At 40.0% G+C, this 41,343-nt stretch carries 44 protein-coding genes (1 of these 44 running past the window's edge); 18 read left to right on the forward strand and 26 right to left on the reverse strand.

All coding sequences use genetic code 11. The annotated features are described in order from the left end of the window. Positions 1–924: the 3' portion of a nitroreductase family protein gene (locus V7K73_RS10570; protein WP_334879659.1), read on the forward strand. 363 nt of this gene lie to the left of the window's left edge; the window shows 924 of its 1,287 coding nt (coding positions 364–1,287); the start codon falls outside the window, past its left edge; its stop codon occupies positions 922–924. Positions 925–942: 18 nt separating this feature from the next. Beyond that, positions 943–1,317, forward strand: a complete 375-nt coding sequence (locus tag V7K73_RS10575; protein ID WP_334879661.1) for a hypothetical protein — start codon at positions 943–945, stop codon at positions 1,315–1,317. 150 nt (positions 1,318–1,467) lie between these two features. Here the strand turns inward: V7K73_RS10575 and V7K73_RS10580 are convergent, their stop codons facing one another. From V7K73_RS10580 to V7K73_RS10590, 3 genes are all read right to left on the reverse strand, one after another. Then, the gene (locus tag V7K73_RS10580; protein ID WP_334879663.1) at positions 1,468–1,938 is read right to left on the reverse strand and encodes a hydrogenase maturation protease; all 471 of its coding nucleotides are present in this window, start codon (positions 1,936–1,938) and stop codon (positions 1,468–1,470) included. Between the two features lie 18 nt (positions 1,939–1,956). Then, the gene (locus tag V7K73_RS10585; protein WP_334879665.1) at positions 1,957–2,091 is read right to left on the reverse strand and encodes a hypothetical protein; all 135 of its coding nucleotides are present in this window, start codon (positions 2,089–2,091) and stop codon (positions 1,957–1,959) included. Positions 2,092–2,235: 144 nt separating this feature from the next. Continuing rightward, complete coding sequence (locus tag V7K73_RS10590) at positions 2,236–2,658, reverse strand: hypothetical protein (protein WP_334879667.1); 423 nt, start codon at positions 2,656–2,658, stop codon at positions 2,236–2,238. Positions 2,659–2,972: 314 nt separating this feature from the next. Here V7K73_RS10590 and V7K73_RS10595 point away from each other — a divergent pair, with 314 nt between their 5' ends. Beyond that, positions 2,973–3,551 (forward strand): Uma2 family endonuclease, encoded by a 579-nt coding sequence (locus V7K73_RS10595; protein WP_334879669.1) that lies wholly within the window; start codon positions 2,973–2,975, stop codon positions 3,549–3,551. A 66-nt stretch (positions 3,552–3,617) separates the two neighbouring features. On the opposite strand, the gene V7K73_RS10600 is transcribed toward V7K73_RS10595, so the two are convergent. From V7K73_RS10600 to V7K73_RS10610, 3 genes are all read right to left on the reverse strand, one after another. Continuing rightward, positions 3,618–5,213 carry a nickel-dependent hydrogenase large subunit gene (locus V7K73_RS10600; protein WP_334879671.1) on the reverse strand — a complete coding sequence of 532 codons (1,596 nt, stop codon included), beginning with the start codon at positions 5,211–5,213 and terminating at the stop codon, positions 3,618–3,620. A 127-nt stretch (positions 5,214–5,340) separates the two neighbouring features. Beyond that, positions 5,341–6,303 (reverse strand): hydrogenase small subunit, encoded by a 963-nt coding sequence (locus V7K73_RS10605; RefSeq protein ID WP_334879673.1) that lies wholly within the window; start codon positions 6,301–6,303, stop codon positions 5,341–5,343. A gap of 336 nt (positions 6,304–6,639) precedes the next feature. Next, entirely contained in the window at positions 6,640–7,527 is an 888-nt protein-coding gene (locus V7K73_RS10610) for an Rpn family recombination-promoting nuclease/putative transposase (protein WP_334879675.1), read from the reverse strand. A 426-nt stretch (positions 7,528–7,953) separates the two neighbouring features. Here V7K73_RS10610 and V7K73_RS10615 point away from each other — a divergent pair, with 426 nt between their 5' ends. The 11 genes from V7K73_RS10615 (at position 7,954) to hypB (ending at position 18,589) form a co-directional block, all read left to right on the forward strand. Beyond that, positions 7,954–8,928 carry a hypothetical protein gene (locus V7K73_RS10615; RefSeq protein WP_334879746.1) on the forward strand — a complete coding sequence of 325 codons (975 nt, stop codon included), beginning with the start codon at positions 7,954–7,956 and terminating at the stop codon, positions 8,926–8,928. A 71-nt stretch (positions 8,929–8,999) separates the two neighbouring features. After that, positions 9,000–9,266 (forward strand): hypothetical protein, encoded by a 267-nt coding sequence (locus V7K73_RS10620; protein WP_334879677.1) that lies wholly within the window; start codon positions 9,000–9,002, stop codon positions 9,264–9,266. Positions 9,267–9,274: 8 nt separating this feature from the next. Further along, positions 9,275–9,499, forward strand: a complete 225-nt coding sequence (locus tag V7K73_RS10625) for a hypothetical protein (protein WP_229561040.1) — start codon at positions 9,275–9,277, stop codon at positions 9,497–9,499. Positions 9,500–9,548: 49 nt separating this feature from the next. After that, complete coding sequence (locus V7K73_RS10630; protein ID WP_334879681.1) at positions 9,549–10,394, forward strand: NifU family protein; 846 nt, start codon at positions 9,549–9,551, stop codon at positions 10,392–10,394. 587 nt (positions 10,395–10,981) lie between these two features. Beyond that, positions 10,982–12,196 carry a hypothetical protein gene (locus V7K73_RS10635; RefSeq protein ID WP_334879682.1) on the forward strand — a complete coding sequence of 405 codons (1,215 nt, stop codon included), beginning with the start codon at positions 10,982–10,984 and terminating at the stop codon, positions 12,194–12,196. 64 nt (positions 12,197–12,260) lie between these two features. Further along, entirely contained in the window at positions 12,261–14,609 is a 2,349-nt protein-coding gene (gene hypF / locus V7K73_RS10640; protein ID WP_334879684.1) for a carbamoyltransferase HypF, read from the forward strand. Positions 14,610–14,691: 82 nt separating this feature from the next. After that, the gene (locus V7K73_RS10645) at positions 14,692–14,952 is read left to right on the forward strand and encodes a HypC/HybG/HupF family hydrogenase formation chaperone (protein WP_334879686.1); all 261 of its coding nucleotides are present in this window, start codon (positions 14,692–14,694) and stop codon (positions 14,950–14,952) included. A gap of 130 nt (positions 14,953–15,082) precedes the next feature. After that, on the forward strand, positions 15,083–16,261 hold the full coding sequence (gene hypD, locus V7K73_RS10650) for a hydrogenase formation protein HypD (protein ID WP_334879688.1): 1,179 nt from the start codon (positions 15,083–15,085) through the stop codon (positions 16,259–16,261). A gap of 54 nt (positions 16,262–16,315) precedes the next feature. After that, positions 16,316–17,419, forward strand: a complete 1,104-nt coding sequence (gene hypE, locus V7K73_RS10655) for a hydrogenase expression/formation protein HypE (protein WP_334879690.1) — start codon at positions 16,316–16,318, stop codon at positions 17,417–17,419. A gap of 13 nt (positions 17,420–17,432) precedes the next feature. Beyond that, positions 17,433–17,762: a hydrogenase maturation nickel metallochaperone HypA gene (gene hypA, locus V7K73_RS10660; RefSeq protein WP_334879692.1), complete on the forward strand. Its 330-nt coding sequence runs from the start codon at positions 17,433–17,435 to the stop codon at positions 17,760–17,762. Positions 17,763–17,764: 2 nt separating this feature from the next. Beyond that, complete coding sequence (hypB, locus tag V7K73_RS10665; RefSeq protein WP_334879694.1) at positions 17,765–18,589, forward strand: hydrogenase nickel incorporation protein HypB; 825 nt, start codon at positions 17,765–17,767, stop codon at positions 18,587–18,589. A gap of 217 nt (positions 18,590–18,806) precedes the next feature. Here hypB and V7K73_RS10670 read toward each other — a convergent pair whose 3' ends face one another. The 6 genes from V7K73_RS10670 to V7K73_RS10695 form a co-directional block, all read right to left on the reverse strand. Continuing rightward, positions 18,807–19,181 carry a hypothetical protein gene (locus V7K73_RS10670; RefSeq protein ID WP_334879696.1) on the reverse strand — a complete coding sequence of 125 codons (375 nt, stop codon included), beginning with the start codon at positions 19,179–19,181 and terminating at the stop codon, positions 18,807–18,809. Further along, a complete protein-coding gene (locus V7K73_RS10675; protein ID WP_334879698.1) occupies positions 19,171–20,178 on the reverse strand; it encodes an LLM class flavin-dependent oxidoreductase in 1,008 nt (335 codons plus the stop codon). Before V7K73_RS10675 ends, V7K73_RS10670 begins: the two co-directional genes overlap by 11 nt. Before the next feature lie 136 nt (positions 20,179–20,314). Then, the gene (locus tag V7K73_RS10680) at positions 20,315–20,677 is read right to left on the reverse strand and encodes a hypothetical protein (RefSeq protein ID WP_334879700.1); all 363 of its coding nucleotides are present in this window, start codon (positions 20,675–20,677) and stop codon (positions 20,315–20,317) included. A gap of 811 nt (positions 20,678–21,488) precedes the next feature. Next, a complete protein-coding gene (locus tag V7K73_RS10685; RefSeq protein ID WP_334879702.1) occupies positions 21,489–21,800 on the reverse strand; it encodes a hypothetical protein in 312 nt (103 codons plus the stop codon). 2 nt (positions 21,801–21,802) lie between these two features. After that, entirely contained in the window at positions 21,803–22,084 is a 282-nt protein-coding gene (locus V7K73_RS10690) for a hypothetical protein (protein ID WP_334879704.1), read from the reverse strand. Between the two features lie 35 nt (positions 22,085–22,119). Further along, positions 22,120–22,542 carry a hypothetical protein gene (locus tag V7K73_RS10695; protein WP_334879706.1) on the reverse strand — a complete coding sequence of 141 codons (423 nt, stop codon included), beginning with the start codon at positions 22,540–22,542 and terminating at the stop codon, positions 22,120–22,122. A 1,016-nt stretch (positions 22,543–23,558) separates the two neighbouring features. Here V7K73_RS10695 and cysK point away from each other — a divergent pair. Beyond that, a complete protein-coding gene (gene cysK, locus V7K73_RS10700; protein WP_334879708.1) occupies positions 23,559–24,518 on the forward strand; it encodes a cysteine synthase A in 960 nt (319 codons plus the stop codon). Between the two features lie 160 nt (positions 24,519–24,678). On the opposite strand, the gene V7K73_RS10705 is transcribed toward cysK, so the two are convergent. The 9 genes from V7K73_RS10705 to fdxB form a co-directional block, all read right to left on the reverse strand. After that, positions 24,679–25,263 (reverse strand): hypothetical protein, encoded by a 585-nt coding sequence (locus V7K73_RS10705; RefSeq protein ID WP_334879710.1) that lies wholly within the window; start codon positions 25,261–25,263, stop codon positions 24,679–24,681. A gap of 1,053 nt (positions 25,264–26,316) precedes the next feature. Beyond that, complete coding sequence (locus V7K73_RS10710) at positions 26,317–26,811, reverse strand: ArsC/Spx/MgsR family protein (RefSeq protein ID WP_334879712.1); 495 nt, start codon at positions 26,809–26,811, stop codon at positions 26,317–26,319. 69 nt (positions 26,812–26,880) lie between these two features. Next, entirely contained in the window at positions 26,881–27,492 is a 612-nt protein-coding gene (locus V7K73_RS10715; protein ID WP_334879714.1) for a cupin, read from the reverse strand. Between the two features lie 5 nt (positions 27,493–27,497). Then, complete coding sequence (locus V7K73_RS10720) at positions 27,498–27,671, reverse strand: hypothetical protein (protein ID WP_334879715.1); 174 nt, start codon at positions 27,669–27,671, stop codon at positions 27,498–27,500. A gap of 138 nt (positions 27,672–27,809) precedes the next feature. Beyond that, positions 27,810–28,295 (reverse strand): hypothetical protein, encoded by a 486-nt coding sequence (locus V7K73_RS10725; RefSeq protein WP_334879717.1) that lies wholly within the window; start codon positions 28,293–28,295, stop codon positions 27,810–27,812. A gap of 274 nt (positions 28,296–28,569) precedes the next feature. Further along, positions 28,570–29,169 carry a cytochrome c oxidase subunit 3 gene (locus V7K73_RS10730; RefSeq protein ID WP_334879719.1) on the reverse strand — a complete coding sequence of 200 codons (600 nt, stop codon included), beginning with the start codon at positions 29,167–29,169 and terminating at the stop codon, positions 28,570–28,572. A 240-nt stretch (positions 29,170–29,409) separates the two neighbouring features. Next, complete coding sequence (gene ctaD, locus V7K73_RS10735) at positions 29,410–31,098, reverse strand: cytochrome c oxidase subunit I (protein ID WP_334879748.1); 1,689 nt, start codon at positions 31,096–31,098, stop codon at positions 29,410–29,412. A gap of 161 nt (positions 31,099–31,259) precedes the next feature. Next, on the reverse strand, positions 31,260–32,234 hold the full coding sequence (locus tag V7K73_RS10740) for a cytochrome c oxidase subunit II (RefSeq protein ID WP_334879720.1): 975 nt from the start codon (positions 32,232–32,234) through the stop codon (positions 31,260–31,262). 477 nt (positions 32,235–32,711) lie between these two features. Next, entirely contained in the window at positions 32,712–33,005 is a 294-nt protein-coding gene (gene fdxB, locus V7K73_RS10745) for a ferredoxin III, nif-specific (RefSeq protein ID WP_334879722.1), read from the reverse strand. Between the two features lie 1,155 nt (positions 33,006–34,160). Here fdxB and V7K73_RS10750 point away from each other — a divergent pair. Next, complete coding sequence (locus V7K73_RS10750; RefSeq protein ID WP_334879724.1) at positions 34,161–35,750, forward strand: helix-turn-helix domain-containing protein; 1,590 nt, start codon at positions 34,161–34,163, stop codon at positions 35,748–35,750. Positions 35,751–35,807: 57 nt separating this feature from the next. Here the strand turns inward: V7K73_RS10750 and V7K73_RS10755 are convergent, their stop codons facing one another. Further along, positions 35,808–36,785 (reverse strand): sucrase ferredoxin, encoded by a 978-nt coding sequence (locus tag V7K73_RS10755; protein WP_334879726.1) that lies wholly within the window; start codon positions 36,783–36,785, stop codon positions 35,808–35,810. Positions 36,786–37,895: 1,110 nt separating this feature from the next. Here V7K73_RS10755 and V7K73_RS10760 point away from each other — a divergent pair. Further along, positions 37,896–38,666, forward strand: coding sequence for a Mut7-C RNAse domain-containing protein (locus tag V7K73_RS10760; RefSeq protein WP_334879750.1), 771 nt, complete (start codon positions 37,896–37,898; stop codon positions 38,664–38,666). Positions 38,667–38,683: 17 nt separating this feature from the next. On the opposite strand, the gene V7K73_RS10765 is transcribed toward V7K73_RS10760, so the two are convergent. Then, the gene (locus V7K73_RS10765) at positions 38,684–38,905 is read right to left on the reverse strand and encodes a hypothetical protein (RefSeq protein WP_334879728.1); all 222 of its coding nucleotides are present in this window, start codon (positions 38,903–38,905) and stop codon (positions 38,684–38,686) included. 99 nt (positions 38,906–39,004) lie between these two features. Here V7K73_RS10765 and V7K73_RS10770 point away from each other — a divergent pair, with 99 nt between their 5' ends. Continuing rightward, positions 39,005–39,994, forward strand: a complete 990-nt coding sequence (locus V7K73_RS10770; RefSeq protein ID WP_334879730.1) for an ROK family protein — start codon at positions 39,005–39,007, stop codon at positions 39,992–39,994. Here the strand turns inward: V7K73_RS10770 and mazF are convergent. The 3 genes from mazF to V7K73_RS10785 all read right to left on the reverse strand — a co-directional run bounded on the left by mazF (position 39,960) and on the right by V7K73_RS10785 (position 41,229). After that, positions 39,960–40,316, reverse strand: a complete 357-nt coding sequence (mazF, locus tag V7K73_RS10775) for an endoribonuclease MazF (protein ID WP_334879732.1) — start codon at positions 40,314–40,316, stop codon at positions 39,960–39,962. The two genes, V7K73_RS10770 and mazF, sit on opposite strands and share 35 nt — an antisense overlap. Further along, positions 40,303–40,539 (reverse strand): AbrB/MazE/SpoVT family DNA-binding domain-containing protein, encoded by a 237-nt coding sequence (locus V7K73_RS10780; protein ID WP_334879734.1) that lies wholly within the window; start codon positions 40,537–40,539, stop codon positions 40,303–40,305. The genes mazF and V7K73_RS10780 overlap by 14 nt, the downstream gene beginning before the upstream one ends. A gap of 102 nt (positions 40,540–40,641) precedes the next feature. Next, entirely contained in the window at positions 40,642–41,229 is a 588-nt protein-coding gene (locus tag V7K73_RS10785; RefSeq protein ID WP_334879736.1) for a Uma2 family endonuclease, read from the reverse strand. Between the last annotated feature and the right edge of the window lie 114 nt (positions 41,230–41,343).

Below are 41,343 nucleotides of genomic sequence, written 5' to 3' on the forward strand. Positions count from 1 at the left end.
GAATTAATTGATGATGGGTTAGAGAATTATATTATACCGGGAAAAAGTATCAACGGATTCATCTTTTTAATTAGTTGTGTTTATTATAGGTCTAGCTGGAAATATCAAAATAGAAGCATGAGATATTGCTTCTTAGATAGCGGACACCATTTAGGTGCAGTTGCAGCTTCAGCTTTTCTCCACAACCGAGATATACAACTAGTTTTTGACTTTGATAAAGTTGCGCTCAATTCAGATTTGGGTTTTGAGAATAAGGAGTTTATTACTGGTTGTGCGGTGTCAGGAGAACTACAAGACAAGGAAATTAGACGTTTAAGGCTGAAAGTTCCTTTTGTCTGTGGTACTGATTATTTTGAATCCAATCAATTTATTGAAGATGCCTATCAAGCAACTGCTGTACAAAAGAGTCGTCAGCAGAAATTAGAGTATCCTGAATTTGATTTTGATCAGGATAAATTTTATCAAGTTGTTTGGGCTAGACGTTCTATTAGACGTTTCCGGAAAGAGTCTATTTCTCAAGAAGATTATTTATATATAGTGCAACAACTTCAGCAGTCAATACCGACAGAAAACTATGAGGAGATAGAAATTTACTCAGTGGTGCATCGAGTAGAGGGAATAACACCTGGGTTATATAAAGGTACGTATCTGGTTAAAACAGGTAATTTTAGTGAAAAGACGGGTTACTTATGTATTAATCAGGCTATTGCTAGAGATAGCGCTGTAACTTTATTTTTTGTGTCAGATTATTTAAACTATCAAACTGCTATGCAAATAGCTGGTTTTATTGGACAGAGACTTTATTTAACTAGTAATTATTTGGGAATTCAGTGTAGTGGAATTGGTGCTTATTATGATAACGAAACCCAAGAATTCTTAGAAACAAATAAAGATGTACTTTATGGAATGGTAATTGGAATATAAGCAGGAAAATAAATAGAGATGCCTAGAAAGATGTATTACTTCAATGGCGATGACTCACATCCTATACAACCAACATCGGCAGATATTATACTGCGGCAGCAACTAGAATATTCTATTAGTAGATATTTTTATGATGCTTGCGATCGCACTATTCAAAATCTTCTATCTAATTGTCGGTGGTATGTCACAACCGATGCTAATGCTCTAACATTGGTAATTGAATGTCCCGATCAAGTTACTAATTGGCGTATTTTACAAAAAATCGTACCAATGGGGACATTATTATATGGAATTGTCAGCAGTGCGAAAATCCGTGTTTGTCCGCCAGAGAGTCAAGTCGTACCTTTTGAAATGAGGGTAGATGAACTTTCTGTTTATCGAGATTGGGCATGATAGAAGAGTTAGGAGTTAGGAGTTAGGAGTTAGGAGTTAGGAGTGTTAGGAGTTAGGAGTTAGGAGTTAGGAGTTAGGAGTTAGGAGTTAGGAGTGTTAGGAGTTAGGAGTGTTAGGAGTTTGGAGTTAGGAGTTAGGAGTTTGGAATTTCTACTCATTGTTTTGGCTGATAAGTGCAGCTAGTTCTTCAAAAACTACATTAGCAGAATGTTTGATAGCACGACTTAACTCCAGTCCAAAACCAAGATTTGCCGCTTCAATTAAATAAACTGTTACCTGATCAGGAAAGTCATTTTGAAAGATTTTTCGTCCGGCGGCTAAAGCATTATCCCAACGAAAATCGTGCAAGTTATAACTAGGTTCTGGCAAAGCTTCCAGTTCTTTTCCTGGAACTTTAAACACAGCACCCGGTTCAGAACCTGTTGAACTTGCATCAATAATTATTAATTCTTTACTACCTCTAGCTTGAAACATTACTTCCATCCCTGCGGTGCCACAGTCATATACTCGTACTTTAGGGTGAGGATGTTCGGCTAGATATTTTTGTAAGCGTTGGGCAATGATTACGCCCACTGCGTCATCACTGCGATTGAGATTTCCACAACCGATAATAGTGAGCATGGGATGAGATTTAATTGTTTAAGCACTTGCAAATTCAGTTAAAGCGCGTAGTTTACCGCCGTAGGCATCGCTTGGAGGATGAAAAGCTAGCACAATATCACGTTGCACTGTATCTATAAATGCACTGAAACATACTTTAAAGCTTAAGGTCATAGTAAAGGTATAAGATTAAGAACAACTCATCATCAAGCTTCTGCTAATTGTGATTATTTCGAGTTATTGCCATAATCTGCAAAATACGAGGCTCTGACTGATGGGACAGACAAAGCCTCTGAAAAATAGTTTATCAGTAAGAAACTAGAACTCTACACCATGTTTCTTGGCAATTTCAGTCAGTTTGTCATACTGATGTTGTGATGCTTTAGTTAATAACTCTTCAGCCTGTTCTCTAGTACTTCCTTCTTTAGGAATTAAATACTTGATATAAAGAGATACAAAGTCGGCTGCGATCGCTAAACCAGATAAAGCATGTTTGTCAGCTTCCTTACCAGCGATCGCAGCTACCAAACCTGCTCTAATTGGGTCTGGTTTAACTTTCATGAACTGCTCGACAAGTTTAGGAACGTAGTCTTCTGGTGGCAAATTATCTAACTTACTTCTATCAGGAGTAAAGTTACATTCTGCGGCTTTTGCCTGTTCTACAACACACCATTCGATGAATTCTTGCAATGCGGCATCGGGAACGCGAGGAAGATAATTATGTAGCGCTAAATCAGACACAAGCTTACCGTGTAAATTTCTGTTTTGTTGAAGTGCATCAACGCAAGCCTAACGCACTGTTTCTATAAGTTTTAGTGTGTTACGCTACGACTTTTGAATATAAGGCATTAGGAATATGGCATTGGGAATAGGGAAGAAAATCTCTGCTTCCCTGCTTGCTCCCTAATCTCTACTCCCTAATCTCTAATCCGTCTAAAATTTTTAGTTGATTGCGAAATTTTTACCAGATTAAAAGAGTTGGTGGCGCGATCGCCAAGGGGATATTGCGATAATAGATTAAAATTATGATGTTTTTACCAGAAGGTAAGGTGATTATGGCAATCACATTAGATAAAGCTGCATCTGGGAATATGACTCTTGAGGAGTTCTTTAATTATGACGATGGTACAGATGCTCTCTATGAGTTTGAAGATGGAGAATTGCTTCTGATGACGGCTGAGAGTGAGATAAATCGACGAATTGCCATGTTTATCCTTGTCTGCTTTGTCCAACTGGGTATTCCTGCTTATCGGCTGTCGATGAAAACGGAAATTATGACTACTGGCTCACGGGTACGCGTTCCTGATTTAGTGGTGTTTTCTGAAGAGTTGGCGACGGCGATGGAGGGGGCTAAACGATCTACGGTGATGCCAGAGATGCCGCCGCCTTTATTGGTGGTTGAAGTGGTGAGTCCAAATCAGAGCAGTCGTGATTATCGCTACAAGCGATCTGAGTATGCAGCGCGGGGTATTGCTGAGTATTGGATTGTTGATCCGATAGAACAGCGAGTGACAGTTCTGGAATGGGTAGAGGGTTTTTATGAGGAGAAGGTATATCTAGGAGATAATGCGATCGCTTCACTGGTATTTGCCGATCTAAAGTTGAGTGCTGTTCAAGTTTTGCAGTGCCATTAAGGACGACTAAATCAGTCTTGAACAGCTACAAAAAATGGTGATAGAAAGCTGGAAGAATTTTGAGAATTAAGCTGTCCGAAAACGCGCTAACTCTTCGCCCGTCTTAGCATCATGGGCGTGGACTGTACACACCAAACATGAATCAAACGATCGCGCCACATGACCAACTTCCACCGGATCGCTAGAATCGTAAATGGGTGTGCCAATTAAAGCTTCCTCAATCGGCCCGCGAATACCTTCACCATCACGAGGGCCAATATTCCAAGTACCAGGGGCAATCACTTGGTAATTCTTAATCTTACCGCCCTCCACTTCTACCCAGTGAGACAAGGAACCCCGCGCTGCTTCCGTTGCACCCCATCCCTTGCCATCTTTTTCTGTAGGTTTAATATACCAGGGGTCGTTTAATTTAAATTCGCGCAAACAATGTTCAGCTTGCCGATATAACTTGACAAGTTCATGAACTCGTGCTAGCTGACGCACATGAATACTAGCACCACCCATTCGTTTGAAGACATCAAGGATAAAGCCGTCGTAGTGTTGCCAAGATTCGCCATGTTTACCACCAGCTACTAATTGCCGCGCTAAGGGGCCAGTTTCCAAGCGTCCGAAGTCTTTGTGAAGGACTGCACTCGACCAAGAGTAGGCGTTATCGAAGTCTTTGGTATTGATTGCAGTGGGTTTACTAGTGCGATCGCTTGGATGAATATCTGCCGTTCCCTCATCGTACCAAGAGTGAGTTGTATTCTCGCGGGTAAAGGACTGATCCATTAAAACGTGAGTGTCTGCGAAGCTATCATACACTCCACTTTTCATAATCATCGCCGCATTCCGTCCTTCAATAGTCGGCTTTTGGTATTTATCTTCATGGGCTAAATATCCCCAAGTGACATATTTTCCAACACCAACGCCATATCTATCTAGACCGATATCTAAACCCATGCGCCAATAAAAACCTAAGTCGGAATCTCGATGATTTCGGTCTTCATCCAACCAATTTCTAAAGTCATCATAAGTTTGGATTTGTTCATAGCGTTCTAAAGAACAACCCAACCATATCGGTTCTAACCAATTAGTGCGGAAATATTCGAGAATCGCCCAAGCGCGGGTAATGTCTGTAAGCGTTGGGGCGCACATCACACCACCAGGCACCATATAACTGCTGTGGGGCCATTGTCCGCCCAATAGTGCATAAATTTCTACAGGTTTAGCAGAAATTGTGATGCCTAGTTCGTAAGATTTGCCTGTGAAAGCAGCAAAACGTCTAACTGCTTCTTCATAAAAGCGACTATGGCGGTATTTTTTATTGGTTAAATCAATGGCAAAGAGTCCATAAAAATAGCGGGGGATGCTTTGAATTGTCTCGACAATTTGACCGAGATTTCTGGCTAAAATTGCGTTGCGAGGAACTTCTGTTTCCCAAGCTGTATCTAATGCCCAAGATGCACAAGTTAGGTGAGAACCGCCGCAAATGCCACAAATGCGAGGCGTGACAATTAATCCGGCTTGGGGGTCTTTACCGCGTAAGATAACTTCAAATCCGCGAAATAATTCGGCGTGTGTCCAGGCGTTGACTACCCGCCCATTCTCAATATCGACTCGCACATCTAAATCGCCTTCAACTCTACCAACGGGCGATATATCTAATGATTGAATTCCCATTATCTTCTCCTTTAATTGTTGAGGGGAGTGGGGAGATGAGGGAGATGAGGGAGATGAGGAAGCAGGGGGAGAAAGAATAACAAACCTATTCCCTATTCCCTATTCCTTATTCCCTATTCCCTATTTCCTAAACTGTAAAAAAGTCTTCTTCAGCCCAAGGTGGTGCTGCATCTTTTGCAACCATTGTGAGTAAGGCGTAGTCTTTTTTGTTCACCCCTGGCGGTAATTCTTTGGGAACTCCCATTACTGTTTGAGTTTTGAATACGGTTCCTGGTTTCAGGTCAAAGAAGGGAAATTCTGGTTCTGTGCAACCTAAACAAGGCATTCCGGCGCGAGTTTTGGAGGAGACGCGATTCCATAAGATGCGGTTGCAGGAGGAATGAGTCATGGGACCGCGACAACCCAAGTCGTAAAATAGGCAGCCTTTACGCTGGCCAAATTCGGCGGTTGAGGCTTTGTAGGCAAAGTGGACGTTGCGCGTACAACCTGTTTGGGTATAAGTGTTGAAGAAGGTTTGGGGACGATTTAGTTCGTCAAAAGCAATATCTGCTATACGTCCAGTAGCGATCGCTACTAATATCTGCGTAATCCAGTCGGGATGTGCAGGACATCCAGGTATATTAATTACAGGTAATCCCGCTTGTGATACAAAGTCTTTCCCTAAAAAGCCGCCTTCTTGACGTTTGAGAAATTGCAAACCTTCCGACTCGCTGGGGTTGGGTGACATGGCAGGAATTCCTCCCCATGTGGCACAGTCTCCCACGGCGACGATAAATTTAGCAACTTTGGCCAGGTCTCTTAACCAATCTTTCATGGCGCGATCGGCAAACCGATTCCATTCACCTGTGCCGTTGGGGGCGTTAACAACACTGCCTTCAAATACCAAGATATCTAGAGGAATTTTGCCAGAAATGCAATCTTGCAGCAGTGTTTGTAAGTTGTTGCCTAGTTCCACTCCCAAAGAAGGATGCCAAAGTAAATTGATGCCAAAGTCGGCAATTAAATCGCAGACTGTCGGTTCTTCAGCGTTGAGAAATGACATGGTGTTACCTGAACAAGCACCACCCTGTAGCCATAGTACGTTAGTCATCGGCTATGTATTTTTGTATTGTTTCCCATGCTTGATGTAGGTGATAATGCTTGTAAAGTCTCACCTGGTTATCAATATTTATTTTTTAATCTTAAGATATTTTTGTATTTAATTCACTTCCATTAAAAAAGAATTAATCATTAACAATAAAAGCTTTTTAAGATTATTTTAAAGGTTTATCTCTTTTAAATATGTTACAGATATAACAGACATAAAAAATACTAAAAATAAAAATGAGTATCTTAATCCGTTAGATTTGAATGCAATAACTGAGTCAAATACAGCAAAATATCGGGGTGCAAAGTCTTGCGCCCCGTCAGATGTATATCAATTGTTTTAAGATTTTGGTTGTGCAGCTTGCCTAACAACTTGTTCGTCTAAACCTAACACTTGAGCTACCTGCTCAATACTCAATCCCAACCCTAATAACTGGGGTATCGTTTCTAATTTAACTTCTTGCCGACCTTCTTGTTTACCTTCTTGTTTACCTTCTTGTTTACCTTCTTGTTTACCTTCTTGCCAACCTTCTTGCCGACCTTCTTGCCAACCTTCTTGCCGACCTTCTTGTTTACCTTCTGCAAAAACATCTTGATAAAATCTAGTTTGCTTTAACTCATTTGCTCCAAACATTTTTTTGATCTCCTCTTGGCTCAATCGCGGCAACTTGTAGATTAATATCGTCTCTATCAATTGTATAATTTCTCTAATGGTAACGGCATCTGGAATTTGCTCTCGGACGCTGTTGACTATTTCTATAGCTTTTGTTGTCGCAGTTGATTCGGGTTCGATGATTAATTTAACTGTCTCTATACCGAGTGATGATGTCTCAATTGAGCTTAATTCATCAAGATAGACGCGATTTACTCGTGGTGAGTTGAGTAATTCTGTATATCTTTCGGTATCTCCAGTATCAACGCTGCGGTTGGGGAAGATGACAACACCACGCCAATTGTTGGTTAATTCGGTTTTGTCAAGATAGTTAAAAATTTCGGTAAACAAACGTGAGTATAATTTTTTGTCTGGTTGAAATTGTACTTCGGCAAAATATATGGGTAGTTCTGGTGCATTTGGGAGAAAGACACCATCGATTCTAAACGCCAGTTGTTTGACTTCGACTGAAGAAAATTGGTAAGCACTAGCTAGCTGGGGCGGTTGGTTAATCAGTTCAAAGAAAGTGCTAGGGATACTCTGAAAGATCCGATAAAATATACTGTCTGTTTTCAAGGGAGCTTGTTTTACAGGTGATGAACATATTTTACACTTCGATTACCCGTGGCGACTATTTGGAATACACTAAATATTATGTATGTCAATAATTCAATAAAAAATATTTGGATTGTCTCAAATTATGATACAAAAGGTATTTTAAAAATATTAGGTGTTTAAAGCTGACATTAATATTAGCAATTTCCCCCTAGAATTTTATAAATAGGGTGTTTTATAGTAAAAAAATTGATTGGGCATTGGGCATGGGATCAACTCTTTCCCTAGTCACTAATCCTAGTCTCAGACAAAAAAGGGGAATTCCGCCTAAAGGACTCGAAGCCTGCGTAAATCAGTATGGCCCGTGATTAGACACATCAAGCGTGTCTTAATCGTTCATGGGTGTTGACAGACTCAATTCCCAATAGGCTAGAGTACGGCAGAGTTATGATCCCCAGCATTACAGATTCAGCAGTGAAGGCTGCTTTAGCAGCTGTTGCATCGGAGTCAGCCACAGCAGAGGAAAAAATCCAAATGCTTCTTGAGATAGCACAGGGTTTTCAAAAAAAGCCCAAAGCTGCCCAAGACTTGCGAAATGCAGTTGGGTTATATTACCGGGCTGATGAAATGTGTGGTGAGGAGTACCCCCTACTGAAAGCCAGGGCCAAAGTAGGTATGGCGGGGACGTTACAGGCAATACCGGATGGTGATTACCAACTATTGCTGCAAGCGAAAGTCGGTTATGAAGAGGCGTTACCGATTTTACAACAATTAGCGTCACCAGAGGAAGTAGCAGAGACACAGATGAATTTTGGGCTAGTGTTGCAGTCGCTTGTACCGTTCAATTTGGCGCGGATAACCGACAGCATCCAGGCTTATCATGAGGCTTTGCGGGTGTTTACTTGGGAAGATTATCCCCAGGAATACGCGATTTTATATAACAATATTGCGATCGCTTACCTTTCTATGCCCCTAGCATCAGAACGGGAATACTTGCGTCAAGGTTTGGCTGTGCAATCATTTGAGGTAGCACTAAAGCATATTAATTTGATTGATCATCCCAGAGAATATGCGATGTTGCAAAACAATTTGGGTAACGCTTTGCAATATTTAGTGAGTTCCCATCCTGTAGAGAATAACTTAAGAGCGATCGCAGCTTATGACGAAGCGTTAAAAGTGCGTAACGTCAAAGATACACCCCTAGAGTACGCTAACACAATTTCTAACAAAGCCAACGCCCTATTCAACTTACCAGATGACCAGGAAAAACCAGAAGCTGGTAATCCCAACAATCTATTGCAAGCACGGATCTACTATCAAGACGCTTTAGAAATATTTACCAAATACCAACAAATTGCCCAAGCAGAGGTAGTCGCCCAAGCCCTACAAGATGTAGAAGCAGAAATAAAGAATAGGGAATAGGGAATAGGTTAGTTATTCTTTCTCCCTCATCTCCCCACTCCCCTAATTCCTAACAATCAGGAGAAAACAGCATGAAAGATATTTTTACCTATTCAAGTGTGATAGATTTTATCACAAGTTTAGCAGATGGCGACTTGAACATAGCAACAGAATTTGTGTGGTTAATCATAGCAGCAGTCTTGTCTATGGTTGGCGGTGCAATTGGCGGAATGCTGTTAGCTGGTAAAGATATAGGTTATCAGTTTTCAGCAATGCTTGGTGCATTATTTGCTCCTGCGGGTGTAATTCCCGCCATCCTCTTAGGGCTTGCTGCTTTAAATTTATTGGCAAATTATTAGGAGACAACATGTTAGAGATAGGATGGTTTTCAGCCAAGTTATTTTTTAAAGGAAAGCTACTACGCGATCCAGTATATTTTGTCAAGCAAACTACTATTGGTATTGCTATAGGTTTCTTACTGCTAGTATTACTAGCACAAGCCCCAATTCCCTTCTACTTACCAATAATATTATCTAGCTTAGTGACAGGCATGATTATGCCATTTCTCCTCAAAGATTTCAAAATGAAGTGAATTCTCATTGATGAATAACCAATGACAAATGACCAATGACAAATGACAAATGACAAACCTTGAAGAATTAGTTCAGGAAATTAACCGCTTTGAGGCGATTATATCCGAGTGGGATGAAAGCCAAAGGTGTGTAGCAGTAGGTCTTAAAAGAGCAATTGAGGCTTTGCATAAAGCTGCATTAACTAATTTGATTAAAAGCCTCAAACAAGAATCAATGTCAGCTTTGCGTCATGCTGTTGCTGATGAAGTAGTGTATGCAGTGCTGCTTTATCACGAACTAGTTAAACCACCAAAACCACCATTAGCACAGCGTATTGAGACAGCACTTGAAGAAGTTCGCCCAGGTTTAAAAAGCCATAATGGGGATGTAGAACTAGTAGCAATTAAGCCACCAGATACAGTAGAAGTCAGATTAATCGGAACTTGCAGCAGTTGTCCAGCTTCTACTTTGACTTTATCTCAAGGAGTAGAACAGGCAATCAAAAACCATTGTCCAGAAATTACCAAAATAGTTGCAGTCACCAACAACCTTACTGTTAACAACGCAAATTCTGGTTTAATCAGCCCATTCTCTTCAAAAATAACTTCTACTTGGATCAAAGTAGCGACTATTGATCAAATTTCTGAATTTAATGTATTGGCAGTACAACTTGCTGGTACTTCACTAATTTTACATCGTCAAGGTGTTACGGTAACATGTTACCGCAATGCTTGCAGTCATCTAGGCTCTCCCTTAGAAAAAGGTAAAGTTGAAAATGGTATTATTACCTGCCCTTCCCACGGATTTCAGTACAGTTTAGAGACAGGTAGATGTTTAACAGCACCTGATATTTCGCTTCAGTCGTATTTAGTCAAGATTAAAGACGAGAAGGTTTTTGTGAAACTGCAAAAATGATCATGGGAAAATAACATACATCTCAGCAAATATACTCGGCGATTAGGAAATCAGGGCTATTTTGCTTTTTGATTTAAGTAGTTCGCGCATTGATTTTAGTGTTTTGTCCAAGCAAAAAGGCAGATTGCTTTATCAATATACCTAAATTACTTCTCATTTGTGTAATTTAGTTGTTCATTTTAGTGTTTTGAGAAAGCAAAATAACTGATTGCTTTCTCAAAATGGGATATTGCTTTCTCATTTTGGTGTTTTCCGCAAGCAAAATAACTGATTGCTTTCTCAAAATGCTTAATTGCTTTCTCATTTCAGTATATCGCGTATTCATCTTGGTGTTTTCCGCAAGTAAAAAGGCATATTGGTTTCTCAAAATGCTTAATTGCTTTCTCATTTCAGTATATCGCGCACTCATTACAAATATTGTTATGTAGTAAAACTAACTAAATGTTATACAGGACTTTTTAAGATTGATTAATAGTGAAGTTTTTTAAAGGTTTTATGGAAAAAAACATAATATCAAATTGTGACTGTTGTTACATGCTAATTAACATTAATGATTTTAAATAATTATTAGCGTCTATCTGCGGTTCATGGATATCCCAATCAAAATTAATCCAAAATCACAATTACCGCTAGAAGCAACAGAAATTTCTCAGCATTTACCTCTATCACCTCAAGGTGTAGAGGTAATTTTAGGTACTATTATTGAACCACAACAATTAGTGATACCTGTAGCACCGAGTCCCACAACAATGTTCGGGCCTCGTGCTGCTTGTCTATTATTAGAAACAGGCCCATTATGGGTATCAGATACAGGACATCATCGATTATTGGGATGGCAGAATTTACCCACCAGAGATAGTCAACCTGCTGATTGGGTAATTGGACAACCTGACTTTTATCATGAAGGACAAAATGCTAAAAGTACACCAGGAAGGGCAACTTTAAGTGTACCAACAGGGATTTGTGGTTGCGGCGAAGGATTAGCTGTAGCAGATGCTTGGAATCATCGGGTTTTGATTTGGAAAAAATTACCAGAAGATAACAATGTTCCAGCAGATTTGGTGTTAGGGCAAATTAATTTTACCGATAATGAACCAAATCGAGGAAATCAAGCAGCATCTGCTAGTACAATGCACTGGCCTTATGGTGTTTTTTATCATCAAGGACGGCTATTTATTTCTGACACTGGTAATCGAAGAGTATTAATTTGGCATCAATTACCAACAGAAAATGGTCAATCGGCTGATGTAGTTTTGGGACAACCGGATATGATATCTCGCAATGAAAACGGCGGTAGTTCTGCAACCGCAGCGAGTATGCGTTGGTGTCACGATATCACCTTTTGGGGAGACAATTTGGTTGTCAGCGATGCAGGTAATCATCGGCTAATGATTTGGCAGGGAATACCCACAGAAAATAATACTCCTTGTGCAGTCGTTTTAGGACAAAAAAGCTTTGATTTTGTGGAAATGAATCAAGGAGTTTATTATCCTAGTGCCAGTAGTTTGAGTATGCCTTATGGTGTGGGGGTGGCTGGGGATTGGTTAGTAGTTGCAGATACTGCTAATTCCCGTTTGTTAGGATGGAGAAAGCCAGAATCAATTTTATCACTGCAAGGTGCGGCGGCAGATGGGTTAGCAGGACAAATAAATTTTCAAAGTAAAGGTGAAAATCGTAATTTCGGACTGCCAAAACGAGATAGCTTAAATTGGTGTTACGGCATAAAAATTTGTGGCAAAACAGCAGTCATTGCTGATTCTGGAAATAACCGAATATTGTTATGGCAGTTTAGTAATTCGTAATTCGTAATAGAGCCTCCGGCACGCTACGCGAACGTAATTCGTAATTTTTGAAAGTCAGATTTATATGGCGACTGAAGAAATTAGAGTTAGTGGTACTGTTCAGGGAGTAGGATTTCGCCCTACTGTATATCGTCTTGCTAAAGCCTGCGGTTTGCATGGAGATGTTTGTAATGATGGTGAAGGTGTATTAATTCGGGTATCTGGTAGTGAGGAAGCAATAACCAAATTTGTTGCCAGATTGCAAACAGAATGTCCACTGTTGGCAAAAATTAATCAATTAATTAGAACTCCTTATAAAGGTGAATTTAAATTTGATAATTTTGTGATTTCTACTAGTGTTAGTAATGCCATTAAAACAGAAATTGCCCCTGATGCAGCCATTTGTTTGCAATGTCAACAAGAAATATTCGACCCTTTTAGCCGCTTTTATCGTTACCCCTTTACTAACTGTACTAATTGCGGCCCCCGCCTGAGTATTATTCGTGCGATTCCTTACGACAGATGCAATACCAGTATGTCTGCGTTTGTTATGTGTCCAGAATGTGCAAAGGAATACCACGATGTCGAAAACCGCCGTTTTCACGCCCAACCTATAGCTTGTCATGCTTGCGGCCCTTCAGCTTGGTTAGAACGCGCTGATGGGAAATCGGTTACTGCTTCCATGTTCTCGATGTTGGATGATGTCGATGCTGTTTGTACCTTGTTGCAAAAGGGTGAGATTGTCGCAATTAAGGGCTTAGGTGGGATTCATATCGCTTGCGACGCAACACAGGAAACCGTTGTACAAAAACTGCGTCAGCGCAAAAAGCGTTATCATAAACCCTTTGCTTTAATGGCGCGAGATATTGAGGTAATTGAAGAATATTGCAGTGTCAACGCCAAAGAAAAAGAATTATTGACAAGTTCTGCTGCACCAATTGTTTTGCTACCAGCGACAGGTAAAAAAGTAGTAGCAGCATCGATAGCATCGGGGCAAAATACCCTTGGTTTCATGCTACCTTATACACCCTTACATCATTTAATTTTGCGGCGGATGAATCGCCCAATTGTTTTAACAAGTGGTAATCTTGCCGATGAACCACAATGTATTGATAATGACGAAGCAAGAGAAAAATTAGGGACAATCGCTGATTATTTTCTCTTTCACAATCGAGAGATTATTAATCGGGTAGATGATTCTGTTGTGCGTGTTATCGGCGATAAAGTCCAAATAATTCGCCGTGCTAGAGGATATGCACCAGCAGCAATTAGTTTACCATCAGGATTTGAAAATGTACCGCAAATTTTAGCGATGGGTAGTGAGTTAAAAAATACCTTTTGCTTATTGCGTGAAGGAGAAGCCATTATCTCTCAACATCTGGGAGATTTAGAAAATGCTGCGGCTTTCAATGCTTACGAAGAAACTTTGAATTTATACTTAAATTTATTTGAGCATAAACCAGAAGTAATCGCTATTGATAAACATCCTGAGTATCTATCAAGCAAACTTGGTAAACAACTTGCAGATACCAATCAAATCAAAATTCATCAAATCCAACATCATCACGCCCATATCGCCGCTTGCATGGTAGAAAATGGGATTCCTTTAGATTCGCCTCCGGTATTAGGTATTGCTTTAGATGGTTTAGGTTACGGTGATGATGGTACACTCTGGGGCGGAGAATTTCTTTTAGCAGATTATCGGAAATTTCAGCGATTAGCAACATTTAAACCAGTAGCAATGATTGGTGGAGAACAAGCAATTTATCAGCCTTGGCGTAATAGCTACGCCCAATTAATAGCTGCTAACCTTTGGAATGATTGCCAACAACAGTATGCTGATTTAGAAATTGTAAAATTTTTAGATGACAAGCCACTTAAACTACTCAATCAACTTATAGAAAAAAGAATTAACTCTCCTCCAGCATCTTCCGTGGGGCGGTTGTTCGATGCGGTGGCTGCGGCTATCGGTATTTATAGAGATGAATGTAGCTATGAAGGGCAAGCTGCGATCGCAATGGAAGCTATAGTAGATATTAGCAGCTTAAATAATCATGAAGAAACGCTAATCTATCCTTTTAACTTTAGCTTTTCAGATAGGATTTATTATATAGATACGCGTCCAATGTGGCAAGCCTTGCTCGATGACTTACAGCGGCAGATTCCTCAACCAGTTATGGCTGCCAAATTTCACCAAGGTTTAGCGAATGCAATTGTGCAAATGGTTAAACATCTTTCTCAAAAAAATCTGATTTCTCAGGTAGCCCTAACAGGAGGGGTATTTCAAAATCGTATATTGTTAGAGCAAGTTACCAAACGATTAGAAACATTAGGGATAAAAGTACTTACTCACAGCTTAGTTCCAGCTAATGACGGCGGGTTATCTTTAGGACAAGCAGTTATTGCAGCCGCACAATTAATACATGAGTCTTGATATTTGACAGACTTTTCCTCACAAACAATTCTCTCTGCGCTCTCTGCGCCTCTGCGGTTCGTTTATCTTAACAAATAAAAAAATGTGCTTAGGAATTCCCGGACAAATTGTAGAAATTAGCAACGTTAACCATAAATTAGCCATAGTTAACATTGGTGGTGTTAAGCGCGAAGTAAATATTGCTTGTATCGTAGATGAACAACATCCTCCCGAAGCTTGTATTGGTGATTGGGTGCTAGTACATGTTGGCTTTGCCATGAATCGAATTAACGAACAAGAAGCGGCAGAAACATTACAACTATTTCAAGAACTAGCAGCAGCACAAGCAGGGATTAGTACTTAAATAATATTTTTTGTCTTACGCAGAGGCGAAAAAAAAGATTCTAATTTCTTTCTTTCTTTGCGGTTCATAAAAAAACACCCCATAAAGAAAGCCAAATTAACTGATATCCAAAAACTATTTCTCAATCCCTATGAAATACGTTGACGAATTCCGCGAACCTGAAAAAGCTGAAGCTATACGCTGCGAAATCGCCAAATTATGCAATCGGTTAGAAAAACCCATCAAAATCATGGAAGTATGCGGCGGGCATACCCATTCTATATTTAAATACGGAATCGAAGAAATTTTACCCCAAACCATTGAACTAATTCATGGGCCTGGTTGTCCAGTATGCGTTATGCCAAAAGGGAGATTAGATGATGCGATCGCAATCTCCCAAAATCATAACGTTATTTTTGCCACCTTTGGCGACGCAATGCGAGTTCCCGGTTCCAAAACCACCTTACTGCAAGCCAGGGCAGAAGGTGCAGACATCCGTATGGTATATTCTCCCCTAGATAGCTTGCAAATTGCCAGAGATAACCCCCACAAAGAAATTGTCTTCTTCGCCTTAGGCTTTGAAACCACAGCCCCCAGCACCGCCTTCACGATTCTGCAAGCAGCAGCCGAAAAAATTCCTAACTTTAGTATGTTTTGTAATCACGTTCTTGTGATTCCCGCCCTGAAAGCCCTATTAGATAATCCCGACTTACAACTAGATGGATTTGTTGGCCCTGGTCATGTCAGCATGGTAATTGGCACAGACCCATATCAATTTATTTCCCAACAATATAATAAGCCGATAGTCGTCTCAGGATTTGAACCCTTAGATATTCTCCAATCAATTTGGATGCTATTGCAACAGCTACTAGAAAATCGTTGTGAAGTCGAAAACCAATATAATCGAATTGTCCAAAAAAGCGGAAACACAGTAGCCCTGCAAGCCATAAATAAAGTTTTCGCCATCCGAGATAGTTTTGATTGGCGCGGTTTAGGTGATATCCCCTATTCAGGATTACAAATTCAACCTGAATATGCCCAATTTGATGCCGAACTTAAATTTACCATTCCTAACCTCAAAATAGCCGACCATAAAGCTTGTAAATGTGGAGAAATTCTCAAAGGAGTCTTAAAGCCTTGGGAGTGTAAAGTATTCGGTACAGCCTGCACACCAGAAACACCAATCGGTACTTGCATGGTATCTTCCGAAGGCGCTTGTGCAGCCTATTACAAATATGGACGACTCTCCACCATTGCCAAAAGAACAATCACCCAAAAACCAAAAATAACTCAAGAACCTCTCCCCGCCTGCGGCTTCTCCTCAGACTAAATACTCCGCGAACCTCTGCGCTTCCCTCTGCGTTCCTTTGCGTTTAAAAAAAGTATGAATATTTCCCCCCAAAACTCCATAAAAAACCCCCTATTTAAAACAATCGAACAAACCCGCCGTCGCCAAAATAAAGTGCAAGACACTCATATAACTCTCGCACATGGTAGCGGTGGTAAAGCCATGCGTGATTTAATAAACGATATCTTTCTCAGCAATTTTGATAACCCCATTCTCTCACAACTAGAAGACCAAGCCAGCTTCAACCTAACCCCTCTCCTCCAACAAGGAGACAGACTCGCATTTACAACAGATTCTTATGTTGTAGACCCTTTATTTTTCCCCGGTAGTGATATAGGAGAATTAGCTATAAACGGCACAGTTAATGATTTAGCTGTTAGCGGTGCTAAACCTTTATATCTAACTTGTAGCGTAATTTTAGAAGAAGGATTACCAGTAGAAACCTTGCGCCGTGTTGCAGCCAGTATGAAAGCAGCCGCAAAAAAAGCTAGTGTTCAAATAGTCACTGGTGACACAAAAGTTGTACATCGTGGTGCTGCCGATAAACTCTTTATTAATACTGCCGGTATTGGTATCATCCCGCGAGGAATTAGTATTTCCGCCCACAATATTAAACCTGGAGATGCAATAATAATTAATGGTGAAATAGGCAATCATGGGACAGCAATTTTAATTGCTCGTGGGGAATTAGCCTTAGATACTAATATTGAAAGTGACTGTCAGCCGTTGCATAGTTTAGTAGAAACTATTCTCCATGTATGTCCTCAAGTTCATGCTATGCGAGATGCTACACGCGGTGGTTTAGCCACAGTACTAAATGAATTTGCCCTTACTTCCAATGTAGGAATCCGTCTCTTTGAAAAATCTATCCCAGTGCGCGAAGAAGTCAACGGAGTTTGCGAAATACTCGGTTTAGACCCATTATATTTAGCTAATGAAGGTAAGTTAGTTGTGGTGGCTCCAAAAGAGAATGCTAACAATATTTTATCAGCTATGAAATTACACCCAGCAGGTAAAGATGCTTGTATTATTGGCGAAGTTATACCTTCACCCCCAGGTATCGTATTGTTAAAAACAGTTTTTGGCGCTGAAAGGATTGTTGATATGTTAGTAGGCGACCAATTGCCACGAATTTGTTAATAGATTTTATAGTATGCACGAACTTGGAATTACCCAAAATATTGTGGCAATTGTGACTGAACACGCCAAAGGCGCAAAAGTGCAGCGAGTTTTATTAGAAATTGGCAAACTTTCTGCCATTATGCCCGACGCAATCCAATTTTGTTTTGATATTTGTACTCAAGGTACAGTTTTAGAAGGGGCGACATTAGAAATTTTAGAAATTCCTGGCTTAGGGCGATGTCGCCAATGCGGTGCAGAAATTTCTTTAGATAAACCATTTGGTATCTGTAACTGTGGAAGCGGGCGATTAGATTTAATTACTGGTGAAGAACTGAAAATTAAAGAAATAGAAATAGAGTAATTATGTGTGTAACCTGCGGTTGTTCTGATGATGGTGAAACCAAAATTATCAATCTAGAAACAGGTCAAACTGAACATAATACCCATCATCATACTCACACTTTACCAGATGGGAGTATCATCACTCATTCCCACAGTCATGATACTCATATAGAAGCGTCTCAAGTTCATGCCAAAATACATAATACAACAATATCCTTAGAACAAAATATATTAGCAAAGAATAACTTAATAGCTGCTCAAAATCGGGGATGGTTTAAAGGTCGAAATATTCTCGCCTTAAATTTAATGAGTTCTCCCGGTGCCGGTAAAACAACTCTCTTAACGCGAACCATCAATGATTTAAAACATCAATTATCTATTAGTGTCATTGAAGGCGACCAAGAAACTGCTAATGATGCCAAAAAAATTAAAGAAACAGGTTCTAAAGTCATCCAAATCAACACCGGAACAGGCTGTCATTTAGATGCCTCAATGATAGACAGGGGTTTACAACAACTGAATCCGCCATTAGACTCACTTGTAATGATTGAAAATGTCGGAAATTTGGTTTGTCCAGCCTTATTTGATTTAGGAGAAAACGCAAAAGTAGTAATTCTCTCCGTCACAGAGGGAGAAGATAAGCCGCTAAAATATCCGCATATATTCCGTGCTAGTGATGTTATGATTCTCACGAAAATCGATTTGCTACCTTATGTAGATTTTGATGTGCAAAAGTGCATAGAATATGCTAAACAAGTAAATCCCCAAATTCAGATTTTTCAGGTTTCTGCAACTACTGGTGCTGGCTTAGAAAATTGGTATGCGTGGCTAACTATATTGTTATAATAAAAACTCAGCGCCCCTCTGCGCTTTCCCTTGCGTACCTCTGCGTTTAAAATAAAACCTATCAAATTAAGTCACTGACTTACGAAATCCCTCTCTGGGTTAATAAAAACTGGAAGTAGGTTTATTGAAGAAGAAATAAAAATTGCAACACCCTGCACTTTAGGAGTACAGGGTGTAAAACAGCTATATTTCGTGTGATTCCCAGTTTCTATTTACCTCAAAGCCAATCTCGATAAGCTGATATTTCATTTACGCTGATTTCAAATGGCATCCCCTTGCCAAATGGCGGATAAACGCGGATTTTGCCATTGCTAGCAAACCGCTCTAACCTATTACCCAACTGGGCAATATTGCTGACTATATGCCAGTAAGCTACTAAGTCAGGGCAGTCAATAATTAATGTTAAGATAGTAGCGTTTGTTGTGACATACCACTGACAATTAGATAATAAGACTCGCGTAATGCGATCGCACGCTAGATAAAAGCATCTAGCTGTAGACTGTTCTAGCTCCATTTGCAGCATTCCATCCTGTTTCGTTACCTCAGTGGGAGGTAAATCATCGGGAGGAAGCAGGTATAGTTTAGAAGACATAATTTCGCACCTCTTGGTTGTAGCGCGTCAAACTCTCCAAGTTTTTTTGCATATCCGAAGACGAGGGTTTGAGTGCTAACGTACCTAAATTTAATTCGTCCTGAAATTTCTTGATTTTGTCTCGACAAGTCTCCACATCACCGATAATTGAGTTCTCAATCAAATAATCTTCATCGAAACAAATGTTTGTGCGATCGAATGGTTTTTGGTTGGTATTCGCACTATTCTGCAATAATTGGGCGGAATTAGCTTTCATTTTCTGGCTAAATTGGCGAACGAAAGGTAACGCTTCACTCACAGCCTCATCAAATGTTTTGCCAACATAAAAAAAGCGTGCCAACACGAAGTTTTCCGCACCACTAGAATTTAAGGCTCGATATTTAGTAACAGTATCCTTCAATCTCTCTAGGGAGAATGGCGGCCCACCCATCAAGCTAAAGGAATGTTTAGCAGCAAACTCGATACCATCATCACCGCCAGTGGCAACATACACTGGTATTTGACTCTGCAATGGTTTTGGGTAAATTGTCAAGCGATCGCATTGAAAATATTGCCCATTAAATGATACATCAGTTTCATATAACAGCTTGTGAATCAGTGCGATCGCCTCTAGCATCTTGGGACGGGATTCACTTGGGAGTGTCGCAAAATGCTTGTTTTGTTGAGGGAATGGACCGCCTTTGGCAATCCCAAATAATAATCGTCCATTGCACAGGTTATCCAGAGTGGCGATATCTTCCGCTACCCGAATCGGGTTATGGAATGGCAATAACACCGCCGCAGTGCCTAATTGGATAGTTGAAGTCAGCCCTGCCAAGTGTGCCATTAACAGCAACATGGAGGGGCTGAGATTGGATTCACTAAAATGATGCTCACTCACCCAGGCTGACTCAAAACCTAAACTCTCTGCCTGTTTTACTAGCGTGACTTGCTCAAAGATGGCACGATGAGCATCTTGGTGATGATTATCGTAATTGCAGAAAATTCCAGTTTTCATTACTTGCGTTAATACTTTGTGCTGGCTATTTTAGTACTCGATAGGTTCGTAGTAAGCACTAAGCGTGCTTAAATATTTGAGGACTAAAGTCCGCACTACAAACACCTTCACTCCTCTCAATTAATGCGATCAAACACTAATTTGCAACCCACTGTAACTCCAACCATAGACGTGGGTTATTGTGTTTGACCTTCGACATCGGATCGCGCAACAATCGCTTGGCATTCATGCAGACTACCTGTATTAGACCCATGTTGTCTGCTACTTCTCTGAGTATTTCTTTGTGGGCTTGCACACAGGAAATCATTTCGTCAGAGCAATAAATTCCTATATATTGCAAGCGTCTAGCAGGCCGTCCCCAAAAACAGGTGATCACTTTCACATAACACCCGTCTACTAATTCTCCAACTTTTGGGTAGTAGTCGTTGAGGACTCTTGTGAATTCTTTAGCTAAGATATCTTCAGCAATCATTGTAACTGATGTTTCTGTAGCGTCCATCACGCTATTTAATATAACATAATTTTATCAATAAAATATGACAAAATAGCCTAACAGGCTTGAATAAAATATTAAATATTACAAAAAAAAGAGGCATACATTGTTTAGTATTACCTCAGATTTGCCTAAAGCATTTTTATATTTAAATATCAAACCGCAACGCCAGAGTCATTAGTCATTAGTCATTAGTCTAAGAGAAACCAAGCCCAGCCAAGGGCTTGCTCAGGGCATTACAAGGGATGTGGTTTTAATTAGCCTGATATCATTAGTTTTTTCGCCCATAAGAGCCGATGTATGTACCAAAAGCTCTTTATCAAAGTATTGATTTTAACAAACTTTGGGGGTTTAAGTCCTAGCCTTTGAAGGGCAGCGCGAATTGAACGCCTCAATCTAAATCGCACGTTGTAATGCGAGTCGGAAACCGTCCCCACAACAGCACTCTTCTCTACGAGACGCTCCGCGAACGTCACAAAACGTAATTACGAATTACGAATTACGAATTACGAATTATTTAATACCCCTAGCATTGACGAATAGAATAAGACTGTTGGCAAATTAATAGAGAATCTAACTCATCAGTCCAAATCAATTTTAATTTGTTTAAGTTTAGTGCGTTTCAACGCACTTTAGCTATTAGCCCGCAATTTATTGCAGGGCGACAAAGCAACACCAAACAAAGATTTTATCGGCAGGGATATTTGCAAAGGTAAGATGCACCCAAATACTCTAATATCAAAAATTATGAATTCAAATAAAATGTATTTCCCTAGCACATCTTAATATTGAATTCTAAATTTTATTTTCTTAATTATTATCGAGCATTCCGTTCGCAAACTAAGACTTCTGCTACAATATCTGGCACATTTCCAAAGTCCGTAAATCTTTCATAACCACGGATTGGCGATATAAATGTGTAGTTTGGATCGCACACTCCATTGTCATATACTTGAATAAACCATCTATCAGGAAATCCTTCTACACCTAATTCTACAGTGTACCAACTCTCGCCAATCAGACGAGAGTTAAAGATTGTAAACCACTCCCGATTCTCTTCTGAAATATTCCAATCTGCCATCAGCAGTTCTAAAGCTATTTGCCCTGCATCCGTTGAAGTCAACAGCATTTTTACTCCTTATTTGCGGCTTCAGGGTTGGCAACTTCAGGATTGGAAACTTCCGGGTATAAACCCAATTCTTTAGCAAGCTCACGCGCTACAAAAAATAAGAACTTAGCACCATCTTGATTACCTTCATGGGCAAACATAGTTGCTACTTGTAACATTGTTTCTACAAACCCAGAATCAATCAATTCTGGTTTACTTTCCAAAACTTGTGGTTCTTGACCATTAGGACATTTCAGTAGTTCATCAATTAAGTTAAAATACAGTTGTTGGCGTTGTTCTGACATAGTAAGCTTCTTGATTTTAGTGAGTTGTGAATTAGTTACTGTTCGATACTGTGCTGCCACAGCCTTTCCAACATTTCAACTTGTTCTTTTAAAACAGCTGCACGATGAACAAGATATCTGTCGTAAAAAAGAATCCCTAACCCAACACAAATAGGGGTTAGCAAGAAGAACCATTGTAAGATTGTGGCAAATTTATATTGTTCAGCAACAGTCAGCATTTGATGAATCACATTACGAGCAGAGGATTGGATGCTAGTCTGAGGGGAATGTGTACCCTCTGTCCGGGGAGCCAAGATAGGAGCATCTCTACTAGTCTTGTTGAGTTCGCAGGCTAAATTCTGGGATTTTACTAACTCCAAATGTCGCTCCCAAACTATGCCAAATACTACTACTCCTGGAGAAAGCACTACTAAGGTAACTACGCAAACTGTGAGAAGATTTAAAAGTTTGGCTTTCATCTTGGCTCTCCCTTGCTAGGTAGTATGCACTCAGCAAGAAAATATCTTTTACTGTTTATTTTAAGTAGCTATATATTTCTACTTTTTAAACAGTTTTGATATTAAAATACGTGTAATCGGTAATTTGTTCAATCATTAGTTGCCAGCTATTTTTAGAATTACCACTGACTAATTAATACTGAAAATTTACCAAATTTTTCACAAAACGTAGGATTAATCAGCCAGAAATAACCCACTCAGATTCAAAGAATGTGATTTCATCTTCCACTCAAAAGAGAGATTAAGAAGTCCCCCCTAGTTCACGAAGCTTTCGCTCAGGAATGTTGGGGGGTAGAGGGGAATCTCTGCGTAAATCCTATACGATTTATATCAGTCGCTCTCCACAAAACAGTTTACCCTAGTCCCGTTAAGATTATTAAATTCATTAGAATAGTACTCAAAGCTTGTAATTCATACCTGATAAGCTTTACAAAAATTTATTGGGGTATGGGTGCTAGTGTTTTTGGGACGGGGTTCTAGTGTTTACGAGGTGGGGGTCTGGTATTTCTGTACTCAAGCTAAAAGCACTGTAGGCAATGATTAAGGACTGTTTTTGATGCAAATTTGGGTAGACAAAAACTGCACTCAAAAGAGAATATCAATGTCTTTTGATAAAGATAGACTAATAAATGAAGAAAAACAATTAAATCTTTGGAAAGTAAATTATATTTCTATAACAAATAGAAGATATTGAAAAAAATGCTAATAATTATGCATATATACAGAATTCTGCCCAAGAAGCAATAGTCAGCAATTCCAAATGGTAAAATACAAGTGTGGCAAGCTAGGTCTCTGCTGAAGTAGAGAATCAATGGGAACATCTGATAAAGGTTCTTCCTAAACTTTCATATTTTGTGGTTGAGTTAGAATACATAGTATATGCACTCATTAACACTCAACTGCAAATTAAATATACAAAAGCTTATTGTTATAAGTAAATACTCTGTACTAAAATTTAGGGTTTTAGGAGTTAAATAATGCGGATTGCTCAAGACATAACAGAACTGATTGGACGAACTCCTTTAGTTCAACTGAACAAGATTCCTCAAGCTGAGGGAGTAGTAGCAAGGATAGTTGTCAAATTAGAAGGGATGAACCCAGCAGCTTCGGTGAAAGACCGCATTGGGTTAAGTATGGTACTCTCGGCAGAAGCGGCTGGCTCAATTTCCCCTGGAAAGACGATTTTAGTTGAGCCTACCTCTGGTAATACAGGAATTGCTCTAGCAATGGTAGCAGCTGCGCGTGGCTACCGTTTGATTTTGACAATGCCAGAGACGATGAGCCAAGAACGACGGGCTATGCTCAGGGCTTATGGTGCTTCTTTGGTATTGACACCAGGCGCTGAGGGAATGCGGGGAGCTATTCGCAAAGCCGAAGAAATTGTGGCTAATACAAACGATGCTTTTATGCTGCAACAGTTCCGCAACCCTGCCAATCCCAAAGTTCACCAAGAAACTACCGCCGAAGAAATTTGGGCAGATACAGACGGGGAAGTGGATATCCTCATTGCTGGGGTAGGTACTGGTGGGACGATTACTGGGGTTGCAGAAGTACTCAAACAGCGCAAGCCGACTTTTAAAGCGATCGCAGTTGAACCCAGCAACAGCCCAGTTCTCTCTGGTGGTGAAGCCGGTCCACACAAAATTCAAGGTATTGGTGCGGGATTTATCCCCGATGTTCTCCGCCTAGAATTGGTTGATGAAGTAATTAGAGTCAGCGATGAACAAGCGATCGCTTTAGGGCGACGTTTGGCAAAAGAAGAAGGCTTATTATCTGGGATATCCTCTGGTGCAGCTTTGTGTGCTGCAATCCAAGTAGGTAAACGTCCAGAAAACGCCGGACGTTTAATTGTGATGATTCAGCCTTCCTTTGGTGAACGATACCTCAGCACACCCATGTTTCAAGATTTATCCTTAGAAACTGCTAGCGTCCGTTAAAGAGACAAGAGGGACAACGCAGTAATGAGCCTCCTGTCCCTCTCATTTAGCTCTAGCGTTTCATTCGGTGCTTGTCCTTGTTAGCTTTGCCAATAGCGCAGGTACTTGCGAAAGATTATTACCATGCAAAACTCAGCCTACTGGCATGGCCGTAAAATCCTTAGCCGGGTCCGCCCGGACAGGACTCACTGGTACGGTTAATAGACCACCTAGCGCCTGTAAATCCTCCAGTGTAAGTAGGAGCCAGCCCAACCGTGCCGTTACCTGTCCTACCATCTAAATAGTTGGCACCGGGTATAGTGCCAAGGGATTGTATTGTGTAGTAAGTACCTCTACTAAATATAGACCACCTAGCGCCTGTAAATCCTCCAGTGTAAGTAGGAGCCAGCCCAACCGTGCCGTTAGCTGTTCTACCATCTAAATAGTCAGCACCGGGTATAGTGCCACAGGAGCGTATTGTGTAGTAGGAACCTCTACTAACTATAGACCACCTAGCCCCTGTAAATCCTCCAGCGAAACCAGGAGCCAGCCCAACCGTGCCGTTAGCTGTCCTACCATCTAAATAGTTGGCACCGGGTATAGTGCCAAGTGATTGTATTGTGTATGTACCATTTGGAATTCCAAATGGAATTGGACCTCTAAATTGTGCTTGCACAATCGCCTGAGTTTCTACTACACAAGCAATTCCGGCAACAAAACCGACCGCTACCTTTACAATTCGACGCCGAGAGAAACTATTAAACATACTAAAGTCCTACAAATTACGGATAGAGCCGAGATACGCACCAAATTAGGACACGATTTTAATAAACGTAAAGAACAATCTAAGAGGATGTTTGAAAAGTATTTTTGGTAACATCAAAGCCTCGAAAATCTAACCCCCCTCCTTGCCTACAAGGCAATGGGGGCTTCAAAGCCTCTCTTTTTGTAGGCTATCCTTTCCCGGATCTTTCTTAACATTTGACAGAGTATTCACTCACATTTTTATAACCCTTATTCGTTCGTCGTTAATTCTCAATAAAAACCTAATTTTAGCGATGATATTAAGAGCCAACTTGTCAAGTATGCCTGATACCTCAATGTTCAAGATGCTTGCAAAATAAGGGTTATAAAATTGTAAAGAAAGATGTAACTAATGGATAGCCTTGTAAGAGAGAGGAATGGAAGCGAGGTTTTTAATATATATTTTGATTTTTCAAACATCCTCTAACGGCGCAGTAACTGAACGCCCAACTTCCTTAGATCGGCAGCGTAACACAAAGTGCAAAAGCTGCTCAAATCTGTCATTTATTAACTGTCGCTAAGTAAGTGGGCGAGAAAATTCCCAAGTATGTAACGAAATGTAAAGTCAGCACATATACAAAATCTTTGTTTCAGGCTCTTTACAAAACTAAACATATATTGGTTTTATCGTGCCTACCTACTTATCCTAAGCCATACTATTTAAGCCGATGAATGATAGTAGGTTATTGGTTTACATTGACGTATCTGTTAACAAATAAAATAATACACTTATATAAAAAATCATCTATTGAAGTAAATAAATTAAAATATTAACTATACAGTTAGATATTTCTAAGTAAAATAACTTAGAAAATTTGTGAAAAATTATGAGGGGGTAAATTTTATGCGAATCCCCTTTTTCCCTTCCTGGTAAAAAAAGGGTGTGTTAATTTTTGCAAGTCGAAACGATCGCATTGTCAGTAAAAACCCCACCCACCAAAGCTACGCTTTATCTCCCCCCCCTGAAAAGCTCTTAGGGTTTGGGGGTGGGGTGTTAGGGACTTTCGCAAGAAGTCTAATGACTACACTTGCCTTGCTTTTGATGCTGTTCACCCTGCTGATTATGGTGATGATGCCCATGATCATGGCCGTGAGAACAGCCTTGCAAATTCTCCTTCATGAGATTGTCGCTGATTGCTTGCAAAGATTCATCCACAGCTTGTAAGCCAATCCAAGCATCAATCTTTTGTAGATCAAATCCTACCTCGCGCTGTTCGCCTACTTCTAACAAAGGACGGCGAATTAACAGCGGCTCTTTCAGCATCAGCCCCAAAGCGGTATCTGCATCAATTTTTTCAGGAACCACCTCACCAGATTTTATCTTTGGGGCGGAAGGATTAAACCATTCGGCTACGGGGCGATCGCCAAAAAATGAACGCAACCGCTCAACTGTCCAAGATTCTGTTAGCAGGTTGTATGGTATCACCTCATGTCCAGCAGCTGTTAGCAAAACTTTTTGCTTAGTACCACCTTTGCAGCCTGGTTTGCTATAAAATATTACTCTTGCCATTTAACTACCTCGCTGTAGAATACTATTCGTTTTTAGGAGCGCCCAAATGTGCGCCCCTACCGCGTAATGCTAAAAGTTTTTAGCACTACACTTAACCGAGTCAAACTCAAATCTTTCACTCGGATCAGTTTCGCCGTAGATGTTAAAAGTCACAGTTGGTTCATCACCCATTGCTTCTACACTGTGAATTGCATCGGGAGTGAAGCTAATAATATCCCCTGGAAATAGATTTATCTCTCCCGTCGATTCAATTTTGTCCTGAAAATCTGGGCTAGGAGTGCGTCGCCAAAAAGTATTTTTTTCTTGACCTTTTAACACCGCCACTATTCCCCACGTCCCATGATTATGAATGGTTGATCGGGTTCCCGGTGCAAATGTTACTACTTGCACTGTCAACGGAAAACCCAATTCATCATATAGGAGTAAAACAGAGGTTCCCGTTTTGGGCGAAGGCTCTAAATATTGACTTCGCACCCAGTAGGAATTCACTATCAAGCGCCTTACAAGCATTCGGATTTCTGGTAGACGACTGGTTTGATCGTCCACACTATTGAGAACATCTTCGACTTCAGTTAAAAACCGATAAACCCGATAATTTTCTCTCAATAAATCCCATGATCTCACAGCTTTACAGGCTTGATATTGACCGTCTCCCGTTAGCAGCCAATCCTTACCTTTCATAACTTTTAAATTGATAGCTGAGAAGATTGGATGATAATGATCGGAGAGACATTAGGAATATTATTACCTCCAGGAAGTTTAGTAGGTACGGTGATAGGAGGAAAGATAGAGTTACTATCAGTAGCTGCTCCTAATAACGAGTAAGAGGAATATGATGTGGTAGATAACCAATTGTTCATGATTGTTCAGTAAAAGGGAATTGAGAATTGGCAATTGGGAATTGGGGATTGCGGATTGGGGATTGGGGATTGAGCATGAGTTATTCTCCTTGTCCCCTCATCTCCCCACTCTTTCTTGTCGAGATGTGCATTGACTAATTAATCATCTTCTTCTGCTGGACGTGTCAAAATATCCAGGAGAGTTCCGGCACCAAAATCATGCTTTTCGTCTATTTCTTTGACTTTAGCACTGATTTCTTTCGCTTCTTCGATTGCTCCCAAGTTTGCTAGTACCAATCCAGAAGCAGCATAAGCATTTAAGTACAATCGAATTTGTGGGTCTTCTTTGCGATTGACTAATATAGGCTTAAGTTGCTCCCAGTCATCAGGCAAGTTTTCTATTTCTTTAATTTTATCTAATAATTTGGCTGTTGTTTGTAATGCAAGAGAATAATTATTTTTATAATAGAAAAATCTATATGCTGCTACCAAGACATCTGTATTATCACCAGTTTTCGCTAAAGCTTGTTGAATATATTTTTCTGATTCTGATGTGTTATCCCAGGTTTGTGCAGCTAAAATTAATAGATTTTTGATGTCCTCTGGAACCTGGAACCATGAAAAATTATTTGTATTAGTTTGCATAATAAATTCCTGAATAGTTAGGAGTTAGGAGTTAGGAGTTAGGAGTTAGGAGTTAAGAGTTAGGAGTTAGGAGTTAGGAGTTAGGAGTTAGGAGTTAAGACTTAGGAGTTAGGAGTTAGGAGTTTAAGAAAATCGTTAATCTAAATCTTTTAACTTCCGTTGTGCAGGCGATATTTTTTGTTAAACTCGTCCCTACAACTCTTAGTTTTTAACTTCTAACTCCTAACTTTTAACTCCTAACTTCTAACTTCTAACTTTTGACTCCTAACTTTTGTTAAAACAAAGTAAGAACGTACACCAAGGTGAATAAAACAATCCAGATAATGTCTACGAAGTGCCAGTAAATTTCTGTCATTTCGATGAAAGTATGATTGGTTGCAGAATATTCACCGGGAAGACGCGATCGCCACAATGCACGTAATATCAATAACAGTCCCACAAAAACGTGCAAACCGTGGAACCCTGTCATGATATAAAAGCAGTTGGCGAAGACGTTGGTAGTCAGACGGTATGCTAAAGTTGAATACTCATAAACCTGACCACCTAAGAAAATTGCCCCCATGATTGCGGTAATTGCGTACCACAGTTGCATTCCCTTGACGTTATTCTTTTTAATCGCCGTATCACCGAAGTGAATCACGAAACTACTAGACACTAGGATAATGGTGTTAATCGTCGGTACAAGTAGTTCTACTTCGCTTCCTTCTGGAGGCCAAACTGCTGTACTGCTCCGAAAAAACAAATAAGTGGCAAAAAATCCGCCAAACATCAGGGATTCAGAAGCGAGGAACGTCAACAATCCCCAAACTCTTAAATCTGGATGTTCTTCGTGTCCTGCACTGTGATCTTCGCTTGTGGTTGTAGCTATAGTCATAGATTTTTTGACAATATTATGCGCTGCGTCTGTTGTGCAAGCTTGAATAAAGAATGAAGTCTGAAGCGGCAAAATTTTCATTCTTCATCCAAAATCCTTGTTTAACCGATCTTTAATCTCTTTACTCTGTGTTCTCTGCGCCTCTGTGGTTAGAAGTAATTTATTTAACCGCAGAGGCGCAGAGAGCGCTGAGAGAAAAAAGAGATTTTACTAGTCACCTTGAAAGGGCTACTCTACTAACTAAGCACTAGCTGATGGCGTTGCAGATGGCTGTATTTCGTTACTATGATCGTGACCGTAGTCATAAGGACCATGAGTCACAACCGGCAACACTTCCCAGTTTTCAATTGCAGGTGGCGAGCTAGTTGTCCATTCTAAGGTCAAAGCTTGCCAAGGATTATCACCAGCCAAAGGCCCTTTCAGCCAACTGTAGATCATGTTGACGGTGAAAGGAATTACCGATATCGCCAAAACAAATGAACCAAAGGTACAAATTTGATTGAGGTCGATAAATTGGGGGTCATACATTGCCACTCTTCGGGGCATTCCTTTTAAACCCAACTCGTGCATAGGTAAAAAGGTCAGATTGGTACCGATGAAGGTAAGGGCAAAGTGAATGCGTGCCAAGCTTTCATTCAACATTCGTCCGGTCATTTTGGGGAACCAGTGATAAATGCCGGCGTAAATGCCAAACACGGAACCGCCAAACAGAACGTAATGGAAATGTCCTACTACATAATATGTGTCGTGGACGTGAACATCAAAGGGGGCTGTTCCCATCGTCACACCACTTAAGCCACCCATGACAAACATAGATAACAAGCCAATAGCGAAAAGCATCGCACCTGTGAAGCGGATTTTACCACCCCAGAGGGTAGCAACCCAGGCAAAAATCTTTACGCCAGTCGGAACTGCAACTATAAGAGTAGAGATAGTGAAGAACATCCGCATCCAACCGGGTGTACCACTGGTAAACATGTGGTGTACCCAGACGAACAAACCGACAACGCAGATGGCTACACTAGAATAAGCGATCGCTTTATAACCAAAAATTGGCTTGCGGGCGTGAACTGGAATTACCTCCGACATGATGCCGAAGATCGGCAGAATCATTAAATACACTGCCGGGTGGGAATAAAACCAGAATAAGTGTTGATAAATTACAACGTTACCGCCTGCATCTGGTTTAAAGAAGGAGGTGCCAAAGTTGAGGTCAAACAATAGCAGAATTAAACCGGCTGCTAATACAGGTGTGGAGAGAAGCGCCAGTAGAGAAGTTGCCAAGATTGCCCAGCAAAATAGGGGAACTTGATCCCATTTCATGCTAGGAACCTTCATCATCAAAATGGTAATCACAAAGTTCAGTGAACCCAAAATTGAAGAAGTTCCCACCAAAACGATCGCAAGTATCCACATAGTTTGAGCAATTGGTGCTGTTACCAAACTCAACGGTGGGTAAGCTGTCCAACCAGATTGCGAACCGCCAAAAATGAAACTACCTAAAATCAGCGCACCTGCTGGTGGATTTAACCAAAAAGCGATCGCGTTCAGCTTCGGGAAAGCCATATCCCTAGCACCGACCATCAACGGCACTAAATAGTTACCAAATCCCCCAATGGCGCTGGGGACAATCCACAGGAAGATCATAATCGTCCCGTGATTGGTCATGAAAGCGTTATACAGATTGGGGTCGAGTACGTCTGCATCTGGTGTTGCTAATTCGACACGGAGAGCAACAGCCATCAGTCCGCCGATGAGATAGAACACAAACGCCGTCACTAGATATTGGATACCAATAACCTTGTGGTCAACATTAAATGTAAAATAGTCTTGCCATTTCCACGCCTTCGGGTGGGAGGTATGGCCAGCCACCATTTTCGGTTTCTTTTCTTCTGGTGGAGTATTCCGAGGAAATTCTACCTGTGTCATATTTTTGTCCTTTGTCTTTTGTCCTTTGTCATTTGTCTTTTGTCCTTTGTCTTTTGTCCTTTGTCCGTTGTCATTTGTCCGTTGCCATTTGTCAGTTACCAATAACTAATGACCAATGACTAATGACCAATGACCAATGACCAATGACCAATAACTAATGACTAATGACTAATGACCAATGACTCTAGAGTTGCTGCACTAATTCCCATATCATGGGTGTGGGGTGCGAGAAACTCTGATTTTGATAAGTCGGCTGGATTAATTGCAACGACTTGATTTAAATTTTGCTGTTGAGCAATTTGGTTTTCTGTGCGCCAGCTATTATATTCTTCTGGTGTGTGGACAATTACCTGTGTCCGCATTGAACCGTGATAACCACCGCACAATTCAGCACAAACTACGGGATATGTACCTGGTTTGGTGGCGACAAATCGTAGTTCGGTAGGGATACCAGGAAGTGCATCTTGTTTCAAGCGGAAGTTTGGCACCCAGAATGAGTGAATTACATCTTGTGCTGAAAGGTTGAGTTGTACATCAGCACCGACGGGTATGTGCAATTCCCCAGAGGTAATGCCACTATCAGGGTAATTAAATATCCAGGCGTACTGTATACCTTTGACATCAACAACTAAGTCGGCTGGTTTGTTTAGAGTTTGAGGAGACGCGCCAATACCAATTGTTGGGGCAATTGTTGCTTCAGTATCGCTTAATGTAGCTGCGATCGCACTCCCCGGTATATGAGCAACATGAGCCGCTGAATGCGGATGACCCGCAGGTTCAAAGCCTCCCATTCGGTTAAAAACATCTACACTGTAGATGCCCAAAAGGAGGACAATCACTGTTGGAATTGCTGTCCAAAAGACTTCTAAGGGCAAGTTACCTTCTATTGACACCCCATCGGTATCGTCACCCGGACGGCGACGAAACTGAATCAAAAAAACTACAATTGTTCCTTCTACCACTAAAAAGAGTGCGATCGCAATGGTAAACATGACGCTGAAAAAACCGTCTACCAAAGGCGCTTGTAACGATGCTTGCACCGGCATCAGAGTGTGATTCTGACCAATCCAAATGCTGATTGCTGTAACTACTATCCCAGCAACCAGAGTCCATAGTGAAACAGGAACTTGTTGCATACATGCTACCTGTATAAACAGTCTTTAAAGGTGTGATTTTCTGGTATTAGGTATTTAGACGCTGGGCATTCTTATCTATTCCCCATTCCCTATTCCCCATTCCCTTTTCACTTATTAACTTTCTAACGTGCAGCCATAAAAAATGGGGGAAACTTCCAGATTTTTTCCATATCTTTCCCCCATAAACTTACAAATTATATTTCAACTCCTATGAAAAAGGTAGCCCCCTGCTCCCAGAAAAGCTAGTTGTTCCAAGAGGACACTGTTAGACCTAATATTGATTAGGCTATATTAGCAGCAAGTTTAATTTTGTTAATATCTGACATTTAGCGATTTACGGATTTGTTTCCTGTGAACTTTTTATTAGTTCAAGTAAATATTTAATATTCCCCTCAAGTTACCTTGCCTAGCACATTTGCGTGTTTTACAAACAGTGCCTCCTTGAATGAACAACAATTTTTACTAACTTCAAAAACCTTAGTTGTTTAATGCAACATGCGTGTAGCAATTCTTGGGGCAAATCCGTGAACAAGCTTCACAACCAATACAGTTCTCTGGAGAAGTAACTGCCATTACTTTCCGTTCAATTTCTTCATCATCTTCATCTTCTACAAACTCGCCTTCTTCATTGAGTGCCTTCAAACCTAGCACATTATAACCGCATACTTTAACGCATCTGCCACAGCCGATACATTTTTCCTTGTCAATTTCTTGAGCAAATTTTGGTGTCCAAGCCTTACCGCCAAATGTCAAACCTGTTACTTGTGCCATGAATAATCCTTCGGCAATTTTGCCTGCAAATCTGTTTGTGCATTAATCATCATATTATCCTAATCTTTTATTGTTTTATATTCAAAAATTACTTTTTAATCATCAAATTTCGATGACTTTGAACACAAAGTTAGATTATTTTGAATTTCCAAAATATAGATCAAGTTATTGATAATAATTGTCTAGTCGTAAGAGCAAAAGTAGCCAGTTCATAGTGTGTGTTGGTGAAAAAAAGGATAGTTATTATTTACAGCAGATACAACTAAGTAAGTGGGTCAAATTAAATATAAAACCTCACGCTCTATCCGGCTTCCCTCTCCTTATTAAGTAAGGAGAGGGATTGAGGAAAACCTCACGCTCTATCCGGCTTCCCTCTCCTTATTAAGTAAGGAGAGGGATTGAGGAAAACCTCACCCTGCCTCCGGCTTCCCTCTCCTTAACAAGGAGAGGGATTGAGGGTGAGGTTTGATCTTATATTTAATTACGCCTACCTACTTATCTCCATAATAGTGATGATATTATTTTTCAAATATTTTTATGAGCAGGCAGAGAAATTTATGCAAATAGTATTTACTTATACAAAATAAAATGTTTATAAGTAACATTTTCATATATGCAATATGTATTTTCAAAGCCAACATTTTTTTAATTTTGTTGAATTATTTTATTTATATAAATGATGACAAAAGATATTATTTGTTTATTTCAACAAAGTAAAGCTATTATAAAGGAACTGTAAAGTAAGTAGCAGAATATTATCATGCATTAGATATTAAAATCATTAATAAATCAGATGAAATTCAATTAGAACAGGTTTCAATGTTTTCTAAAAAAACTTTATTGTCAAAGCGAAAATGTTCATTAAATTATATTTTAAACAAATATTAACTTTTTTTGAAAGCTCGGTACGAACAAATTAATCATTATTTCTATGAAATGTATAGTTAATAAATAAGTTTTATCCGGCTCGGTTTTAAAGCTTTAAATAGCTTCCAATTGGATGCGAACTCAAAATATGGATGTGGGGAGTGAGTGTGGTGAGAAAAGATTATTCTCGCCAGAAAGATAATGTGGTAGCGAGTCATGAATAAACAGGACTCATCCAGGGGAGACCTGAGCCAGACATCTCAACGATTAGAGTGGGAAAAGAGCCAAATGCCTTATACAATTCCTAACAACAGTTGCGTTGGATGTGACAACTGCCGCCCCCAATGTCCTACGGGTGCAATCAGAATAGAGGACAATGAATATTGGATTGATCCTGCTCTTTGTAATAATTGTGAGGGCTATTATTCAGAACCGCAATGTGTAATAGCTTGTCCAACAAATTCTCCGATTCCTTGGCAGTCAAAAAAGGGGAGATGCAAAGTAGAACCGAGAGATGCTAGCAGTTTAGACTTGTTTTCTAACGGCAAGAATAACCCATTTGCTTCAGCGATCGCAATTTGGGAAGCTTGTAATGTATTAGCACAACGCACATCGCTACATTGGGAAACCGATAAAGAGGGTTACATAAGTTACAGCCGACAAATCAATCAAGGCCGAGGTGCGATCGCTTTTCACATCCAAGATCCATTCAAAGTTAACGACAAGGCCACAGATTTAGCAGGAGTTGAGGGGCTTGACATCAGAGCCGCTTGCATACATCTAATTTTTGCAGCTTATGCTACAGCTTTAGATCAACCTTGGGAGCAAGAATTTGCGATCGATGAGCGACAAATTGAGAAATATTTAGGGATGGAGAAACGCAAAGATTTAAGTAAAGCTGCCAAACTAGCTTTAATGAAAAATCTTGTCCAGCAAGCTTGCTCTTTGATTATCTCCATTGATTGGCCTCAACAAGGTCGAATTAACGGATTCTCTATTACAAGCAGCCGCTTATGGCACTTAGTAGATATCCAGCACCACTTTCAAGAAGACAATCTCGGATGCAAATATCTTATTGGGCTAACTTTTAAAGTAAAAGCAGGCTTATGGGCGCAATATTTCTTAAACAAACAAGCATGTAAAGAGCGAACCGCATTTTATCAATATGGCAGTCTCCCCAAAACGTTGCTAACCACAGTCATGAGTATTTGGCAGCAACATGAAGGCGCAGTCCGATTAATGCTGTGGTTGCTGTTTAAAACCAAAATGGGCAAAGAACAACGTATTACTATTCCTACCTTGCTGCGTATTGCTTACGGTGAAGAAAAAGTCGCCCTTGCATCCAGACAACGAGAAGAACGCAAACGTCTGCTGCGAACTTTTGAAAGCGATTTGGAAATTCTCAATCACTATGGAATGAAAGCACTTTTCGATCCAGTTACCTATCCGCCAGAAATTCAACCTTTATGGGCGAAATTAGTTGATCTTCCAGAAGATCCAGATGAAGCATTAGAATTTTGGACTAATGACGGTGGTGCCGAAACCCGCCTCACAGACACAGGCCCCCGTGGTAAATGGAATCTCTTAATGAATGCGCGGATTTTGGCTTTTGAACTCCCACCAGAATGGGAACAGCAAATCTCAGAATCGGAAAAAAAGAAAACAAGAACAGCTAAAGCCAAAAGGAAGCCCAAAGCTACAAACGATTTGCTGGGTGAACAGATTTTGCAAGCACGAAAAAATTTGAATCTCTCCCAAAGAGAATTGGCAAAGCTTACAGGTAAAAGCCAAAGCTGGATTCGAGATATTGAAAATGGCCGTCTAAAAGCCAAATTAGAAGATCAAGTACTTTTACGAAAAGTGCTAAATATGACTTAATCTTAATTCGGAATTTAAACGTGCTGCCTCGCCTCTGCGTTTAAAAAATCTCCTCTTTTAATTACTATAACTCATCACCTTACTAGAAGTAAGCCAAAGACTACCGACAGCATATTTAGTAACTACCAACTCTCGTGTAGCATTGCATGAACTCTTCAGTTGTTGAGTCTTAGTTTCATCTTTTACAAGTTTAGCCTGGTAAGTGTAGACAGAACCAGAAGGTTGTTCAAAACTTAGCTCACCCAGAATAGTATTATTATCTAAACTTTGCTCTAAAATTTTGCCTGCAACTTTGTAATTAAACCAATCCCACCCATTGCAAAGCATTAGTTCTCTTTCCAAAACCTGAAGTGCAGCAGGCAGAATTCCCCAGCCTCGATACACTTTATTTAAGCATTGAATATCACCAGTCCGAGCCAAAATCGATCTAAATGAATCTATATCTATACGACCGTAATATCTTCCTTCTGGCAAGTCTATAATTGTTGGTGCAAAACGATGTCCGCCAAAGTGCGATGATTTCCAAATTCGCACATTATCCAAACACAAATCAGCGTTCCTTGCTGTAACATTGAAGTAAAAAGGAGCGCCATATCTGGCACAACATTTATCATGGCTACCGTGGGTACAAACTAAAATATCTCTAGTTTTACTAGTTTCTATCTCAGAATTAGAACTGATACCCCATAAGCATTTTTGGACAACTGCTGCTACTTGTTCAATATTTGCTAGCTTAAACTCTTTTTTATGGTATCCATTACTTAGCCCTTCTTCTTTTTGATAAATCAGAAGTGTAGTGTGATTTACCTTATGTGATACATCATTAGCAATTAAAAGAAATCTAATTGGTAGTTTAGCACGCTTTACTTCTTCTACCAAAATTCTCAAATTCTGGGGTACCCATTTGGAATTAAAGGCTTCTGATGTCCAAGGTAAAGGACACTCAACTAAAATATAAGTTTGAGAATTGGTGGCGCTACCAATAACATCTTCTCCTACTTGCCGTGAATCGTCAGAACAAAAAAAAGTATTCATCTCGCTGTACTCATTAGCGTATTCTCTGGACAAAAGGTATAACAAAATACAATTGTGTTCTTAGCTACAATATCCTTGGCTAAAGGAGATAAAAAAGAACAATATTCATTTCCTAGTTAAAAGTAGGTATCCACTTTATAACATCATTACTGATCGAGGTCTTTCCGGTTAATAAAGTCTCCACAATAGAGATAAACAGCATCAAAATAGATTTTTCCGTATGCGCGGCGTTAATTTTGTATCTAGTTTTATTGTTATTTGGTATCTTGTAAATTTCCACTTGCTGAAGCTCGGCTTTTCTCAACTTGGTTTTTTTCGCAAAATCAAATATATTTAATCTTGGGCGTAGATGCAAAGCAGCTTGTCGTCAGACATCGCTTGGAGAGTAACAGGCAATCAACTTGCTTATAATATGTATGTAGCTGATATTACAATCAAAAATATTGCTAGCAGCAACATAATTATTTAAAGTTTTGCTGAATTTTTTTACATAGCTAGTTACAGTTGTTGTTTTTACATATAAAGATATAAATTTTTGTTGTTTTTGTTTGAGCATATTCCTAAAAGTAGATGCGAGGAGTCCTGGTAAATAGGTGATAATTTGGTAAGTCAATACTGTTTTAAAACTTTTTTATTATATTTATCGCTCATCTTGCGAATAATTATCAATTAGCTGAGAAAAAATAAAGACAATTAAATCAGGGGTAAATGCTTTGTACCCCTTACTTCATGCGAGATAAGTTAATAATCAAAAATAGTGACTAATTATTAGTAGCGTCACTAAGATCAACATTAACAAATCTGGTATATTTACCCTTTTACTTAATCTAACTTCCTGAAGCTTATGTCAGGGTTTGATTATATGCCTCTGCCTTGACTGTAGCTGAACTCAATAATAAATGCAAGTATTTAAGAATCTTTCTAATTCTTTTACCGTTTGTCGCCTCTAGAAGGTTGCTTAAATCAAGATTAATGGTTATTTAATAGTGGATAGCTGACTTAAGTAAGTATTGATTCATTGAATACAATAGATAAATTTTTGCAATTGTGACAAATTGTTAGCAGTAAGGGTACAGTTGTGTGCCTCTATTAATTCCAAGATTTTTGAGTATGGCGATCGCATATTTCTATTTTCATGGAGAATTGAATCATTTTTTACCACGGCATCATCAGCAGGTGAAAATCTCCCATTTTTTTGAAGAGAGAGCCTCAATTAAGGACATGATTGAGTCGTTGGGTGTCCCTCATCCAGAAGTTGATTTTATAAATGTTAATGGTAACTATGTAAATTTTTCTTACATAGTTTTGGATAGAGATACTATCAATGTTTATCCAATTTCTGCTAGGTCTACTATTATACCAAGCGTTTCGGTTATGCCAGAAGCACTTAGTATTATGCGCTTTGTTTTAGATATCCATTTGGGTAAGCTTGCGACATCTCTACGACTTTTAGGTTTTGATACTTTATACCGCAATGATTACGAGGATGCGAAATTAGCCCAGATATCCTACAGCCAAGGGCGAATTCTCTTGACTCGTGATAAGGGTTTATTAATGCGTAGTTTGGTAACGTATGGGTATTACGTTAGAAATATTAACCCTCAACAACAAATCATAGAAGTACTACAACGCTACGACTTGTTTAAATTAATCTCACCATTTAAACGGTGTTTGCCCTGCAATGGATTACTAGAACCTGTAGATAAGCAATCCATTATTGATCAAGTGCCAGAAAATGTGCGATGCCTACGGCGGCAAGCTACGCAGATTGATATATTCCGGCGTTGCCAAGACTGCGATCGCATTTATTGGAAAGGTTCACATTATGAACGATTGCAACATTTTATTGACAAAGTACTCAACTCACAAAGAGATGAGTAAGTTAGTAATGGCAATATTCAACCAGCTGAAATATTGCCACTAATTATTTGACTACCCCCGATTCTTGGATCTTCATCTCCGCTATTCAAATCATCAGGAGTGGGGTTTAGCTTACTCTCTCCAGTTACTTCTTCTGGTTCAATGGGATCTGCCTCTTGAGCTTTATCGAGATCAATAGAGCGAGGAGGTTCTTTAGCGTGAGAGAAATCGATAAGTGGGTTGGATTGATCGGGAGTCATAAGTTGCTAAATTATACAGTCTTCTTTAGTGTTGAATTTATTTTGCTTAGTAACATCTTTCTTGAGAAATAAACCACTTATTATAAAAAATAAAAAACTATGACATTAATTTTAGCTCTCGATTTTGGCGGAACTAAATTGGCGGCAGCAACGGTAAATGTCGGTTCTAGAAAGTGGTTGCGTTATGAACGTCGTCTCTCGCCAGTAGGTGCAAATGCTAGTACTGACTTGGAAATTATGCGATCGCTAATATACTCTCTGCTAGAAGACACAAAACCGGCTGCGATCGGTGTCAGTTTTGGCGGGCCTGTAGATGCTTCTACGGGGATGGTGCGACTATCTCATCATGTGGCTGGATGGGAAAATATTCCTCTCAAAGGGTTGTTGGAGGAGGAGTTTGGCGTGAGTGTTGGTGTAGATAATGATGCTAATGTTGCTGCTTTGGGTGAACATCGTTTTGGTGCGGGACAGGGATACGATAGCCTGTTTTATATAACTGTCAGCACTGGTGTGGGTGGTGGTTGGATACTCAACGGCCAACCTTGGCGGGGTGCTGGTGGGATGGCTGGGGAAATTGGCCATATCGTTGTAGATCCTGCTGGGCCAGTTTGTTTGTGTGGGAAGCGGGGATGTGTGGAACGTTTGGCGTCTGGGCCTTATATGGCACAAAATGTTAGGGAAATTTTGGAGAACGAACCGCAGAGGCGCAGAGGACTCAGAGATGGAGAGGTTTTGAGGGGTTTGGTGGGGGATGATTTAACGTTGCTGACGGGGCAGTTGGTAAGTGAGGCGGCGGCGGCTGGGGATGATTTGGCGAAGGAAGTATTGCACAAGGCTGCTTGGGCGCTGGGTGTGGGTATTGGCAATGTGGCGAATTTGATGAATCCGCAGCGGTTTGTGTTGGGGGGCGGTGTGACGAAGGCGGGGGAGGATTTTTGGCGGGTGGTGCGTCAGGTGGCGCGGGAGACGGCTTTACCAGAAGTTGATTTTGAAATTATCCCGGCTACGTTGGGGGATGATGCGCCGTTGTGGGGGGCTGTGGCGATCGCTTCTATTATGGTAAAGGCATTAAAGTTCTCAGTAGAGTAATTACCTCAACTGTGACTTCATCTGGTGCCTTGCAAGCAAACTCGGCTTTTCTTTCTTGCCAATCGAAAGACTTCACCTGATCTGCTAGCACTACTCCTGATACTGCTAAACCCTCTGAAACAGGTACTTCAAAAGGATAGCCCTTGACTTTCGTAGTAATCGGACATACTAAGGCCAGTCGAACTCGACGATTATATTTAAGTGGTGAGATGACAAGAGCAGGACGCCTACCTGCTTGCTCACGTCCAATTTGAGGCGTGAAGTTTATCCAAATAATATCACCCTGTTTCGGTATGTATAATTCAGAATCAGAATATTTCATAACCTACAGGCTTTCCACTGTCAATTTCACCATGTAAATTATCGGGTGTTACTCGTGACAGTAGTTCATCAAGGTCATGTATTTTTTCAGTTAAGTAAGGTACATTGCTCCTAATGCTTTGCAATGCTAAAGATTCTATAGATTGACCACTTAACTCAGCAAGATGATGCAATTGTTCAAACAGGGATTCTGGAATTTCTAACGTTAGTTTTTGGTTAGTCATCTTTCACCAGATTTGATTGTTGTTTTCTTTAATTATGAGTCTTACATTTAAAATTAACATTTTTAGCAATATTCAAATGTTTTCTGTTATTTAAACCTCCTATTACTGCTGAATACCCTGGCGAAATTCTCTAATAGCTTCCAAGGGAGACGACAACAAAATACAACGATTGAGCAAGGATATATCTAATTCTGGTAATAGCTCACTTGTAACAACTTTCTCATATTCTTGTTCTCGTAAACAGTAAACTTCAATTGTGCCATCTTCCCAAAACCAAACTTCCGGGACTTGCATTAATTTGTACTTATGTAACTTTATCGGACTACCGCTAGTAATTACTACTTCAATGCACAAGTCTGGTACAGGTTTGTCGATTCCAAAGCAATAAGATAAATCTGCTTGATATTCTACTATCTCAGGAATAACCTGGCTAAAACTCCCACTAGGAAAAAATTCAATACCTTGTTCCACGAAATATTGTCCCAAAAGCAAACTAATTAAACACTTAATTACTTCATGAGGCTTACCAATACTAACTATTTCTAAGATTTCGTCACAATAAAATAATCGCACCCCTGGTACATTTTCAAAGCTAGCTTGAATCGCTTGAAACTGTTCCCAACTTAACCCACGTTTGGAGAAGTGTTGTTCTTCTGGGAAGTTCACAGCATTTTCTAACGTTTGAGCCATAATATTTTTCACTCTTGCAGTTAAGTAGGTAGACAAGATAAAACCAAACTATGTAACGAAAAGTAAAATCTCTGTATTTGGCTCGTAGTTGCGCTTTAGCGCTAAAGCGCAACT

The sequence above is a fragment of the Nostoc sp. genome, from assembly GCF_036916975.1.
GTDB lineage: Bacteria > Cyanobacteriota > Cyanobacteriia > Cyanobacteriales > Nostocaceae > Nostoc.

Excerpts from the sequence above, each read along its gene's own strand:
- V7K73_RS10575 (WP_334879661.1), top strand. The coding sequence starts at position 943 with ATGCCTAGAAAGATGTATTACTTCAATGGCGATGACTCACATCCTATA.
- V7K73_RS10580 (WP_334879663.1), bottom strand. The coding sequence starts at position 1,938 with ATGCTCACTATTATCGGTTGTGGAAATCTCAATCGCAGTGATGACGCA.
- V7K73_RS10585 (WP_334879665.1), bottom strand. The coding sequence starts at position 2,091 with ATGACCTTAAGCTTTAAAGTATGTTTCAGTGCATTTATAGATACAGTG.
- V7K73_RS10595 (WP_334879669.1), top strand. The coding sequence starts at position 2,973 with ATGGCAATCACATTAGATAAAGCTGCATCTGGGAATATGACTCTTGAG.
- V7K73_RS10600 (WP_334879671.1), bottom strand. The coding sequence starts at position 5,213 with ATGGGAATTCAATCATTAGATATATCGCCCGTTGGTAGAGTTGAAGGC.
- V7K73_RS10605 (WP_334879673.1), bottom strand. The coding sequence starts at position 6,303 with ATGACTAACGTACTATGGCTACAGGGTGGTGCTTGTTCAGGTAACACC.
- V7K73_RS10615 (WP_334879746.1), top strand. The coding sequence starts at position 7,954 with ATGATCCCCAGCATTACAGATTCAGCAGTGAAGGCTGCTTTAGCAGCT.
- V7K73_RS10620 (WP_334879677.1), top strand. The coding sequence starts at position 9,000 with ATGAAAGATATTTTTACCTATTCAAGTGTGATAGATTTTATCACAAGT.
- V7K73_RS10625 (WP_229561040.1), top strand. The coding sequence starts at position 9,275 with ATGTTAGAGATAGGATGGTTTTCAGCCAAGTTATTTTTTAAAGGAAAG.
- V7K73_RS10630 (WP_334879681.1), top strand. The coding sequence starts at position 9,549 with ATGACAAACCTTGAAGAATTAGTTCAGGAAATTAACCGCTTTGAGGCG.
- V7K73_RS10635 (WP_334879682.1), top strand. The coding sequence starts at position 10,982 with ATGGATATCCCAATCAAAATTAATCCAAAATCACAATTACCGCTAGAA.
- hypF (WP_334879684.1), top strand. The coding sequence starts at position 12,261 with ATGGCGACTGAAGAAATTAGAGTTAGTGGTACTGTTCAGGGAGTAGGA.
- V7K73_RS10645 (WP_334879686.1), top strand. The coding sequence starts at position 14,692 with ATGTGCTTAGGAATTCCCGGACAAATTGTAGAAATTAGCAACGTTAAC.
- hypD (WP_334879688.1), top strand. The coding sequence starts at position 15,083 with ATGAAATACGTTGACGAATTCCGCGAACCTGAAAAAGCTGAAGCTATA.
- hypE (WP_334879690.1), top strand. The coding sequence starts at position 16,316 with ATGAATATTTCCCCCCAAAACTCCATAAAAAACCCCCTATTTAAAACA.
- hypA (WP_334879692.1), top strand. The coding sequence starts at position 17,433 with ATGCACGAACTTGGAATTACCCAAAATATTGTGGCAATTGTGACTGAA.
- hypB (WP_334879694.1), top strand. The coding sequence starts at position 17,765 with ATGTGTGTAACCTGCGGTTGTTCTGATGATGGTGAAACCAAAATTATC.
- V7K73_RS10670 (WP_334879696.1), bottom strand. The coding sequence starts at position 19,181 with ATGTCTTCTAAACTATACCTGCTTCCTCCCGATGATTTACCTCCCACT.
- V7K73_RS10675 (WP_334879698.1), bottom strand. The coding sequence starts at position 20,178 with ATGAAAACTGGAATTTTCTGCAATTACGATAATCATCACCAAGATGCT.
- V7K73_RS10680 (WP_334879700.1), bottom strand. The coding sequence starts at position 20,677 with ATGGACGCTACAGAAACATCAGTTACAATGATTGCTGAAGATATCTTA.
- V7K73_RS10685 (WP_334879702.1), bottom strand. The coding sequence starts at position 21,800 with ATGCTGTTGACTTCAACGGATGCAGGGCAAATAGCTTTAGAACTGCTG.
- V7K73_RS10690 (WP_334879704.1), bottom strand. The coding sequence starts at position 22,084 with ATGTCAGAACAACGCCAACAACTGTATTTTAACTTAATTGATGAACTA.
- V7K73_RS10695 (WP_334879706.1), bottom strand. The coding sequence starts at position 22,542 with ATGAAAGCCAAACTTTTAAATCTTCTCACAGTTTGCGTAGTTACCTTA.
- cysK (WP_334879708.1), top strand. The coding sequence starts at position 23,559 with ATGCGGATTGCTCAAGACATAACAGAACTGATTGGACGAACTCCTTTA.
- V7K73_RS10705 (WP_334879710.1), bottom strand. The coding sequence starts at position 25,263 with ATGTTTAATAGTTTCTCTCGGCGTCGAATTGTAAAGGTAGCGGTCGGT.
- V7K73_RS10710 (WP_334879712.1), bottom strand. The coding sequence starts at position 26,811 with ATGGCAAGAGTAATATTTTATAGCAAACCAGGCTGCAAAGGTGGTACT.
- V7K73_RS10715 (WP_334879714.1), bottom strand. The coding sequence starts at position 27,492 with ATGAAAGGTAAGGATTGGCTGCTAACGGGAGACGGTCAATATCAAGCC.
- V7K73_RS10720 (WP_334879715.1), bottom strand. The coding sequence starts at position 27,671 with ATGAACAATTGGTTATCTACCACATCATATTCCTCTTACTCGTTATTA.
- V7K73_RS10725 (WP_334879717.1), bottom strand. The coding sequence starts at position 28,295 with ATGCAAACTAATACAAATAATTTTTCATGGTTCCAGGTTCCAGAGGAC.
- V7K73_RS10730 (WP_334879719.1), bottom strand. The coding sequence starts at position 29,169 with ATGACTATAGCTACAACCACAAGCGAAGATCACAGTGCAGGACACGAA.
- ctaD (WP_334879748.1), bottom strand. The coding sequence starts at position 31,098 with ATGACACAGGTAGAATTTCCTCGGAATACTCCACCAGAAGAAAAGAAA.
- V7K73_RS10740 (WP_334879720.1), bottom strand. The coding sequence starts at position 32,234 with ATGCAACAAGTTCCTGTTTCACTATGGACTCTGGTTGCTGGGATAGTA.
- fdxB (WP_334879722.1), bottom strand. The coding sequence starts at position 33,005 with ATGGCACAAGTAACAGGTTTGACATTTGGCGGTAAGGCTTGGACACCA.
- V7K73_RS10750 (WP_334879724.1), top strand. The coding sequence starts at position 34,161 with ATGCCTTATACAATTCCTAACAACAGTTGCGTTGGATGTGACAACTGC.
- V7K73_RS10755 (WP_334879726.1), bottom strand. The coding sequence starts at position 36,785 with ATGAATACTTTTTTTTGTTCTGACGATTCACGGCAAGTAGGAGAAGAT.
- V7K73_RS10760 (WP_334879750.1), top strand. The coding sequence starts at position 37,896 with ATGGCGATCGCATATTTCTATTTTCATGGAGAATTGAATCATTTTTTA.
- V7K73_RS10765 (WP_334879728.1), bottom strand. The coding sequence starts at position 38,905 with ATGACTCCCGATCAATCCAACCCACTTATCGATTTCTCTCACGCTAAA.
- V7K73_RS10770 (WP_334879730.1), top strand. The coding sequence starts at position 39,005 with ATGACATTAATTTTAGCTCTCGATTTTGGCGGAACTAAATTGGCGGCA.
- mazF (WP_334879732.1), bottom strand. The coding sequence starts at position 40,316 with ATGAAATATTCTGATTCTGAATTATACATACCGAAACAGGGTGATATT.
- V7K73_RS10780 (WP_334879734.1), bottom strand. The coding sequence starts at position 40,539 with ATGACTAACCAAAAACTAACGTTAGAAATTCCAGAATCCCTGTTTGAA.
- V7K73_RS10785 (WP_334879736.1), bottom strand. The coding sequence starts at position 41,229 with ATGGCTCAAACGTTAGAAAATGCTGTGAACTTCCCAGAAGAACAACAC.